The following is a 55,863-nucleotide window of genomic DNA, read 5'->3' as shown; positions in this document are numbered from 1 at the left end:
GGTGCCAGCGCTCCAGCACCTGCCGGGAGACCGGCAGCCGGGCGGGACGCGGCCCCGACAGCAGCAGGCCGAGCACGACCGTGCCCCACGCCCACAGCAGCCCCGACCAGCCGAACGCCTGACTGAGCAGGTACATCCAGTAGGTGCCGGCATCGTCCATGAACGGCATGACCGCGACCGTGTCCGAAGCACCCGACTCCATGCGCGCCCACAGCAGGGCGAACACGAGCGCCGTGACCACCACCGCCGCGCCGGCGTCGGGCAGGGCGGAGCGCAGATCGCCGCGCAGCGCGACGCGGTCGCCGGGAGGCCGTCGCCGTCCCAGCGGGGCCACCGCCCCGTCCTCGTCCGGCCTCGTCTCCGACGTCATCAGGGGCCTCCCGGGCACGGGCCACCGCAACAGCGGTGCGCATGTGGCGTGAGACGACAAGTCTGGCCGACGGGGCAGCGATCCCCAGAGGCGTTAACCGGCCATAACCGCCGGGGGAACCACACGGGGCACACCTGGTTTCCGCCTCCCCTCCACATTCAGGACAACCGCCGAAGCACCACTGTCGCGGGAATACGAGCGCCTCTACTCTGATGCACGCAGTCGGTTCGCGCCTCCCGTCCGCCCGGACGCCCGGTGGCGCGACGCAAGAGGGAACCCGGTGCGAATCCGGGGCTGTCCCGCAGCGGTGAGTGGGAACGAGAGCCGTCGATGTCACTGGGCCCGCGTCAGGGCCGGGGAAGAGACGGCCGGTAGGTATCCGTCGTGTTGTCGGCGGACGTGCCCGCGAGTCCGAAGACCTGCCACTGCGCCCGCGTCCCGCGCGGGCTGTGCACGTGACCTCGTGGACTGGGTCGGCGGTACGGTCGGTCGTACGTCGTACGTCGTGCGTGTGACCGCGCCTCCGTCCCCGTCGGTGTTCAAGGACCTGGACGGAGGAGGACGGCGTGCGGAACCCGGACGGTTCGTGTCGGCCGTGCCGGCCCCGGGTCGGCGTGTCGTCCGACGGACCGGAGCCGGCGGTGCCCGGACCCGTCGCGGGCGTCCTCCAGGAGCCGGACGTGTCCGGCGGCACGGTGTCCGGTGTCTGCCACGGCACTCTGGGCGAGCTGTACCAGGGCCCGTTGGGACCGGGCGCCGAGCCTGAGATCGCGGTGGTGTCCTTCCCCGTGGACCGCCACTCCTGGGTGTACTTCACTCCGAGGACGGCGGCCGGTCCTCCACCGCACACGCCGCCGCTCGGAGAGAAGTCGGTGCAGGCGGCCCGGCTCTTCCTGGACCACTACGGCCTCGCCCTGCCCCCGGGCGACTGGCGCACCCACTCCGAACTGCCGGTGGGCGTGGGCATGGCCAGTTCCACGGCGGACATCGTGGCGACGCTGCGCTGTCTGTTCCGCGTCTTCTCCCTGCCGTACGACACGGACGTGGTCCTCGGCGTCCTGGCCGGCATCGAGCGCGCCGACAGCGTCTTCCTCGACGAGTTCGCCCTGTATCTCAGCGGCCGGCACCGGGTGGTGCGGCGACTGGGCCCGGACGTCGGCTTCCACACCGCCTTCGTCACGGAACCCGGCACGGTGGACACCGCCGCCGTCACTCCCCTGCTGCTGGACCACTACCGGCGCCGCGGCGAGGAGTACCGACGGTGCCTGACCGATCTGGTGAAGGGCTTCGACTCGGGAGACCCGGCCGCCGTCGCCCGTGCCGCGACGGTCAGCGCCGCGTTGTCCCAGGAGGTGCTGCCCAAGGCGACCTTCGGCAGCCTGCACGCCCACCGTGAGCGGTTCGGCGCCGACGGCGTCTTCGTCGCCCACACCGGCTGCCTGGCCGGCTATCTCTTCGCCTCACGCCCGCGAGCCGAGGTCAAGTCCGAACTCTCCGCGTTCTTCCACTCGCTCGGCCACCAGTGCACCTTCGCCCGAGGAGGCTACGGGTGATCCACCCCCACATCGCCGACGCCCTGAAAGTCCCGGACCTCGTCCGGCTCACCGACGGCCTGGTCCTGCTGCGGTTCGAGTCGATGAAGATCTACTCGGCCCTGGCCGCCGTCCGTCACCTGCTGGAGCGGGGCACGGTCCGTCCGGGCCAGACCCTGATCGACAGCTCCAGCGGCATCTACGCCTACGCCCTCGCACTGGCCTGCCACCGGTACGGCATGCGGTGCCACATCGTCGCGTCCACCACCGTCGACGCCACCACCCTCGCCCAGCTGGAGATCCTCGGCGCCGCGGTGGAACAGGTCGGACCGTCGCGGAACCTCGAACTCGACCAGGAACTGAGGGTGCGACGAGTGCGCGAGATACTCGCCGAGCATCCCGGCCACCACTGGATGCGCCAGTACCACGACGACGTCCACTACCTCGGCTACCGAGAGGTCGCCGACCGGATCGCGGCGGAGTTCCCGGCCGCACCGCTGACCGTCGTCGGCGGGGTGGGTTCCGGAGCCTCGACCGGCGGCATCGTGGAGCGCCTGCGCGTTGCGGACCCCTCGGTGCGTCTGGTCGGCGTCCAGCCCTTCGGCAGCGTCACCTTCGGCAGCCAGGACCATCACGATCCCGAGGCGATCATCGCCGGCATCGGCTCGTCGATCGTCTTCGACAACGTCCGCCACCATCTCTACGACACCGTGCACTGGCTGGACTTCACCCACGCCATGTCCGGTGCCGTCGCCCTGTTGCGCGGGCACGCGGTGTTCGCCGGGCTGTCCACCGGAGCCGGCTACCTGACGGCGGCGTACGAGGCCCGCCGTCACCCCGACCGACTGCACCTGGTGATAGGGGCCGACACCGGACACCGCTACGTGGAGCGTGTGTTCGCCCGGCACGCCGAGGCCCTGGACCCGGCCGCGCTGAAACCCCTCGAGGTCCGCACTCCGGAGGAGATGACCATGCCCTGGTCGAGGATGACGTGGCAGCGCGCTCCCTGCCCGGCCCACGGGAAGGAGCGGGCGGCATGACCGTGGCCTGCCTGGAGTCACTGACCTTCGGCCTCGGCCATCTGGTCCGCGCCGCCGACCGGCTCGGCGAGCGCCTGCTGCTCCTCACCCGGGACCCCGCCTACTACGCCTACGAACTGGACCGGCTTCCCGCCGGCGCCCTCGACGTCGTCGTGACCGACACCTTCGACGTGGAACGAACCGCCGGCCTGCTCCGGCGCGTCCCGGGGCTGCGCGGTCTGATCAGTTCCACCGACACCTGGACCCTGGCCGGCGCCGCCCTCACCGAACGCCTCGGCCTGCCCGGTCTCGATCCGGCCGTCCTGCGGCTGACCCGGGACAAGGCCGCCGTACGCAACCGGCTGCACGACGCGGGCCTCACCCGCGCAAGGGCCGTCGAAAACGCCGAGCCGGACCGCGAGGCACGCGGGCCGCTGCTCAAGGAGGCGGGACTGCCGCTCGTGCTCAAGGACACGGCGGGCACCGGGAGCCAGAACGTGTGGCTGGTCCGTGACGAGGGCGAACTCGACGCGGCGCTGGCGGAGGCGTCCGGTCGGGACCTGAAGGGGCGGTTGTTCGCCGAGCCCTATTTCAGCGGCCCGGTGTACAGCGCCGAGACGCTCACCTGGGACGGCCGCACCCGGCTGCTGGGCGTCTCCAGCCGGCTCATGTCGCCGGAGCCGCACTTCCGGGAGGAGATCACCGCCTTCCCCGTCGCCTTCCCGGGCCCGCAGCGGACATCGCTGGAGCGCTGGCTCGACCGGGTGCTCGCCGCCATCGGCTACACCGACCGGTTCGCACACGTGGAGTTCGTCCTGACCGCCGACGGCCCGGAGGTGGTGGAGGTCAATCCCCGCATAGGGGGCGCCCTGGTCGGGGAGGGCATGTGCCGGGCGCTCGGCGTCAACGTGTACGAGGCGATGGTCGAGGCCGCGCTCGGCCGCCGCCCCCGTCTCATGGACGCGGCTCTGCCCGGCGGCCCGGCCGTCGCCTTCGTTCTGGGCTATCCGGCCGCACCCGGCGTGTTCACCGGGGTCGCCGGGCTCGACCGGCTCACCGACATGCCGGGAACGCCCGCCTGGTACCCGGTCAAGCAGGCCGGCGACCTCATCGAGCACCTGGACGACAGCCGTGGATACGCGGGCATCGTGTACGCCGAGGCGGAGACCGCCGAACTCGCCACCCACCGCGCGGTGGCCGCCGCGGGCGCCCTGCGGGTACGCACCGACCCGGCCGGCCGGGAGGCGCCCGGTGGGTGAGCGCACCATCCGGGGACCGGGCTTGCGGGCCTCGCTGTTCCCGCTCACCCGTCCGCTGCGGTTCCTGCTGCTCAGCTCGTTCCTCATTCCGCTCGGCAGCTTCATGGTCCTGCCGTTCATGTCGGTGTTCCTGCACGAACGGCTCGGGATGGGGCTCGGCACGGTCGGCGTCGTCCTGGCCGTGGCATCGCTCGTGCAGTTCTCCGGTGGCGTCTTCGGCGGAGCCCTCGCGGACCGGATCGGGCTGCGCCGCACGATGCTGTGGGCGCTCGTCGTGCGCACCGCCGGTTTCGCCGGGCTCCTGCTGGCCCTGCGCTGGCCGCCCCTGGCGATCTGGGCGCTGGTCCTGACGTGCTGCGGTGCCGCGCTCTACCTGCCCGCGAACAAGGCGTACCTGGTGCACGGCGTCGACGACGAGCGCCGCCCGGCGTTCCTGTCGGCGGGCAACGCGGCACTCAACGCGGGCATGGCCGTGGGCCCGTTGATCGCCGGGCCGTTCGTCCTGTCGTCGCCCGGCTGGCTGTTCGCGGCCGTCACGGCGCTGTTCCTCGCGGTCACGGCGGGCCACGCACGGCTACCGGGGACCACCGCGGAACACCCCACCGGATCGCAGGAGACGGCCCCCTCGGGTCTCCTGGCCGGCGTGGCACTCCTGCCGTTCGCCGCCAACGCCCTGGCCTTCTACCTCTACTTCCACTTCCAGCACTTCCTGGCGGTGTACGCCGTCGAGCGCGCCTCCAGCGCCTTCTACAGCGTGGTGCTGCTGCTCTGCTTCACGCTGGTCATCGTCGTACAGCCGCTCGCGTCCGGCCTGATCCGGCGCATGCCGTACGCCCTCGCCCTCGCGGCCGGCTTCACGGGCCTGGCGGCGGGCCTGGCCGTGCTGGCGGCCGGCACCCGGACGGCGCTGCTGGCGGGCGGCGCGCTGATCACCCTGGGCGACATCGTGCTGTTCCTCAAGAACGACCTGGAGGCACTGCGCCGCAGCCCGCGCTCCGACGCCGTGGTCTTCGGCCGGCAGCGGCTGGCCGCGGGCCTGGGCGCCTGCGCGAGCGGCGTGCTGGGCGGGCAGTTGTACGGCCTCGGCGAACGGGCCGGACACACCGGCTGGTTCTGGCTGCTGGCAGCCGCCCAGTGTCTGCTGCTTCCCCCTCTGCTGCTCACGCTGCGCCGTCGCACGGCGCGGCGCCCTGCCCCCGACGGCGACCACGAAGGAGCACTGACGCGCGATGACACGGACGGGCGGATTCCAGGACGATGACTTCTGGACCGAGTTCCACGACTTCCTCTTCTCCGAGCAGCGCCACGAGCAGGCCGAGGAACTGCTCGACACCTCCCCCTTGCTGGCTTTCCCCGAGAGGTCGCGCGTGCTGGACCTGTGCTGCGGGCCGGGGGTGTTCACCGTGCCGCTCGCCCGTCGCGGCCACCGCGTGACCGGAGTGGACCTGAGCCCGGCCATGCTGGACCGGGCACGCAAGCGATCGGCCGACGCCGGCGCCGAGGTGACGTACGTGCGGGCCGACGCGCGCGAGTACGAGGCACCGGGCGGCTTCGACGTCGTCCTCAACATGTTCACCTCCTTCGGGTACTTCGAGGATCCCGCCGACAACGCGCGCATGTTGCGCACCATGCACACCTGCCTGGCGCCCGGCGGCACGCTCGTCCTGGACCTCGCCGGGAAGGAGCTCCTGGCCCGCAGGGTCACCCCGCCCAAGGTGGTGCGGCGGGGCGACGACCTGATGGTGCAGACCGACACCGTGCTGGACGAGTGGGCGCGGCTGCGCAGCGAGTGGGTGCTGGTCCGGGGCGAGCGGGTGACGCGGGCCACCCTGACCTGGTTCGTGTACAGCGCGGTGGAGCTGCGGCGGATGGCCGAGGAGGCGGGGTTCGGCCGCGTGGAGGTCTTCGGCGGGTTCGACGGGCGCCCCTACGACGAGAGTGCCGAGCGGCTCGTCCTTCGGGCGGTCCGCGAAGCGTGAAGGAGGCGCGGGGCGTGCGGCCGGGTCCGCACGCCCTTTTGCCGTCGGCTCGGGGGAACGTAGGATCACCTGGTCATCGCCGCGACGGGAGACAGGAAGCCGGTGCGAATCCGGCACGGTCCCGCCACTGTGACCGGGGAGCGCCCCTCCGACATGCCACTGCGCACCGCGCGGGAAGGCGGAGGGAACGTCGATCCGGGAGTCAGGACACTGGTCCGTCGCGGGCCCGATCCGAGGAGCGCGGACTCCAGGAGGCTTCACGTGTCCCCTTTGCTCACCCCTGCCCGCACGCGCGGGTTCCTTCGTGCCACGGCCGCTGCCGTGGCACTGTCGTCAGTGCTGCTGACCACCGGCTGTGGTGCGTCCGACGAGAGCGGCAAGGACGCGAAGGCCACCGCTGCCGTGCCCGCGGGCTTTCCGGTCACCATCGACAACTGCGGCGTGAGGACGACGTACGACAGGCCGCCGTCGCGGGTGGTCACCATCCACCAGCACCCGGCGGAACTCATGCTCGCCCTCGGTCTGAAGGAGCGCATGGTCGGCACGGCCTTCCCCGACTCCGCCGTCCTGCCCGAGCTGAGGAAGAACTACGAGGCGATCCCCGAACTGGCGAAGAAGGAGCCGTCGTTCGAGAAGATCCTGGACGCCGAACCCGACTTCGTCTACGGCGGCTACGGCAGCGCCTTCGCCGAGAACGAGGGCCGCTCCCGCAAGGCGTTCGCCGACGCCGGCATCGACACCTACCTCAACCGTGAGTACTGCGGCAAGAAGCGGGTGACGATGGAGGACACCTATGACGAGATCCGCACCATCGGCGAGGTCTTCGGTGTCCCGGACCGGGCCGACGAGCTGGTCGCGGACCTCGAGGGCCGCGTCGGCAGGGCCGCCGCCGAGGTCGCGGGCGAGCCCGAGGTGCCCGTCTTCGTCTACGACAGCGGCGACAAGAGCGCCTTCACCGCGGGCGGCAAGAGCCTGGGCACCGAACTGATCCGGCTGGCCGGCGGCGAGAACGTCTTCGCCGACCTCGACGACGTCTTCGGCGACGTCTCCTGGGAGCAGGTCGTCGCGCGCAAGCCGGAAGTCATCGCCGTCTACGACTACGCGGACGCCGGAAGCGTGGAGGAGAAGAAGACGTTCCTGCTCTCCCAGCCCGCGCTCGCCGACGTGCCCGCCGTCAGGAACAAGCGGTTCGTCGTCCTGCCGCTGACCGCCACCCTGGTCGGCATCCGCTCGGCCTACGCGGTCGAGGACCTGGCCCGCGGGCTGCATCCCGAGAGCTTCCGGTGACCCAGGCCGTCACCGACGCGTCCACCGAGCGGACGGTTCGACGGCGGAAGGCCACCGGGTCGGGAACAGGCCGTACGCGGCCGGCCGTCACGCTGCTGGTCCTCACCGCCCTCCTCCTCGTCTCCGCGACCGCGGGCCTCGCAATCGGCTCCGTGCACGTGCCGCCCGGCCAGGTGTGGGGCATCGTGACGCACGCGCTGGGCGCCGACTGGCATGATCCGGGCTGGTCGCGGGCCCGGGAGACCATCGTGGTGGACGTGCGGGCGCCGCGGGTGCTGCTCGGTGCGGTCACCGGCGCCGGCCTGGCGGTGATCGGCACCGCGCTGCAGGCCCTGGTGCGCAACCCGCTCGCCGAGCCGTACCTGCTCGGCGTCTCCTCGGGGGCATCGCTCGGCGCGGTCTCGGTGATCGTGTTCGGGGTCACCCTCTTCGGGCCGCTCTCCCTGTCGGTGGCCGCCTTCGTGGGCGCCCTGGGCGCGCTCCTGCTCGTGTACGCCACCGCCCGCACCGGCGGACGCATCACCTCGTCGCGGCTGGTGCTGTCCGGGGTGGCGATCGCGGCGGTGCTCACCGCGGTCCTCGATCTGCTGCTGCTCGCCACCGACCGCGGCAACGAGGCCCGCGCGGTCCTCGCCTGGACCCTCGGCGGCCTCGGCGGGGTCAACTGGGGCACGCTGTGGCTGCCGAGCACGGCCCTGCTGCTCGGTGTCGGCGTCCTCATGGCGCAGGCCCGCAACCTGAACCTGCTGCTGGCCGGGGAGGAGGCGGCCACCACGATGGGGCTGGACGTGGCCCGGTTCCGCGCCCGGCTGTTCGTGCTGCTCTCCCTCGTCACGGGCGTGCTGGTCGCGGCGGCCGGACCGATCGGCTTCGTCGGCATGATGATGCCCCACATCGTGCGCCTGTTCGTCGGCGGCGACCACCGCCGGGTCCTGCCGACGGCGGCACTCGGCGGAGCGGTCTTCCTCGTCTGGGCCGACATCGCCGCACGGACGATCGCCGCGCCGATGGAGATACCCGTCGGCGTCCTCACGGCCCTGTGCGGCGGGCCGTTCTTCCTGTGGCTGATGCGCCGGGACGCCCGGCGCGGCACCGACCGAGGAGCGGCGTGACCGCGACCGAACTGAGCGTCGACGGCGTCACGCTCACCGCCGGAGCCCGCCATCTGGTGCGCGACGTCTCCCTGACCGCCCGCCCGGGCGAGACCATCGGGCTCGTGGGCCCCAACGGCAGCGGCAAGTCCAGCCTCCTGCGCACCGTCTACCGCGTCCTGCGACCCGACACCGGTCAGGTCCGGGTCGACGGAGGCGACGCCTGGTCGCTGCCGGTGCGGCGACTGGCCCGCACCGTGGCGGCGGTGGTCCAGGACTCGGCGGCCGACTTCGACCTCGCCGTCCGCGAGGTCGTCGCCATGGGCCGCACCCCGCACAAACGGCTCCTCGCCGGCGACACCCCCGAGGACGCCGAACTCATCGACTCCGCCCTCCTCGCGGTCGACGCCGTCCACCTGGCCGACCGTCCCTTCGACCGGCTCTCCGGCGGCGAGCGCCAGCGCGTCCTCATCGCGCGCGCCCTCGCCCAGCAGCCCACCCTCCTCGTCCTCGACGAACCCACCAACCACCTCGACATCCGGCACCAGCTGTCCGTGCTCGGCACCCTGCGCCGCCTGCCCGCCACCGTGCTGCTCGCCCTGCACGACCTCAACCTGGCCGCCTACTACTGCGACCGCCTCTACGTCCTGCACGACGGTGAGGTCACCGCATCCGGACCGCCCGCCGAGATCCTCACCCCGCGGCTCCTGGCCGAGGTCTACGGAGTGGCGGCGGAAGTCGCCGTCCATCCGCGCACGGGCGCCCCGCAGGTGACGTTCCTCCCCGAAGAGCCACGCAGCTGAAGGGCCCACCCTGTACTGCCCCATGCCCCTCCGCGCCACCTGGGACGGGACGGGGAGCGTGGCGCAGCCGGGTGAACACGATCCGGTGCAGGGCCGCGCTCGCCTGCCGGTCGCCGCCGTGGTCGAACCGACGCGTACGCCGACGGCCGGAGGAGTACTCGATGGGGCCGGCTCCGCGAAGGGCGGCGAAGGGCGCCTCGGTGTCCAGCAAGGTGACTGCACCGTCCGAACCGATGCCCACCGGTACGAGCAGCTGTGGGGCGTGGCGTTCGACGAGCCGGGCCAGGCGTTGGTCAGCTCATTGATCTGCCCGGTGAGCTGATTGATCGCCTTGACCGCAGAGTCCTTGGCGAGTTTGCGCATCCGTGCGCTGTGCACGGGACCATCGCCGGACTTGGCCCGGGCCCGGGCGCGACCGCTGAGCACGGCCCGCGCGGCGGCCTGCGCATCGAGCGGGTCAGACTTCCCGAGCAGTCGGCGGGCCGACCGGTCGGGCCGGTTCACTCCGAACACCTGAATCCGCTGCGCGAGCAGACAACGGGACAGGCCCGCGCCGAAGGTGCCCGTGCCCTCCACACCGGCCCGGCTCACCGTACCCCGCTTGCAGGCCCAGGCAAGCAGCTGACGGTAGCCGGCCGCCGTCGCCGGGAAGGACTCGGCGCCCGGTCTTCTCCCCGGCAGGGAGATCACGGCCGCGACATGAACTTCGCCGTGCGTGTCCACGCCGAGCGCGATCTCGCGCCGAATGGGCGGATCCGTGCCGGAGGAGGAGCGGCGCTACCGGTTCGGTCCGTCGACGAGGTGCTGGTGTCGCTGCGCGACGCCCTTCTCCGTAGCCGCACGTCAGGACCCACGTCCAGCGTCGGGCGTGCTGTTTCCCGGCCGGCCCTTCGCCGTGCGGGAAGCACCTGTTCATCGACGGCAGGCCGGCCCTGTTCCCACCGGTCCTCCGAGGCGTCCGCAGGAAACTCGGCCCGGTCGCCACCGCCTGCCCTGCTTCGGGGCAGTCCGGCCGTCGTCAAAATGGTAATGACATCCATTTCCATGTATCGTCCGTCTCGCTCACCGATCACCCCCCGGAGGTCCCCATGGCCGTACCCAAACGCAAGATGTCGCGCAGCAACACCCGGCACCGTCGCGCGCAGTGGAAGGCCACGACGCCGCAGCTGGTGACGGTCACGGTGGACGGCGTGCCGTACCTCGTTCCCCAGCGGCTGGCCAAGGCGTACGAGCGCGGCCTGCTCCGCCCCGAAGGCTGACGCCGGCATGACCCACGCCCCCTCGCCGCGCCTTCCCGTCACCGTCCTGTCGGGCTTCCTCGGCGCCGGCAAGACCACCCTGCTCAACCACGTCCTCGGCAACCGCGAGGGCCTGCGTGTCGCCGTCATCGTCAACGACATGAGCGAGGTCAACATCGACGCCGCCCTCGTGCGCGGCGGCGGGGCCGCTTTGTCCCGCACCGAGGAACGCCTGGTCGAGATGACCAACGGGTGCATCTGCTGCACCCTGCGCGACGACCTGCTGGAGGAAGTCGACCGCCTGGCGCGCGAGGGGCGCTTCGACCACCTCCTCATCGAGTCCTCCGGCATCTCCGAGCCCATGCCGGTGGCCGCCACCTTCGCCTTCGCCCGCGACGACGGCGCGACCCTCGGCGATGTGGCCCGGCTGGACACGATGATCACGGTCGTGGACGCCGCCAACTTCCTGCCCGAGCTGGCCTGCGGCGACGAACTGACCGAACGGGGCCTGGACCAGTACGAGGACGACGAACGCACGGTCAGCGACCTGCTGATGGACCAGGTCGAGTTCGCCGACGTCATCGTCCTCAACAAGCTCGACCTCGTCGACGCCGCGTCCGCCGACCGGCTCCGGGCCACCTTGGCACGGTTCAACCCCGCCGCCCGCGTGGTGCCGGCCGTACGAGGCCGTGTGCCGGTCGGCGAGGTCCTGGGTGCCGGCCGCTTCGACCTGGAGCGCGCACAGCAGGCCCCGGGGTGGGTCAGGGAACTCAACGGCGACCACGTTCCCGAGACGGAGGAGTACGGCATCTCGTCGACCGTCTTCCGCTCCGGAAGGCCCTTCCACCCCTGGCGGTTGTGGACGTTCGTGACGGAGGCTCTGGACAGCGGCGCCTACGGGCAGGTTCTCAGGTCCAAGGGCTTCTTCACCCTCGCCAGCCGGCCCCGTGTGACGGGGCTGTGGTCACAGGCCGGTTCGGTGGCGCGCTTCGAGCCTTCCTCTGCCCGTGACACCGACAGTCCTCATGCGCAGGAACTCGTCTTCATCGGGACCCATCTGGATGCGGAGCCGTTGCGGGCGGCCCTGACCGGCTGCCTCATGCAGGAAGGCGAAGCCCTGCCCGCTTCCGACCCCTTCCCTGCCTGGGACACCTACGGTCTCGACGAGAGCTGCGCGCACGAGTACGCCCCCTCGCCACGGTGACGAGGCACTGAAACTCCGGGCCGGGCGGTGGTCGCAGCCACGGCACCGTCCGGCCCGGTACACACTTGTGTCAGAGAAGCCGCTCATGGACGACAGGAAGAAGCCGCGCCCGGGGACGGTGCAGGAGACCCTCCTCGTACCGCCGTATGCCCGCGCCGTGGAGAACCGCGAGGAACACGCGCTTCCGAGGGGCGCACGGGCCGAAGGGATCGTCGCCTCGATCGACTGCGGCTTCGAACGCTTCGACGACCTCCCGAGCCTCACCGGCGCGCTGCTGCACACCCTCCTCCTCGACCGGTGGGTGGCGGACTCCCTGTCCGCACCCCGACGCCACCGCGGTCGAGATCGGCACCGGACTCAACACCCGCCACGCACGTGTCGACAACAACCGCGCCCGGTGGTTCGACCTCGGCCTGCCCGATGTGATCGGCCTGCGCCAAGACTTCTTCACGGACAGCCCCTCGGCGGACGGTGATCGCGGCCTCGGTGACGGACGAGGCATGGGCCGTGAAGGCGGCCTCGCACACCACCGGGCCACACCTGCTCGCCGCGGAGGCCGTACTGCCCTACCTGCACGAACCCGACGTGCGCGGGGTCATCGACCTCCTCGCCGACCGCTTCCCGGGCGCTCTGCCGGCCCTCGACACGGCCGGCCCCGGTTTCTTCGACGCCCAGGAACAGCACGACGCCCTCGGCAAGGTCGCGGCCCGCATGCACCGGCACTGCCCCGACCCTGCCCAACTGGCCGACTGGCGGCCGGGTGCACGCGTGCCGGCGTCACACACCCTCGCCGGCCTTCCCGAGCCCTTGGTGGCTCAGCTGCCGCGCTCCTGCCGACAGTTGGTGCCCGCGATCGCCGCGCAGCGACTCCCCAGGCCGATGGCCACCGGCTCAGCCTCCTGCGCCTGCCCTGACGTCCGCAGGCACGCTCCGCGGCCGGTTCCGGCCGTGACTGCGCCGAGTCACGGCCGGATTCTCCTCCTGTTGTGCGAGCGGGCGGCTACCAGGAGGACTTGGTGACCCCGGGCAGGAAGCCGGCATGGGCCTGCTCACGCACGCGGACGCGCGACAGGCCGAACTTCCGAAGGTGACCGCGCGGCCGCCCGTCCACGCTGTCCCGGTTGCGCACTCGGGTAGCGCTCGCGTTGCGGGGCTGGCGCCGCAGTTCCTCCACGGCGGCCCGGTGTTCGGCGCCGGTGGAGGACGGCCGGCGGATGATCTCCTTCAGCTCCGCACGGCGGGCCGCGTACCGCTCGACGGTCGCCTTGCGCTTCTCGTTCTGCGCGATCTTGCTCTTCTTGGCCATCAGACCTTCCCCCCTCGGGCGCGGATGCGGGCCACGGCGGCCTCGATGCCGATGCTGTCGACCGTCTTGATCGCCTTCGCGCTGAGCGTCAGCCGGACGTACCGCCCTTCGCTGGGGAGCCAGTAACGCTTGCGCTGGATGTTGGGGTCGAAGCGGCGCGAGGTGCGCCGATGCGAGTGGGAGATGGTGTTGCCGAAACCCGGCTGAGCGCCGGTCAGTTGACAGTGGGCGGACAAGGTCTTACCTACCTCTCGTCGGACGGTCAGTTTTTGGTAATGGAAATCGTTTCCACATACTAACCCTCGTGGCACGCACCGAGGCACGCCCGGTCATCAAGCTCCGCTCCACGGCGGGAACCGGCTGCACGTACGTCACCCGCAAGAACCGCCGTAACGACCCCGACCGCATGGTGCTGCGCACGTACGACCCGATCGCCCGGCGCCACGTCGACTTCCGCGAAGAACGCTGACCTCCCGCCGCTCCACCTCCGGCCCCCGATCCCAAGGACGCCCCATGAAGGCCGGAATCCACCCCGCGTACGGTCCCGTCGTCTTCCGCGACCGTGCCGCCAACTACGCGTTCCCCACCCGCTCCACCATGACCAGTGACAAGACGATCGAGTGGGAGGACGGCTGGCCGGGCGCGCTCCGCGTGGCACCCGGTGACGACCGGGACGAGACCCTGATGAGTCCGGCTCTGTGGAACGCTTCGGCTTCACCGTTCTCCGCGACGGTCTCAAGCGGCTTCCTCCCGCTGCCGGCTTCAGGTCCCGACGGGAGCGGGGAGCCCGCGCGCGTCGTCCATGATCGCCACCAGGACGGTGCTGTCGCCGAACTGCCAGACCGGCGCAACGTGGGCGAAGCCGGCCCGGCGCAGCAGTTCGGCGTGGCGGCTCACCGTCACCTGCTGGTCGCCCCCGCTCCCGGCCCGGGCCGCCTGGCGCCGTCCGCGTTCGTCGAGCAGGTCGGCCAGTTCGGGGTCCCGGGCCGCGGCGTCCCACCAGGACCGCCAGTCCTCCTGTGCGCGGCCGCCCGTACGCTCCGCCCTGCGCCGACCCACATGGGCGGTGAGGTCCGCGCACGGTGCCGCACCCGGCGGGAAGTGGTCTCCGTTGACGAGGACGCCGCCGGGGCGGAGCAGGGACGCGAGGGAGCGGTACGTGCGCAGCAGCGCCGGCTCGGACAGGTAGTGCAGCGCGGTCGTCGAGAGGGCGGCGTCCAGGGGACGTCGCAGTCCGAGGGCCCGGGTCCAGCCCTCCTCACCGATGACGGTGTCGACGTAGCGGGCGGCGTCGGCGTGGTGGGTGCGCCCCAGCTCCAGCAGCAGGGGGTCCATGTCGGCGGCGACGATCTCCGCGTGCGGGAAACGGGCGGCGAGCCTGGCGGCCAGGGAGCCGGGGCCGCATCCCAGGTCGAGCAGGAGAGGGCGGGCACGGCCGGCGGTGGCGTGCTCGACGACGTCCGCGATCACGGTGAACCGCTCCTCGCGGTCCACCGCGTACCGCTCCTGCTGCCTTTCCCAGCGCTCCACCCACGCCCTGGCCGTCCCCATGCTCACGCCCATCGCTCGCGCCACCTCGTCCGTCTCTCGTCCATCCGTGGGCACGGACGAATCTACAGGTGGAAACGGTTATCAGTTGCCATTCACGTCAACGACGCGAGGACGGTCAGCAGGCGGTCGATCTCCTCCGTCGTGTTGTAGGCGTGCAGGCTCACCCGTACGGATCCGTTCCGCTCGTCGGCGCCGGCCTGGCAGAGGCTGTCGGCGCGGACCATGAAACCGTGGCTGAAGAGGATGAACCCGAGGTCGTCGGAGGGGATGTCGCGGTGCCGGAAGGTGACGATGCCGTGGCGGCGCTGGGCCGCGGGCAGCGGGGAGTCGGCGGCCAGGCTCGCCGGGCAGCCGAGGACCTCGTACGGGCCGAGTCGTCCGAGCCGGTCCGTCAGCCGGGTGGTGAGGGCGGCCGTCCAGCGCGCGATCCGCTCGACTCCGGCCGCGTCGAGCCAGTCGAGCGCGGCCCGCAGCGACACGATGCCCACCGTGTTGGGCGTGCCCTGCCAGCCGCCCGGCCGGAACACGGGCCCCCGCGCGTTGCGCGCCCACACCGCGCCTGATCCCGGCAGGGCCATCGCCTTGTGCCCGGAGAAGACCATGAAGTCCACGTCCAGCAACGGATCGTCGAGGTGGACGGGCAGGTGACCGACGCTCTGTGCCGCGTCCAGACAGATCGGCACGTCCGGGCCGACCGCCGCGCGGATGCGGTGCACGTTCATGTCGCCGCCGTAGACGTGGTGGACGTGGGTGGCGGCCACGAAGCGGGTCCGCGGACCCACGGCCTCGGCCAGGGCCCGGTGGTCGTAGTCACCGGAGGCCGCCTGGTACGGCAGCGCCCGCACGCGGACCTCGACACCGCGCTCGGCCAGCAGCCGGCGGGCCTCGAGCCAGGGGTCGAGATTGGCCCGGTGGTCGGCGTACGGCACGAGGATCTCGTCCCCGTCCCCGAGGTGCGGCACGAGCCAGTCACGGGCGACGGTACGCAGGCCCTCGGTGGCGCCGCTGGTGAAGTGGACGCCGGAGCAGCCCGGTTCGGGATCGTGGAGGAACTCCTTGACCCGTTCCCGAGTCGATTCCACGAGTTCCGTGGTCCGGTTGGCCCAGGGGTAGGTGCCACGGCCGGCGTTGGCGTTCGACGTCGTGAGGTACGTCTGGACGGCCTCCAGTACGGCACACGGCTTCTGTGACGTGGCCGCGCTGTCGAGGTACGCCAGCTCCGGATGCGCGGTGACGATGGGGAACTGTTCCCTCAGCTCCTGTTGCCAGAGCGGGTTTTCGGGCTCCACGGCGGGACGCGGGCGCGCCGGGCTCATTCGCGCACCAGCGGTGCGCCCGCGTCCCGCCAGGCGACGATCCCGCCGGCCAGGCTGCGGACGTCCGGGTGGCCCATCCGGGTCAGCGCGGCGGCGTAGCGCAGCGACTTCTCGCCGACGGGACAGGCGAGCAGCACGGGGGTGCGTTTGCTGAAGGGGAGCCCGCCGCGGAGCAGGTCCTCGAACACCTCGTCGACGATGTTGAGCGAGCCCTCGATGTGCAGGGCGGCATAGGCGTGCGGGCTGCGCAGGTCGACGACGAGGGGCCGGGGATCGCCCTCGGCGGACCAGCGCCGGGCGTCGTCCACGTCGATGACGCGGGCCTCCGCATGGGCCTCGGCGTCGGTGACGGCCGCCGCGGAGTGCCCGCGGGCCGTCCGGCCCAGGAGTTCCGGGCGTCGCTGCCGCACATAGCTCAGATAGCTCTCGGCCCGGTCGCACACGATGAACACCGCCGTCCGGCGCTGCCCCGTCCCGTCCAGCTCGGCGTCGGCGTACCGCAGTCGCCGCACCGCCCCCTGGTAGGCGGCGCCGCCGGTCGGTCCGGACAGCATTCCGCAGCGGCGGATCAGGGTGAGCATCCCGTCGATGGCCTCGTCCGAGGTGACCGACTCGATGGTGTCGTACGTCGCCGGGTCGAACAGGCCGACCTGGTGGACCTCGTCGATGGTGCGGATGCCGGGTATGAAGTCCGACTTGTGGGCCACCAGGCCGAGGACCCTCACGCGCGGGTCGTGCTCACGCAGGACCCTGGCGACACCGGTCGACGAACCGGCCGTGCCCACGCAGGCGATGAACCAGTCCGGCACCCGGCCGTCCAGGTCCTTCACTATCTCGGGACCGGTGCCCTCCGCGTGCGCCTCGACGTTGCGCGGGTTGAAGTACTGGTCGGTGTGCAGGTACGTACTCCCCGGATCGGAGAGCGCCCGGTGGAAGTGCGTCAGCGGGTCGTCCGTGTCGGTCGGGTCGAGGCACTCGCTGCGCCCGGGAAGTTCCTCGATCTCGGCGCCGAGGAGCAGGAGGAGCTCCTTGATCTCGGGTACCCGCATCCGGTTGGTGACGCTCTTGAACCTCGCTCCGTGCATACCGGCCAGCAGGGCCAGGGCCTTGGCCGTGTTGCCGCTGGAGAGCTCCACGACCGTCCCGTCGCCGTCGGCCGCGGCCTCCAGATGGGGCCGGGCCATGTGCCAGGCGGGCCGGTCCTTGACGGACCCGAACGGATTGAGCATCTCCAGCTTGGCGTAGAGGTCGATGTTGCGCAGACCGTGTACGGCGGGATCGATGCGCACCAGAGGCGTGTTGCCTATGGCCTCGGTGATGCTGTCGTACCTCATCCGACTGCTCCCCCCAAGGGTGTGATCGGCCAGTAGTCCTCGTCCGGGCACCAGCGCCAGGAGTCGCCCCGCCGCTCCACCGCCACCGTCCGCGCGACGGGCTGCCGCTGCGCGTGATGGGCGTGGAAGTCCATGGCGTATCCGGCGGTGTTGACGAAGGCCAGCAGATCCCCCGCCCGCGGCAACCGGGGCAGGAAGACCAGGCGACGGGTGATGAGATCACCTTCCAGGCACAGATTGCCGGTGAGGTGGACGCCGACCGGCTCCTCGTCACCCGACACCGCTTCGCCGCGGGGCAGCAGGACGGGGTCCACCAGGACCCCGTGCTCCTCCAGGCTCATGTCACCCGCGTTCATGGCGAGATGCACCAGGTACCGCCCGGCGTCCGTGTCCGCGAGCCGTACGTCCAGCACGCGGGCGAGCGACAGCCCGCACTGGTCGACCAGGGAGCGACCGGGTTCGATGTACAGGTCGTGGAGGTGCTCCAGCAGGAGGGTGGCGGGCGGGCGGCCCAGCACCGGTGCGGGCAGGGAGAGAAGCTCGTCGAGGTAACCGGGGCCGGCGGTGGGACGGTACGCGGGGTACAGCGCGGCGGCACCGCGCACCGTGCCGCCCTCGTTGCGCAGCCCGTATCCGTGACCGCGCCAGGTCAGCGGCGGGCGGACACCGAGCACCGCCTCGGTCAGCGCGGTGGTCCATCGCTCCCACTCCTCCGCCTCGGCGACGTAACCGACACCGAATCCGCCCCCGATGTCGAGGGCGCGCGGCGCGAGTCCCCGCGCCCGGCATTCGTCCATGACCAGCACGCACTGCTCCAGCGCCCGCGCCTTCTCCTCCACGCCGGTGGTGTCGAGGTGATAGGCGGCGCCGGCGAACTCCACGGTGTCGGCGTTGCGTTCGAGCGCCGACAGCAGCTCCTCCGTGTCACGTACCGGGGTGCCGAAGCGGCTGCGCCGGGAGAGCAGCCGGGTGCCCGCTCCCCCGCGGCCGGCGGCGGACTCGAACCCCGACAGGCGTACCAGCACGGCGACGCGGCCGAGCCCGTGCGCGCGCACCAGTCCGGAGAGACGTTCCAGTTCCCCGGGCGAGTCCAGGTTGACCGTGGCTCCGACGCGCGCGGCCAGCCAGAGGAACGCGGCGTCCTTGGGTCCGGTGGCCATGATGCGGTCGCCGGTGAACCCGCAACCCAGTGCGTGCCTCAGCTCCTCCGTGGAGGCGACGTCGACGCCGACGGCGGCCGGGTCCTCCGCCGCCAGTCGCCGCAGCAGGGCGCTGGACCGGTTCGCCTTGTGCGCGAAGTACACCCGCCCGGTGAGATGGTGGCGGCGGTAGACGGCACGGAAACGGGCGGCGTTCTCGGCCACGGCCTCGGGGAGCAGCACGTTGAGCGGCGACCCCAGCGCGTCGGCGAGCGAGTGCAGGAAGGGCCGGTCCGTCAGCAGTGCGGCGAGCGGCGGCTCCACCCTGGGCCTCAGATACAAGGGTACGTCCACGCGAGACCCCTCCCGGTGCCGGCCGACCGCCGACGCGACGGTCGTTCGGGAGTAGTCGTTTCCAGGTACACCCGCCCCTAAGCGTCACCGGTCCGGTTCCCGGGGCGAAGTCCCGTGCTCAGGAGGGGGTGGTGCTGAGGACGCGGTCGAGCGCGCCGCCGGGGCCGCTTGTGAGTTCCTCCCGGGTCCCCTCTTCCGTGATGAGGCCGTCCTCCAGGACTGCGATGCGGTCGGCGCGGCGGATGGCGGCCGGGCGGTGGGCGATGACGATCGTCGTGCGGCTCTTCTCCTGCAGCGCGGTGGCGAGTTCGGCGTCGCCGGTGTCGCCCAGGTGGGCGGTGGACTCGTCGAGCACGAGGACGCGCGGCCCGGCCGGCAGCGCGCGGGCCAGGGCGATGCGGGCCCGCCGACCGCCGGAGAGCGTGGCGCCCCGCTCGCCGACGAGGGTGTCCGGGGGCGACGGTACCGAAGGTGGTCCCGTGGGTCGGTGACGGGCCGTGCGGGCCGACGCGTTCCAGGCGCCGCCGACAACCGCCGCCCGCACGAGCGACACCCGGCACCCCGCCACGCGTGCGTCCGTACGCCGCTTCTCCCGTCGTGGCCGAGGACCGGGTCCGGTCCCGCGGCGGGGCAGGGGTGCGCCCTCGCCACCGCGGCGTCGAGGCCGATGTGGCGAGGGCACGTCGAGGAGTCAGTGTCCGGCGACGACGCCCGACAGTTCGTTGGTGCTCTTCGGCAGGGTGACGGAGGTGATCTTCTTCCCCGTCTCCACGTCGATGGCGTGCAGCGCCTTCTTCCCGGGCTCGGAGACGTACGCGACGTGCCCGCGGACGAACAGGGTGGGCCGGGCCTGCTGCCAGTCCAGCGGCTCCTGCCACTCGCCCACGGCGGGGATCTCCTTCTCGACCTTGCCGGTGTTCTGGTCGATGACGTGGACGGCGCCGTCGGTGCCGAGGACCAGGGCCTCGCCGTGCGGACCGCGGGCCAGTGAGCGGAAGGAGTAGCTGGTGCCCAGGTCCACCAGGCGCAGCTTCTTCTTCTCGGTGTCGATGAGGGAGACGCGGGTGGGCCGCTCCAGCTCGGCCTCGGGGTCGGTCTTGTAGTCGCCCAGGAGGATCGGTGAGGTGTCGCTGCCGGCCTGGTTGCCGATGCGGCCGTAGTCGTCGGGGGCGTCGATCTTGGTGAACTCGCCGTCCTGGTAGATCAGGATGCCGTCCTCGCAGCCGACGGCGACGGCTTCGTTCCTGGCCGCCGCCTCGCCGTGGACGCCGGGGCAGTTCTCGTTGCGCGCGATCTCCTTGTTGTTCTCGTCCAGCACCAGCGCGCCGGTGCGCTTCTCCTCGGTGCCCAGGGTGCTGAGGAGTTCGCCGTTGGCCAGTTCGATGGCGACCCCGTGGTGTGCCTCGGCGGAGGTGTAGGTGCGGCCTTCCGGCTTCTTGCCACCGCTCAGGTCGGCGGGGTCGAAGACGTTGACCTCTCCGGTGCCGTCGGTGAAGAGCACGGTCCTGCCCGCGTGGCGTACGACGTGGCCGGGCTTGGCGCCCTTGTACTCGATGTCGGTGAGGGTCTGGTCGGTGGCGTTCAGGACCCGGAAGCCGCTGTCGGTGGAGACGACGACGTGGTCCTCGTCGCCCGCGGGGTTGACCCGGTTGAAGCCGGGAAGCTCGATGGTCCTGGCCGGCTTCAGGCTCTCCCCGTCCAGAATGTAGAGGCCGCCGTCGAAGGTGGCGACCAGCGGATCCTTGACCGCTGCCGCGGGTGTGGCGCTCGCGGTGCCGTCGGCCTCGGCGTCGGCGGAGGAGGAGTCGCCCCCTGCGCAGGCGGTGAGGACCGTGGAGGCCGCCAGGGCGAGTGCCGTGCCCATGAGGGCTCTGCGGCGTATCGACTTGTTCATCCGTGTGTTCCTTTCCGCGCCGCCCGGTGGCGGCGGTGTGGTGTGACGGTGTCGGCCCGTCTGCCGGCGGGCGGGGAGACGCTGCGGGTCAGGCGCCGGTCAGGCCGTCGACCATGGCGGTGGTGTTGGCGCGCATCATCCGCAGGTAGGTGTCGGCGCCCCCGCCCTCGGCGGTCAGCGACTCCGAGTGGAGTTCGACGACCCGGACCTGGCCGCCCATCTCCGTACGCAGTACTTCGGCGAGCCGTTTGGGCTGGGAGGAGTCGGCGAAGACGGTGCGCACGTCTGCCCTCTCCATCGCCTCGGTGAGTGAGCGGAGGTCCGAGGAACTGGGTGAGGCCAGCGTGGTGCCACTGGGGATGACCGCGCCGATCACCCGGAAGCCGAAGCGGTCGGCGAGGTAACCGAACACGTGGTGGTTGGTGACCAAGGCCCGCGTGCCCTCCGGAATGCGGTCGAAGGACTTCTCCATCCAGGCGGTGAGGTCCGTGAGCTCCTCGGCGTAGCGGTCGGCGTTGGCGCGTATCGTGTCGGCGTCCACTCCGTCGACGTGCTCGATGACCTGATCGGCTATCAAGGCGGTGGCCTTGCGCACCCGGTCGGGGTCGGTCCAGAAGTGCGGGTCGGGCTGTCCTTCCTCGCCCTCGGGACCGCCGTCGTCGGCCGTATGGAAGGTGAGCGGGCCGGCCGCCTCGCCGGCCGCGAAGGTGGCGACGCCGGACTCGCGGGCGGCGTCCACGTGCCGCAGTACGTTCTCCTCGAGTCCCAGGCCGTTGTGGACAACCAGGTCGGCCTGTTCCAGCTCGGCGGCCTGCACCGCCGAGAGGCCGAAGGAGTGCGGGTCGGCGTCGGGCTTCATCAGGACGGTGACGTCGGCTTCGTCACCGACGATCTCCCGGGTGACGTCGCCGAGGATGTTGGTGGTGACGACGATGTCGGGCCGATCGTCGTCGGTGGTGCAGGCGGTGGCGGTGGCGGCCGTGACGAGGGCGAGCAGGCCCACGAGCAGACTGCGCAGGTGTGCGATGCCCACCCTCGCGCGCTGCTTCGCCCCGGTCCGGCTCATCGTCCGGTCTCCACCATGAGGACCGGCTCGACGTCCAGGTCGAAGGAGCGCGCGATACGCAGGCCGTCGTTGTAGTCGATCTCGAACACCTTCTTCCCGTCGGGGTCGTTGACGTAGGCGCGGCTGCGGTCGACCTCGATGACGGGGGCGCTGCCGTCGGCGCCGGCCCGCTTTCCTCCCGTCAGGAGCGGCTTGGTCCGCGCGGTCTGCTTTCCGGTGGCGATGTCATAGCCGTGCAGCGAGCCGTCGTTCTCCAGGACGAGCAGCGGGGAGCCCTCTCCGGCTGTGTTGGCCGCGACGACCGGTCCGGTCTCCACCCGGGTCCAGGTCCGCTCCGCGACGTCGAGGACCCATACGGCGTCGTCTCCGGCCGGGGCGGTGAGGGTGTCGCTGCCGGGTCGATGCCGGAAAGCGGTGGCCCGCTCCTTCGCCGGCACGTCCCGTCCGTTGGGGATCTCCTCGGCGGTGAAGGCGCCGCCCCGGGCCCGGACGAGCAGGGCGCCGCCGGCGCAGCCCAGGATCACGCCGCGCCGGGTGACGGCGTCTCCTCGCGGCTCCTCGCACTCCACGTCCGGGGAGGCGACGCGCTCACCCTCACGGTCGAGGACGACGAGCTCGGTCGTGCCGCCTTCGTCCGCGAAGGCGAGCAGGTGCTCCTCGTACGGCACGACGGCGCCGGTGTAGGTGCCCGGCAGCGTCCGGAAGGACTCGCTCCTGCCCTTCTCCAGCTTGCTCCGGTCGTAGAGGACGGTGCGCCCGCCCCCGTCGGTCACCGCGGTCACGACGGCGTCGCTGCGCACCTGTGCCCGGCTGTCCACGGGAAGCTCACCGACGTCCCGTACCGCCGCGCTGTAGTAGTGGACGTGGTCCCCGTGGTCCACCATCCAGGCGCCGCTGTCGAGCACATGGGTGCCGCCGGAGGCGTGGAGGTAGCCGAACCTGCCGTCCGTTCCCAGCCGGACGGCGCCTTTCACCTGAGCGGTCTTGTGCACCTTGCCGGTGATGAGGTCGAGCACCCTGCTGTTTCCGCTGTCGGGGTCGTTCAGGAGGAGCCGGGACTGCTGCTCGGCGGCCTCCTGTGCTCCCTCGACGTACCCGTGCGGAGTGGCGGAGGGGGATCTCGCCGCGGGGCCGGCGTCGTTGTCCTTGTCTCCCGCGCAGCCTGCGGAGAACAGCGCGGTGAGCACCAGTGCGGCCGAAGCCCACGGAGTGACGATTCTGCGGACGGTCATGACGATCGCCTCAGGCTTCTTTCAGTTGACTTCGAGTACAGGGGCCGGGGCGGGGGCGTGGCGCGCACGGCGGTTCCGCAGCCCGGACAGCACGTGCGAGAGGAAGAACAGGCTCACCGCGAGGGCCGCGACGGTCGCGCCGGCGGCGGTGCTCAGGTGCCAGGACAGAAGCAGCCCGCCGAACGTGGCGGTGGCGCCGAGCAGGGCGGCGAGCGCCATGACCCCGCGCACGCTGCGGGCCCAGGGCAGAGCGGCCGCCGGCGGTGCGATGAGCAGTCCGAGAACGAGCAGTGTTCCCACGATGTGGAACGAGGCCACGATCGCCAGACCGAGCAGGCCGAGCAGCACGGCGTGGGCCAGGCGCGGCCGCAGACCCAGGGTGTGGGCCTTGCGCTCGTCGAACGCCAGGGCCAGGAAGGCGCGGTGACCGAGGACCGACACCACCAGCGCCGCGAGCAACGCCGCCGCGAGCACGAGGAGGTCCTGCTGCCGGACGGCGAGGACGTCACCGAAGAGAAAGCCGGTCAGGTCGACCGCGAAGGACTGCGAGCGCGAGACGATGATCACGCCGAGCGAGAGCATGCCCACGAACAGCAGCCCGATGCCGGTGTCCTGGGACAGCCTCGGCGTGCGGCCGAGCGCGGTGACGCCGGCCGTCATGACGGCGGCGCTGGCCACGGCCCCCACCATCAGGTTTCCGCCGAGCAGCGCGGCCAGCGCGACCCCCGGCAGCAGCCCGTGGGACATGGCGTCACCGAGGAAGGCCATTCCCCTCAGCACCACCCAGGTGCCCGCCAGCGCGCAGATCGCGGACACGAGTATCCCGCCCCACAGGGCTCGTTGCACGAAGGTCACCTCGAAGGGGGCCGTCAGCCATTCCATGCCGAGGACACTACAATGAAAACCATGTTCAAAAAACCGCGACCCTCACCCGCCCCGCCCCTGGAACGGACTGCTCACCTCCGCTTCTCCGGGTTGTGCGCCGGCTACCCGGGACGCCCGGTGCTTCGTGAAATCAGCGCGGAAATACCGAAGTTGGCCACAACGGTGCTCGTGGGACCGAATGGCAGCGGCAAGTCGACCCTGCTCGGCGTGCTCGCCGGTGTGATCCATCCGACATCCGGTGATCTCCACCGCACCGGGGATCGGCCACCCGCGTTCGTACCGCAGCGCGGAGCCGTCGGCGACACCTTGCCGCTCACCGTCCGGCAGACCGTGGAGATGGGACGCTGGAGCGAGCGCGGTACGTGGCGCCGGCTGACCCGCCGGGACCACGCGACCGTGGACGCGGCCCTCGACCGGCTCGAGATCCGGGACCTCGCCTCCCGTCAGCTGGGCGAGCTGTCGGGTGGACAGCGCCAACGCGCGCTCATCGCACAGGGATTGGCACAGGAGTCGGACCTTCTCCTCCTCGACGAGCCGACCACAGGCCTGGATCCGGAGGCCAGGGAGCGGATCGGGACCCTGTTGACGGCACTGGTCGCCGACGGGGTGACGGTCGTCCAGGCCACGCACGACCTGGAGGTCGCACGCACGGCGGACGCATGCCTCCTGCTCCGGAACGGCCGCCTCGCCGGACAGGGGCATCCGGACCGGATCCTCACCACATCGGCGCTGGCCCGCGTCTGGCAACCACTCTGAGGTCCGGCAACGCAGCCGACCACCACCGCCCCGCCGAGACCGCCGGCCGGGGGCCGAGGCGCTCGCCCGGCGCACGTCACCGGACCCTGAACGCACCGCAGACCCGGCCGCTGCCGCTGGACGCTCTCCGACGGAACCGCATGCCCTGCCCGTCACGGACGGAATCCGCATCGGCCTGACCACGGTCCACCGCGGCCTGCGCGACCTGGAGGCGCCGGGCGGCGCCGACGCCGTACGCGACGAGGCCGGCCGCCGCACTCCAGGCTCTGACCACGCCCTCCCGGCTGCGGATCCCGGCCCGCCTCCAGGAGGGCCCGTGCACGGCGACCGAGCTCGCCGACGCCGTCGGCACGGAACAGTCCGCCCGCTCCCCTCAGTCGCGTCTGCTGCGCACCCTCGGCCTGGTCACCGGAGAGCGCCGGGGCCGCTCGGTGATCTACGCGCTCCACGACAACCACGTCACCGAACTCCTGGCGCAGGCCCTCTACCACGTCGAGCACCTGCGCCTCGGCCTGCGCGACACCCCGGTCGCCGTGGCCGGGGCTCGCTCCGCGCCGGACAGGAGGCAGTCCGGCAGCGCCGCCACGACTGCCTCCTCGGGGCGCAGGCCGGCGTAGTACGGGTCGACGAGGATCCGGACCGGGGCGCGAAGCGGGGGACGCCGTCGTCGCGAGCCACGGATTCACGTCCGATGCCCACCAACAGCTCGACGACGAAGGCGCGGTCGGGGGTCGCGGGATCGTCGGCCCTCGCGAACAGGAACGGCGGACTCGCCACCGTGCACACGTACACGTCGCCCTGGTGGTGGGCCGCACCGCAGAAGTCGCCGAACGCCCGCTTCCGGGTCGCGGGATCCGGTGAGGCCGTCGCCCGGGGCCATGCCGGGACGCCCGCGGCGGGCCCGTACGCATGCCCCGTCGACGACCGGTCGACACGGTCCGGATCACTGATCACGCACGGCACTCCGCCGCAGGGCACCGGCAGCCCCGCCGGGCGGGTCCCCTCGCCCTGACGACAGCATGAGCGGGCGCGGGCCCGGAAGGCGGCCGGGGACCCCGGCTTCCGGGTGGCTGCCGCTCGGTGGGCGTGGGGCTCGCCGCCGGGAGAGCGCGTGATGCCGCGGGACCGGAGCTTTGCGGACCGATCGCGGTCAAACGGCAGTGCGGGACGCACACATTCGATCATCGGATGGTCATCCCGGAAAACACGTCCTCCCGGGCCTGCGCCGCCCGCCTACGGTGCCACCACCGGCCAGGGCGGGAAGCACCGCCCCGTGCAGGCCGACGCAGCCCACGAGAAGACCGAAGAGGGAGACGTCCATGGCAACTGTGGAAGTGTCGTTGAAGGAAATCATGACCGTCGTCGAAGGGGCCCTCGGAGCGGCCCTCGTCGACTACTCCAGCGGCATGGCCCTGGGGACGCTGGGCGGGGGCAAGGACCTGGACCTGACCGTCGCGGCGGCCGGCAACACGGACGTCATCCGGGCCAAGGTGCGCACCATGGAAATGCTGGGGCTGACCAGTCAGATCGAGGACATCCTCATCACCCTCGGCAGCCAGTACCACCTCATCCGGCTGGTCACCGGCCGCAGCGGCAACGGTCTGTTCCTGTACCTCGTGCTCGACAAGTCACGGTCGAACCTGGCGATGGCCCGTCACCAGCTCAAGCGGACCGAGCAGCAGCTGGAAGTCTGAACGGCCCCGGGTCCCGGCCGCCGCGCGCCCATGATGTGAAGACTTCTTCACGTCACCACATCAACATGATCCCCATCCGTGGATGCGCGCCGCGCCGAGCGAGAAGGATCGGCTCGGAAGGACCGGTCCGGACAGACGGCACCTCGTGCGGCGACGCGTCCGCAGGGCGTCGCCGCACGACGCAGAACATCCCCGACGCGACAGGGAGTGCGCACCCATGCAAGTCCCCCTCTACCAGGCCAAGGCGGAGTTCTTCCGGATGCTGGGACACCCGGTGCGCATCAGGGTCCTGGAGCTGCTGCAGCACGGGCCCGTGCCGGTGCGGGACCTGCTCGCCGACATCGACATCGAGCCGTCCAGCCTCTCGCAGCAACTGGCCGTGCTCAGGAGGTCCGGCATCGTCGTCTCGGTCCGGGAGGGATCCACCGTCCGGTACGCCCTCGCCGGCGGCGACGTCGCCGAACTGCTCCGCGCGGCCCGCCGGATCCTCACCGAACTGCTGGCCGGGCAGAGCGAGCTCCTGGCCGAACTCCGGCAGACCGACGCGCCCTTGCCGTCGGCGCCCCGGAGCGGGCGGGGCTGAGGACCTCCGGGGCCGTCACAGGTCGCCCGGCGCGTCCAGACCGGTCAGGGCGCCCACGGGGTCCGGGTCGGGGGTGCCGCGGGGCCACCAGTCGTCGTGGCCCGGCTCGGACTCGTAGGCGTACCAGAGGTGGTCGCGGCCGAGGCGGAGCTGGACGTGGCCCCGGGGGTGGGTGAGGTGGTTGCGCCAGGGGCGGAAGGCGGGGAGGTCGGCGGCGAGGAGGAGCGGGCGGGCGCGGTCGAAGCGGCCGGCCGGCGGCTCCCAGGGCTCCTCGAGGACGGAGAGGCCCGTCGGACCGCCCTGGCGCCAGGCGGCGACCGCGCGCGCCAGCTCGGCGGGGGTGCGGCCGGCGGCTCTGGCGAGGGAGGAGTACAGCGCGCGCGTCGCCCCGGTCAGACCGGAACCGGGGCGGGCGGCGGCGAGCCGCACCGCGTCCTGCCAGAGGGTGAGCCGGCCGACCGGGTCGCGGCCGGTGGTGAGCAGGGCGTGCGCGCGGGCGGCGGCGTCGGTGGCCAGCTGGTCCAGCGCGAACGGGTCCGGTCCGCCCGGGGACGCGGGGTACACGGGCGGCTGTTCGGGGTGCGGCGGCGGGGGCGGCGGGGCCGGGAGCGGGGGGAGGGCGCGGTCCCGCCGGGCGAGGACCTCGGTCGCCCGGACGCCGGGCAGGGGTTCCGGTTCCTTGCCCTGGGCGGCGCGGGCCGCACGGGCGGCGCTGAGCCGGGACAGCGCGTCGATCACCTCGCGCTCACCGCGTCCGCGCAGCAGGAGCAGCACGAACGGGTCGGCGTCGAGCAGCCGGGCCGTCTGGTAGCAGAGGGCGGCGGCGTGCTTGCAGGGGTGGCCGGCGTCGGGGCAGCTGCACCGCGGGGCGAGGTCGCCGGGGCCGGGCAGCAGCGGGACCCCGCAGTCGGCGAGGGACTGGGGCATCTCCTTGTCCAGCAGCGCCGCGATGTGGCCGGGGCGGTCGGCGGCGGCGTCCAGGAACCGCTCCCAGTCGGCGTCCGTGAACGTCCGCAGCCGCACCTGCACGCGGTACGGCCGCGGGCGGCCGCCCCGCACGTACGCGAGCGCGAGCCCCGGCGTGACGGTGATGGCGTCGACGTGCCCCTGCTCGGCGTACCCGCGTCCGCGGGCGAGCCGGGCGGCGTCCAGCGCCCCCTCCTCCAGCGCCGTGACCCATGCCTCGCCCCACCAGGTCTCGGCGAAGCCCTCGCCGTCCGAGGCGCGGGGCGGGAACGCCGGGAAGGTGCGGCGCAGGTCGCCGTCGCGGGCGGGGGCGGCCATGGAGCGGGGGGCGGCGGGTGCGGGCGGGGCGGTGTCCCGCGGGGTGCGGGACGGACGGGTGCCGGCGCCCTGCGCGGCCCCGTCCCGGGCGCGGGGGGCCGGGAGGGCGCGGGAGGCCGGAAGGGCGCCGGGCGGGCGGGCGTCGTCGGGCGTCGTGGGGGCGTCGCCCGGGCCGGGGGCGACGTCGGTGTCCGGGTCAGGTTCGGGCATGCGGAAGGCGTCCGTGAGCGACTCCCGTACCTCACGGACCCGGGCGTCGGCGGTCCGGTCGCCGCGGGTCGTGCGCGGAACCCGGGGCGACGGGGCGGGTCGTTCACGGGGCCCGGCGTCCGTCGCACGGTCGCCGGGTGCGGGGCGCGCCCGCAGCGCCTCCTCACGTGCGGAGCGCAGCGCCTCCCGCGCGATGTCCCCGGGGCGCGGGGGCGCGTGCTGTCCGGCACCACCGCCGGCAGCGGCCTCCGTGTCCCCGGTGTCCCCGATGTCCTCAAAGTCCCCGGCCGACGGGTCGACAGGGGACGGGGCGTCGCCGTGGGGCCCTTCTCCGGGGGGCTCCTCGCCCTCCGCCGCCGGTGCGCCGGGGTCCTCGTGGTCCGGTTCCGCCGCATCGGCGGGCCCTTCCGCACCGCGCCGGGCCCGCACCGCCTGCCGCAGCGCCTCGCGGGCCACGTCGCCCGGGCGGGGTCCGCGGCCGGGGCGGCCGGGGCCGTCGGGCCGTCCGGGGGCCGGGGCGGCCGGCCGGTCCGGAGCGGGCCGGTGCTCCGGCGTGTCCGGGTCCGTCGGTTCGCCGGCCGTCCGTGCGCGGGCCGCGCGCAGGGCCTGGCGGGCCTCCTCGGAGGGGCGGGGGGTCATGCCGGCCTCCGCAGGGACACCAGGTCGGACAGGTCACGGTCGGACAGCTCCGTGAGGGCCGACTCGCCGGAGCCGAGGACGGCGTCGGCGAGGGCGCGCTTGGACTCCAGCATCTCGGCGATGCGGTCCTCGACCGTGCCCTCGGTGACGAGACGGTGGACCTGGACGGGCTGGGTCTGGCCGATGCGGTAGGCGCGGTCGGTGGCCTGCTCCTCCACCGCGGGGTTCCACCAGCGGTCGAAGTGGACGACGTGACCCGCCCGGGTGAGGTTCAGGCCGGTGCCGGCGGCCTTGAGGGAGAGCACCAGGACCGGGGTCGCGCCGCTCTGGAAGCGGTCCACCATGCGCTCCCGCTCCGCCACCGGCGTACCGCCGTGGAGGAGGTCGACGGGGACCGCGCGCCCGGCGAGGTGCGCGGTGATCAGGCGGGCCATCCCGACGTACTGCGTGAAGACCAGGGCGGAGCCGTCCTCGGCGAGCAGGGTGTCCAGCAGCTCGTCCAGCAGGGCGAGTTTCCCGGAACGGGCCGCGAGCCGGTCGCCCCCGGCGTGCGCGTGCTCCTCCTTGAGGTAGAGCGCCGGGTGGTCGCAGATCTGCTTGAGCGAGGTCAGCAGCTTCAGCACCAGTCCGCGCCGGCCCATGCCCTGCGCGCCCTCGATGGCGTGCATCGACTCGCGCACCACGGCCTCGTACAGCGCGGCCTGTTCACGGGTGAGCGGTACGGGGTGGTCCGTCTCGGTCTTGGGCGGCAGCTCGGGGACGATGCCGGGGTCGGACTTCTTGCGCCGCAGCAGGAAGGGGCGGACCAGGCGGGCGAGGCGCTCGGCGGCCTCCTCGTCCTCGCCGGTCTCCACGGCGCGCGCGTGCCGGGCCCGGAAGGACTGCAGCGGGCCGAGGAGTCCGGGTGTCGTCCAGTCGAGGAGGGCCCACAGCTCGGAGAGGTTGTTCTCCACGGGGGTGCCGGTGAGCGCCACCCGCGCGGGGGCCGGGATCGTGCGCAGCGCCTTCGCGGTCGCGGAGTGGGGGTTCTTGACGTGCTGCGCCTCGTCGGCGACGACCATGCCCCACGTCCGCCCGGCCAGGTCCGGGGCGGCGGAGCGCATGGTGCCGTAGGTGGTGAGGACGAAGCCGCCGTCGAGGCCGTCCAGGGTGCGGTCGGGGCCGTGGAAGCGGCGCACGGGGACGCCGGGCGCGAACCGGGTGATCTCCCGCTGCCAGTTGCCGAGCAGCGAGGCCGGGCAGACCACCAGGGTCGGCTCGGTGCGGGCCCGCTTCAGGTGCAGCGCGATGAGGGTGATGGTCTTGCCCAGGCCCATGTCGTCGGCGAGGCAGCCGCCGAGGCCGAGGGAGGTCATGAGGTCCAGCCAGGCCAGGCCCCGCAGCTGGTAGTCGCGCAGGGTGGCGTCGAGGCCGGGCGGCGGGTCGGCGGGCCGCACCCCGGCGGTCAGGCGGTCGCGGAGGGTGGCGAGGGCGCCGGCCGGCACCGCCTCGACCGTCTCCCCGTCGACCTCCGCGTGGCCGGTGAGGACGACGGACAGCGCGTCGACCGGGTCGAGCAGCCCCAGGTCCCGTTTGCGGGCCTTGCGGACGAGGGCGGGGTCGACCAGCACCCACTGGTCGCGCAGCCGTACGACCGGGCGGTGGGCCTCGGCCAGGGCGTCCATCTCGGCCTCGGTGAGCGGGTCGCCGCCGAGGGCGAGCTGCCAGCCGAACCGCAGCAGGTCCCCGCTCTCGAAGAAACCGGTGCCGTCGGTCGCCGAGCCGGGGGCCGGGCGGACCACCGCCGTGACGGTCAGGTCCTGGGCGAGGTCCCGGGGCCAGTGCACGGCGACCCCGGCCGCGGCGAGCCGGGTGGCCGCCACGCCCAGCAGGTCGTTCAGCTCCTCCTCGGACAGGGCCAGTACGTCCGGCACGTCCTGGTCGGAGAGCCGGTCCAGCGGCGGCCAGACCCGGGCCGCGCGGCGCACCGCGAGGGCGGCGTCCACCCGCGCGCGCGGGCCGAAGGCGTCGTCCGCCGCGCCCGCCCACAGCGCCGTCGCGTCGGCCACCAGGGTCGGGTCGGCGAGGCTGTGCACCTGCACGATCGCGGCTCCCGCGCTCCGCGCGGCGCTCCCGTCCCCACCGGCTCCCCCGCCGGCGTCGAAGAGGTCGTACGCGGACAGGTCCAGGCGGAGCGAGATCCGTACGCCGGCGTCCATGCCGGCGGCGACCTCGGCGGCCCAGTCGCGGGCGCCGGGCAGCCGCTGCGCCGGGCGCGCGGCGAACGGGAGCCCCGCGGCGTACGGCGCGGCCGGGGTGCGGGGCAGGGTGTCGGCGACCGCGTCCAGGAAGGCGCGCACCAGCGCCTCCGGCCGGGGCAGCCGGAGAGGGCCGGGGCCGGGCAGCGGGACGGCGTGGCCCTCGTACGGCAGGGCGGCGGCCACCGCGCGCAGGTGCGCCACGTCGTCGGGGTCGAGCGGGCCGGCGCGCCAGGCGTCGTGGCCGGCGGCGGTCAGGCCGGGCAGCAGCCGGCCGCGGGCGGTGAGCCGCAGGGCGTGCAGGGCGGCGGCGCCCCAGCAGGCGGTGGCGGGGTGGGCCGCGGGATCGTGCCGGGCGCGGACCAGCAGCGGGAGGGCCTCGTCGACGGGGAGGGAGAACGCCGGGGTCGTCCGCCGCCGCACCCCCGTGCCGTGCGGGCGGACGACGATGAGGTCGGTGCGCGGTACGCAGGCGTCGGGCGGTTCGGGCTGCCCTTCGCCGTCGGGGCCGCCCTCGGGGTCGTAGAAGGCGACGCGTCCCTCGCGCGGCAGGGGCGCCGGGAGGAAGACGGCCGCGAGCCGGACGGGGACGTCCGTGCCGCCCGCACCGCCGGGTCCGGCGGTGTCCCGCCCGGCGGCCGTCACGGTCCGCTCGGCCATACGTCCTGTCACCTCCCGCCCGTCTGTCGGATCAGCCGTCCCCGACTCTACGGGCGGGGTCTGACAATCGGCCCCGGCGGCCGGTGCGCGCGGGGTCAGGGCACGGTACGGGAGACGACGTACACCCTCGGGTAGCCCGGCTTGTGGTGGTTGACGACGACGTCGTGCGTGGGCGCCGGGTCCTTCTGCTCGTGGACGAGGCCGGACCAGGTGCCGGGACCGTCGAACGTCCAGCCGGTGACGTCACGGTCGCGCTCGCCGATGGTGAGGTCGTCCCGCTCCAGGTCGTCCTCCCGCACGCCCAGGCCGGTGAGGAAGGCGCTCAGGCCCGCGTCGGTGGTCTCGAACTCGACGTAGAGGCGGCTGGTCCTCCAGTTGTTGGTCTCGTAGGAGGCCACCCACCAGGCGGGGTGCGGCACGGGCACCTGGTAGAGGCGGCGCTGCACCTTCGACGGCCAGCCCTCGGTGAGGCCGGTCGCGGAGTACTTCGCCTCCTTGTCCTTGCCGCTGGCCCGGCTCTGGTTCGCGGAGATCACCAGGTACCCGGCCGGGACGCCGATGAGCAGCACGATGATCAGCAGGGTGAGCGCCCTGCGGCGGATCATGTGCCCCCGGTCCTCGGCCGGGCGGGGCGCGCCCGGGGGGACCGTGTGCCGGGGGGACTCCTCGCTCACAGCGACTCCCGGGTGGTGCGGCGGGCCTCCGCGTACCGCTCGTAGCGCTCGTAGCGTTCGACCCGGCGGCGCTTGGCGCGGCGGAAGCGGCGGGCGACCAGCCGGGCCAGGTCGGCGGCGCCGACCATGCCGGCCTCGGGGCCGAGCTGGGCGCGGACGATGCGGGCCTCGGGGCGGTAGCCGCGGCCGGTGAGCTGCCGTTTGAAGGCGTCCCGCGCGGGGCCGATCAGCAGGTCGTCGGCGGCGGAGACGCCGCCGCCGATGACGAAGCAGGAGGGGTCGAGGGCGGCGGCGAGGTTGGCGATGCCGACGCCGAGCCACTGCCCGATGTCCTGGAGCAGTTCGATGCACATGGCGTCGCCCTCGCGGGCCAGCTCGGTGATCATCGGGCCGCTGATGTCGCCGATGCTGCCCTTGACGTGCTCGATGATCCCGTAGGCGACCGGCGAGTCGGCGGCGGCCAGCTCGCGGGCCTCGCGGACCAGCGCGTTGCCGGAGCTGTACTGCTCCCAGCAGCCGCGGTTGCCGCAGGGGCAGCGGTGGCCGCCGGGGACGACCTGCATGTGGCCGAACTCGCCGGCGACCCCGTACTTGCCCCGCTTGACCTGCCCGTCCTCCAGGATCGCGCCGCCGATGCCGGTGCCGAGCGTGATCATGACGAGGTGGTCCTCGCCGCGGCCGGCGCCGAAGCGCCACTCGGCCCAGGCGGCGGTGTTGGCGTCGTTGTCCACCAGGACGGGCACGGCGAGCCGGCCGGCGATGCGGTCGCGCAGGGGTTCGTTGCGCCAGGACAGGTGGGGGGCGAACAGCACGCGGTTGCGGTCGGCGTCGACCCAGCCGGCCGCGCCGATGCCGACCGCGTGCACGTCGTGCCGGTCGGACAGGTCCAGCACCAGTTCGACGATGGTGTCCTCGACGACCTTGGGGCTCTTGGACTTGTCCGGGGTCTCCGTGCGCAGCCGCTCCAGGATGTTGCCGTCGGCGTCGACGACGCCCGCCATGACCTTGGTGCCGCCGATGTCGATGCCGACCGTCGGGACACGGGGCGCCGTCAGGTGGGAACGGCGCTCCCGGGTGCCGACGGTTCTCAGGACCGGGGCACGACGGGAGCCGATGGGGGCGGTGAAGTCGCGGTAGGTGCTCATCGTGAGCGATTCTGCCGCACCGGTGCGGTGATCGTGGCGCGGGGCGGGTGGGGGGTGGTGCGGATCATGGCCGGGTGCGGGTGCGGGTGCGTCGTGGTCGATCGCGCCCGCGCGGCGAAGCCGCGGACGACGCCGCCCCGCCCCCCTACCGGTCGCCTTGCAGCTCGTGGCGCAGATCGTCCAGCTCGTCGCCTCCCGCCATCTGGCTCGTCAGCTCGTCCAGGGTGATCTCGCCCCGTGTGTGGTTGCCGACCATCGTGCCGCGCTTCAGCAGGACGAACCGGTCGCCCACCAGGTAGGCGTGGTGCGGGTTGTGGGTGATGAGGACGACGCCCAGGCCCTGGTCGCGTGCCGCGGTCACGTATTTCAGGACCACGCCCGACTGCTTCACGCCCAGGGCCGCCGTGGGCTCGTCCAGGACGAGGACCTTCGCTCCGAAGTGCACCGCGCGGGCGATGGCCACGCACTGGCGTTCGCCGCCGGAGAGGGTGCCGATGGGCTGGTCGACGTCGCGGAGGTCGATGCCCATGCGGAGGAGTTCCGCGCGGGTGGTGCGGCGCATGCGGTCGACGTCCATGCGCTTGAAGGGGCCGGCGCCCTTGCGGGGCTCGGAGCCGAGGAAGAAGTTCCGCCACACCGGCATCAGCGCGACGACGGCCAGGTCCTGGTGGACGGTGGCGATGCCCCGGTCCAGGGCCTCGCGCGGCGAGGCCAGGCGGGTCTCCTCGCCGTCGAGGGCGAGCGTGCCGCCGTCATGCCGGTGCAGTCCGGAGATGATCTTGATCAGGGTGGACTTGCCGGCGCCGTTGTCGCCCAGCACGCAGGTGATCTCGCCCGCGTGCACCTCCAGCGACACGCCCTCGAGGGCGCGGACGTTGCCGTAGTGCTTGCTGACGCCGGACAGCTCCACGAGGGCCGTGCGGGAGTCGGTCCGGGTCATTTCGAGGCCTCCGCGCGGCGGCGTACCCAGGTGTTGAGCAGGGTGGCGAGGAGCAGCATCGCTCCGAGGAAGAACGTGAACCAGTCGGGGTTCCACTCGGCGAAGACGATGCCCTTGCTGGTCATGCCGAAGATCAGCGCGCCGACCGCCGAGCCGACGGCGCTGCCGTGGCCGCCGGTGATCAGGCAGCCGCCGATGACGGCAGCGATGATGTAGATCAGCTCGTTGCCGACGCCTTCGCCGGACTGGACGACGTCGTAGCTGAAGAGCAGGTGCTGGCCGCAGATCCAGGCGCCGAGGGCGACGCCCATGTAGAGGGCGGTCTTGGTCCGGGCCACGGGGACGCCCACCGCGCGGGCGGCCTGTTCGTTGCCGCCGACCGCGAAGATCCAGTTGCCGGCGCGGGTGCGCAGCAGGATCCAGCTGCCGAGGGCGACCAGGGCGAGCCACCACAGCACGGTGACCTTGATGTGCGTGCCGCCGACGGTGAGGGTCGACGCGAAGAGCGCCCGCGCGGTGGTGAAGCCCTCCATGTCGGCGATGGTCCTGGTGGAGACGGTGCCGCTGATCAGTTTGGTGAAGCCGAGGTTCATGCCGGTCAGCATCAGGAAGGTGCCGAGCGTGACGATGAAGCTGGGCAGCCTCGTGCGGGCCAGCATGATCCCGTTGAAGGCGCCGACGGCGAGCGTGACCAGCAGGGACACGCCGACGCCGACCCAGACGTTGGCGGTCATCCGGTAGCTGAACATCGACGAGACCAGTGCCGACGACGTGACCAGGACCCCGGCCGACAGGTCGAACTCGCCGCCGATCATCAGCAGGGCGACCGGGACGGCCATGATGCCGATGGTGGAGGAGGCGTAGAGGACGGTGCCGAGGCTGGAGGCGCGCAGGAAGCTGTCGGCGGCGAGGGCGAAGCAGCAGAAGACGGCGATCGCGCCGACGAGGGAGCCGAGCTCGGGTCTGGTCAGCAGCCGCTGGAGCGGCGAAGAGCTGCGCAGAAACCTTTCATCAGAGACGTCGGAAGTGGTCGCGCTCATCGGGTCCCCCGCTGCGTGTACTCCTCGAGGGCGGCGGCGTCGTCCCCGGTGATGACCTGCGGTCCGGTGAGCACGGGCCGGCCGCCGCCGAGGACGTCGGCGTTGTACCGGTACAGCCACAGCAGGTCGACCGCCTCGTAGCCCTGGAGGTAGGGCTGCTGGTCGACGGCGAAGCCGAGGCTGCCGTCCTTCAGACCGGCGGCGACCTTGGCGTTGAGGTCGAAGGTGTCGATCTCCGCGTCGCCGCCCGCCCCCTCGCGGGCCTTGACGGCCGTGTCGGCGTAGGGGGCGCCCAGGGTGACGACGGCGTCCACGCCGGCGTCGGACTGCAGCCGGGCCTCGATCGCCGACTGCACGTCGGGCATGCTCGTGCCGTTGACGTGGAGGCGGACCACCGTGCCGTCGAAGGTCTCCTCCACCCCGTCGCAGCGCTGCTCGTGACCGACGTTGCCCTGCTCGTGCAGGACGCAGAGGACCTTCTTCCGGCCCCGCTCGTTCAACTCCTCGCCGACCGCCTCGCCGGCGATCGTCTCGTCCTGGCCGATGTGGGTGAGCGCGCCGAACTCCTTGGACTCGGCCGAGCCGCTGTTCACGGTGACGACCGGGATGCCGGCCTCGCGGGCGCGCGCCAGGGACGCCTTCAGCGCGTCCGGCTTGGCGAGGGTGACGACGATGCCGTCCACCTTCTTGTCGACGGCCGCGTCCACGAGCTGCGCCTGCTGCTGGGCCTCGTCGTCGTGCGAGTAGAGGAAGCGGACATTGTCCTTCAGCGCGGCCTGCTCCGCGCCGCTGCGGACGATGTCCCAGAAGGTGTCGCCGTCTCCCGCGTGGGTGACCATCGCGAAGGTCCAGCGGGGGGTGTCCACCGCCGCCCCGCCCCGGGCCGCCGCGGCCGCGCGGGCGTCCTCCGCCCGTTTGCCGCCGGTACCGCTGCATCCGGCGAGCGAGAGACTCAGCGCCCCCGCCAGCGCGATGCCCACCCAGGTCGAAAACCGTGACACGAGGACTTGCCCTTCTTGCTGTGCTCTTGCGTATGCAAGGGGCCGATGACCGCACCGGCCCCAAACGCCCCATTCTCGAACACGGACATCGGGCGTCCCCGCGCGGGGACCGGCAGCCGGTCACATTGTCCGGACATAAGGACCGCACGGGGTGCGCGGCGCCTCGGATTGTCAGGACCGTACAAGCAGCTGGAACTCGAACGAGTAGCGGGAGGGCCGGTAGGTGTGGGTGCCGAACTCCACCGCGCGACCGGTGTCGTCGAAGGTCACGCGCTCCATGGTGAGCAGCGGGGCGCCGGTCTCCTCGCCCAGCCGCTCGGCCTCGCCGGCGGTGGCGGCACGGGCGCCGATGGTCTGGCGGGCGCTGTGCAGGGTGATCCCGGCGGCCCGCATCAGCCGGTACAGACCGGTGGCCTCCAGCCGGCCGGTGTCCAGCTCGAGCAGGCCGGACGGCAGGTAGTTGCACAGGTACGCCATCGGCTCCCCGTGGGTGGACCGCAGCCGTTCGATCCGGTGCACCTCACCGCCCTCGGCCACGCCGAGCGCGCCCGCGACCTCGGCGGACGCCGCCACCACAGTATTGACCAGCACTTTCGTCCCGGGGCGCTGACCGGCCGCCTCCAGGTCGTCGTAGAGGCTGCTGAGCTCCAGCGGGCGCTTGACCCGGCTGTGCACCACCTGGGTGCCGACCCCTCGGCGGCGCACCAGCAGTCCCTTGTCGACGAGGGACTGGATGGCCTGGCGGACGGTCGGCCGGGACAGACCGAGCCGCGCGGCGAGCTCGATCTCGTTGCCCAGCAGGGTGCCGGGGGTCAGCACGCCGTGCTCGATGGCGGACTCCAGCTGCTGGGACAGCTGGAAGTACAACGGCACGGGGGAGCCGCGGTCCACGCTCAGCTCCAGCTGTACGGTCGGGTCCACTTCTGGTTTCGGCACGGGCCGAGCGTAGCCCCGCGCGCTGTTGACGGGAAGTCGTGTAGTTCGGTTGTCCGGACATACGCATTGACAGGGAGCGGCGCGAGCCCCACTTTGTTTCCATGCGCATCGGGGTCATCGGTACGGGCCGTATCGGCACCATTCACGCCCACACACTCAGCAGGCACCGCGACGTCGGCTCCCTGATCCTCACGGACGTCGATCCGGCACGGGCCCAGGCCCTCGCCCACCGGCTCGGCGAGACGGCGGCACCCGGGGTGGACGAGATCTACACCTGGGGAGTGGACGCCGTGGTGATCACGGCGGCCACGTCCGCCCACGCCGATCTGATCGGCCGGGCGGCACGCGCGGGACTGCCGGTGTTCTGCGAGAAGCCCATCGCCCTGGACCTGACGGGCACGTTACAGGCGATCACGGAGGTCGAGACCGCCGGAACCGTCCTGCAGATGGGGTTCCAGCGCCGCTTCGACACCGGCTACACGGGCGCGCGGGAGGCGGTGCGCTCGGGCAGGCTCGGGCGGCTGCACACCGTACGGGCGACGAGCAGCGACGCGGAGCCGCCGCCGGCCGGGTACCTGGTGCAGTCCGGCGGGCTGTACCGGGACACCCTGATCCACGACTTCGACATCCTGCGCTGGGTGACCGGCCGGGAGATCACGGACGTCTACGCGGCCGGGTCCGACGCCGGTCCCGCGATGTTCCGCGAGGCCGGCGACGTCGACACCGGCGCGGCGCTCCTCACCCTCGACGACGGCACGCTCGCCACGGTCACGGCGACCCGGCTGAACGGCGCCGGCTACGACGTGCGCATGGAGCTCGCCGGGGAGCGGGACCAGATCGTCGTCGGCCTGGACGATCGTACGCCGATCGCGTCCACCGAACCGACCGGGCCGCCGGCCGCGGACAAGCCGTGGACCGGGTTCCTGGAGCGGTTCGGGCCCGCGTACGAGGCCGAGCTGATCGCGTTCGTCGAGGTGGTGCGGGGCGAGCGGGCCAACCCGTGCGACGGGCGGGAGGCCCTCCAGGCGCTGCTGATCGCGGAGGCGTGCGAGCTGTCCCGGCGGGAGCGCAGACCGGTCCGGCCGACGGAGTTGCTGCGCGGGTCGGCGGCGGCGCCGGCCTGACCCCGGGCGGCGGTCAGGGCGCCCGCGTGCACGCTCAGCAGCGTCAGCCGGTGCGCGAGCACGTCGTGCATCTCCCGCGCGATGGCCTCGCGCGCGAGCCGCTGCGCCTGCTCGGCCCACAGCCGCGCCTCGGTCTCGGCCCGCCGCGCCCGGTCCCGCAGGCTCAGCATGAGCTGCCGCTTGGACCGTACGAACATGCCCCAGCCGACGGTCGCGGCCAACAGCACCAAGAGGAGGACCAGCGAGGCGAGGTACGGCAGGTCGGGATCGGGCCGCCACCAGAAGTACAGCGGCACGGAGGCCGCGTGGACGCCGCCCACCCAGGCCACGTACCGGAAGGGCCGGTGCACGGCGAGCGTGAACAGGGCGATGACCGCCACGCCGCCGGAGGCCTCCGAGACGAAGCCGACCGGGATCATCGCGGCGGCCAGGGCGAACGGCCACCGCCGGCGCAGCCAGACCGCGGCGCAGGACAGCGCGCCGAGCACCTGGTCGGCGACGGCCAGCGCGTGCGGGATGTCGGGGTCGTCGCGGAGCGTCTCGGCGCCCGCCAGGCCCACGAGCACGGCCAGCAGGAAACAGGCGAAGTCGACGGCCCAGTCCCGCGCGGTGCGCCGGGGCCGCCGCCCGGAGCGGGCCGTGTCGGGGTCGAGTGCGTGGAGGAGGGCGGACGGGAAGAACCATCGGCGCCCCGTGAACACCGGGGCGGTCCGCGCCGCCTTGTCACCAGTCACGGTCGACGAATCTACGCGGGCGTCGCCTCCCGGCACCGCCCCGCGGGCGGATCCCCTACCGACGTCGCGGCATCGCAGACTTTCGGCGCTCCGGCCGCCGCGGATCGCGGTCTTCCGTCAAAACGCGCTCGCCCCGCGGCCGATGCGGCCGGCGCGGCCGGGGTCAGGCGTTCTCCGGGAGCTCGTACGAGCCGTACTCGGGGCGGCCGGAGAAGTCGTAGGTCTGGACGGACACGCCCGCGGCGGTGATCTCTCCGCCGGTGTGCCGGAAGGCGCTCGGCATCGAGCCCTCCGGGAACAGGCGGCGCCCGGCGCCGAGGACGACCGGGAACGTCAGCAGGTGCAGGGTGTCCACGAGGTCGAGCGCGAACAGGGACCGGGCGAGGGCGCCGCTGCCGTGCAGCTGGAGCTCGCCGTCGGTGCGCTCCTTGAGGGCGGTGACCTCCTTGGCGAGGTCGCCGCGGAGCACGGTGGTGCCGGCCCATGCGGGGTCGGTGAGGGTGGTGGAGGCGACGTACTTCGGCAGCGCGTTCAGTTTGCCGGCGACCGGGTCGGCGGGGTCGGTCATCTTCGGCCAGTACGAGGCGAAGATGTCGTACGTACGACGGCCGAGGAGGAAGGCGCCCACGCGGGAGAAGACCCCGTTGACGAACCGGCCGAAGTCGTCGTCGCCGTAGGGGACGCTCCACCCTCCCTGCTCGAAGCCGTCCCTGGTGTCCTCCTGGGGGCCGCCTGGGGCCTGATAGACGCCGTCGAGGGTGACGAAGGTGGTGACTACGAGCTTGCCCATGACGGGTTCCTGCCTTCCGGTACGGGGAGGGTGGGGTGTGTCGTCATCAGTTCAGACCCCGGTGGGAGCCGCAACTCATCGGCGGCGCCGCAGGTCGACGTCCGTTCACCGCCAGCGCGCCGGGGACGCGGGCGCTGAGATGGACGCATGACGACGAACACGACGGACACATCGGTGAAGACCCCGGAGAAGACCCTGCTCGGCAAGGCGGCGCTGGTGACCGGCGGCAGCCGCGGGATCGGCGCGGCGACGGCACTGCGGCTGGCACGGGAGGGCGCGGACGTCGCGGTGACGTACGTGAACGGCAAGGAGGCGGCCGAGGGCGTCGTACGGGCCGTGGAGGCGCTGGGGCGCCGCGCGGTGGCCCTGCGCGCGGACGCCGGCGACCCGGAGGAGGCGGCCGCGGCGGTGGACGCCGCCGCGCGGGAGCTGGGCCGGCTCGACATCCTGGTGAACAACGCGGGGATCGGCGTGCTCGGGCCGGTGGAGACGTTGTCCCCCGCCGACGTCGACCGGGTGCTCGCGGTGAACGTGCGGGGCGTCTTCCTGACCTCGCGGGCGGCCGTCGCCCGTATGACGGACGGGGGCCGGATCATCACCGTCGGCACCTGCCTGACCCAGCGCGTGTCCGGCCCCGGCGGCACGCTCTACACGATGAGCAAGTCGGCGCTGGTGGGTCTGACCAAGGCCCTGGCACGGGAGCTGGGCGGGCGTGGGATCACGGCGAACATCGTGCACCCGGGCCCGATCGACACGGAGATGAACCCGGCGGACGGACCCCACGCGTCCGGCCAGGCGGCGGTGACCGCGCTGGGGCGCTTCGGTGCGGCGGAGGAGGTGGCGCACACGATCGCCCATCTGGCGGGGGCCGCGTACGTCACCGGCGCGGAGTTCTCGGTGGACGGCGGACACGCGGCATGACGTCCGGCCGCCGGGCCACCCCACGGACGGGTGAGTCTGTTCCGTAAAGTTCCCCGCTTCGGTGACCACACCGGCGTGACCTGCGGAGCACGGCGCGACGCGCGGGGCACGACGGCACGAGGTCCGCCCATGGGCGGCCCGCCGGGGTGATCCGTTCCGTGAGTTTCCCATTCCGGTGATCACGACGGGGTCACGTCCGGAGCGTGGCGGCAGGCGCGGGGCGCGGTGGTGCGCGGCACGAGGCCCGCCTGTGCGGCGGCCCGTCGGGCTGGTCTGTTCCGTAAAGTTCCCCGCTTCGTCGGTCACGCCGGCGTGACGTCCGGAGCATGGCGTGACGCGGCGTGACACCCGCCGTGCGTCCCGCGCGGGGGCGCGCCGGCACGGTCGGCGGCCGGTGCGCCCCCGCGCGTTCCGTTCCCGGCCGGTCAGCCGCCCGGCGCCCGGTGGCGGGCCGCCAGGGCGGCCGCCCCCCGCTCGGTCAGGGCGCCGAACAGGCGCAGCCGGGAGACGCCGCCGTCGGGGAAGACGTCCAGGCGCGCGTGCGTGCCGACCGCCGGCTTCGGGAGGACGAAGCGGTGGGCGGTGTCGGGCTGGAGGCGGGTGCGGGGGAGGATCTCCCGCCAGCCGGCCGTGTCGCCGTCCCGCACCGACACCGCCGCCCAGCCCGCGCTGTTGCCCTTCAGGTACGCCGTGTCGATCTCCAGGGCGCGGATCCGCGCCTGCGCCGCCAGGCGGTAGCGGATCCAGTCGTGGCCCCGGTCGCGGCGGCGCCGGGTCTCCCAGCCGTCGTCCATCCGGTGGGAGCGGCCGGGCCGGATGGTGTGGGACGCCGGCGAGTAGAAGCGGTCCGAGGCGTCCTCGACCCGGCCGCCGTTCTCCAGCGCGACGACGTCGAAGGCGCCGAGCGCGGCCAGCCAGGCCGGGTCCGGGACGACCTCGCCGTACACCCGCAGCCGGGCGATGCCGCCGTCGGGGTGCTGGTTGAGGCGCAGGTGGGTGAGGCGCCGTCCGGCCGTGACGGCGAAGCCGTTGGCCGCGTGGCCGCCGACCGGGGTGCGCGGGACCAGCGTCGTCCACTCCACGTCGTCCGAGAGCAGTTCCCGGGGCGACGGGGAGCCCGCCACCGACGCGCCCTCGACGGACACGGCCTGCGGGTGGTTGCCGCGGAAGTGCGCGGTGTCCACGACGATCCCGTGGACGACCCCGGGCGCGCCGAGCCGGATCAGCGCCCAGTCGTGGTCCTCGTCCGCCGGCCACGGGTGGCCGGCACAGGTGCCGCGCCGGCGCCGGGTCTCCCAGCCGTCCATGGTCTTGCCCTTGTGCCCGAAGCGTCCGGGGTCGAACTCGGCGCGTCCGGGCAGCAGGAGGTTCTCGCGCTGGGCGAAGAACTCGTCGTTGGCGGCGACGACGCCGGCGCCGAGCCGGCGGTCGGCGAGGTCGGTGTGGTGGGTGAAGGGGAAGACGGCGGTGCGGTAGTCCGCGTACGGGTCGCCGCCGCCGTAGGGGGGCGCGTCGCCGGTGAAGCTCTCGATCGCCGTCACGGTGGTCCGGTCCTGCCTTTCGGGGGTCGGGGCCAGGGGGAACGGGTGAGGAGCCGGCCCTTCGGTTCGGTGAACCCGCCGTCGGCGAGGATGCGTTCGCCGCGCAGCCAGGTGGACTTCACGACGCCGTACAGGGTCCTGCCCGCGTAGGCCGTCACGCGGTTGCGGTGCTGGAGCGCCGCCGGGTCGACGGTGAAGGCCTCGTCGGGGGCGAGGACGGCGAAGTCGGCGTCGCGGCCGGGCGCGATGGCGCCCTTGCGCGCGTCGAGGCCGGCCAGCCGGGCCGTGCGCGCCGACATCCAGCGGACCACGTCCTCCAGGCCGTGGCCGCGCCCGCGGGCCTCGGTCCAGACGACCGGCAGGCCGAGCTGGAGTCCGGAGATGCCGCCCCAGGCGGTCGAGAAGTCGTCCGTCTTGAGGTCGGCGGTGGACGGGGAGTGGTCGGTGACGACGCAGTCGACGGTGCCGTCGGCCAGGGCCCGCCAGAGCGGGGCCCGGTTGGCGGCCTCGCGGATGGGCGGGCAGCACTTGAACGCACCGGCGCCGTCCGGGACCTCCTCCGCGGTGAGGGTGAGGTAGTGGGGGCAGGTCTCGGCGGTGACGCGTACGCCGTCGGCCTTGGCCGCGGCGATCACGGGGAGCGCGTCGCTGGAGGAGAGGTGCAGGACGTGCACCCGCGCGCCCAGGCGTTTCGCCTGGTCGACGAGGTGGGCGATGGCGGTGTTCTCGGCGTCGCGGGGGCGGGAGGCGAGGAAGTCGGCGTACTTCGGGCCGCCGCGCCGCGGCGCGGCGTCGAGGTGGCGCGGGTCCTCGGCGTGCACGATCAGCAGGCCGTCGAAGGCGGCGATCCCGGTGAGGGAGCGGGCCAGTCGTTCCCGGTCCAGGTGCGGGAACCCGTCCACGCCGGAGGGCGACAGGAAGGCCTTGAAGCCGAAGACGCCGGCCTCGTGCAGCGGGCGCAGGTCCTCGACGTTGTCCGGCAGGGCGCCGCCCCAGAAGCCGACGTCGACATGGGCCCTGCCGGCGGCGGCCCGCCGCTTGGCGCGCAGGTGGTCGACGGTGGTGGTGGGCGGGAGGGAGTTGAGCGGCATGTCGATCAGCGTGGTGACGCCGCCGGCCGCCGCCGCGCGGGTCGCGGTCCAAAAGCCCTCCCACTCGGCGCGGCCGGGGTCGTTGACGTGCACGTGGGTGTCGACCAGGCCGGGCAGCAGGACGTCGTCGCCGAGGTCCTCCAGGCGGGCGCCGTCGGGGACGGGCGCGTCGTACGGCAGGACGGCCGTGATCGTGCCGTCGGCGACCGTGACGGAGGCGGCGCGCGTTCCCTCGGGGGTGATGACGCGCGTGGAGCGCAGCACCGCTTCGGCGTCGGGCACGCGGATCCCCCTGACTTCTCGCCGGGACGGAATTCAACGTTCCGTTGAAGGAGTCTTCCCCCGCGCCTGCGGGCCGTCAAGGGCACGCGCCCCGCACGGCCCGGGGTCACGAACACCTCCGGACGATTCCGTGGAACGGAATGGGAATTCCACTCAGCAGAACACGGCTGCGCACAAGCGGGCGGTCGACCGGCCGCCGGGTAGGCTTCTGCCCTCCCCGCCAGGCCTCGAAAGGAACGCGCCGTGCCGACGTCCAGCGCCAGCACCACCGGCTCCGCCCGGTCCGCCGCCAGTGGCGGCGTGCAGTCCCTCGAGCGCGCCTTCGACCTGCTCGAACGGATGGCGGACGCGGGCGGCGAGGTCGGCCTGAGCGAGCTGGCCGCGAGCAGCGGACTGCCCCTGCCGACCATCCACCGCCTGATGCGCACGCTGGTCGCCTGCGGCTCCGTACGCCAGCAGCCCAACCGCCGCTACGCGCTGGGCCCGCGGCTGATCCGGCTCGGCGAGTCCGCCTCCCGGCTGCTGGGCGCCTGGGCGCGCCCGCACCTGGCCCGCCTGGTGGAGGAGACCGGCGAGACGGCGAACATGGCGCTGCTCGACGGGGACGAGGTCGTGTACGTGGCGCAGGTGCCGTCGAAGCACTCCGTGCGGATGTTCACCGAGGTCGGCCGGCGCGTCCTGCCGCACTCCACGGGCGTGGGCAAGGCCCTGCTCGCCGGCTTCCCGCCGGAGGAGGTGCGGGCCCTGCTCGGCCGTACCGGCATGCCCGCCGCGACGGACAGGACCATCACCACCCCGGGCGGCTTCCTCGCGGCCCTGGAGGAGGTACGGCGCCTCGGCTACGCGATGGACGACAACGAGCAGGAGATCGGCGTCCGCTGTCTCGCCGTACCGGTGCCGGACTCCCCCACGGCGGCGGCGATCTCCGTCTCGGGCCCGGCGGGGCGGGTCACGGAGGAGGCGACGGAACGGATCGTGCCGGCGCTCCGGCAGGTCGCGGCGGAGCTCTCCGAGGCGCTCACCACGCCGGGCGCCTCCCCCACCGCCTGAGCGGGGCGCGTCAGACGCGTGGCGACGGACCGAACAGGTCCACCGCCTCGCGCAGTTCGCGCACGCCCTGCCCCAGCGCGCTCACCGAGCCGATCGCACCCGCGACCAGCAGCAGGGAACGGCGCAGCCGGGAAACCTCGAGGTCGCCGGCTGCGGCCATGCCGGCCAGCGCGGCGAGCTCCTCCTCCGCGACGCTCCGGTCCCGGAAGTCCCCGGGATGGGCGGCGAGTTGCCGGCGTAACCGGGACACGGCGGAGCGCAGCCCCGCCACGTGTGGGTCCACCTGACTGCCGGGCACACACCTCTGTTCCACGCTGTGCGACACAGTCCTCCCCCTGGCACGTCGTCGTACGCCTCCCCGGCCGGCCGCGGCGCCCCGCAGACCGGTCGCGCCAGTAAACGCCACCCCGGCCCCCTCGCGCCAGTCCGCTGCGTCATCGAGTTGCTCCGCAGCGTGACGAATCGGCCCCGGACGCCCGTCCGGAGCCGTCCCGATACCCCGCGACGGGTGCGGTATGCAGGAGGCATGACGGACAACGGAGACCGGACCGTGGGACTGCTGCTGGCCGCGGGCGGCGGGCGACGCCTCGGCGGGCGGCCCAAGGCGCTGCTCGGGCACCGGGGACGGCCGCTCGTGGAGCACGCGGCGGGAGTGCTCCGCGCGGGCGGCTGCGCGCGGGTGCACGTGGTGCTCGGCGCGCGGGCGGACGAGGTGCGCGCCCGCGCCCTCCTGCCGGACTGCGTCCTCGTCGACAACCCGGCCTGGGAGGAGGGCATGGGCGCCTCCCTGCGGGCCGGTCTCGACTCACTGGCCGGGACGGGCGCACGGGCCGCGCTGGTCTCGCTGGTCGACCAGCCCGGGATCGGTCCGGAGGCGATCGCCCGGGTGCTCGGCGCCCTCCGCTCCCCCGAGTCGCTCGCCTCGGCCGCCTACGACGGCGTACGCGGCCACCCGGTGCTGCTCGGCGCCGCGCACTGGGCCGGGATCGCCGCGACCGCGACCGGGGACCGGGGCGCGCGCGCCTATCTGAGGGAGCACGCGGAAGGGATCGCACTCGTCGAGTGCGGCGACGTGGCCGAGGCGTACGACATCGACACCGAGGCGGATCTGGCGCACCTCGAATGAGCCGGGGCGAGCGGTGGGGGCAGCGGGCGGCGGCCGGCGCACGACCTGCTGCCGGAGGTCTCCCCCGACGAGGACGACGCCGGCTTCCTCACCCTGCCGGCGTACGAGCGGCTCAAGGGCCGGCCCCTACGGGTCCGAGCGGCCCAGGTGCACCGACCAGTCCTGGGCCGCCGCCGGTTTGCCGTGCAGGTCGGGAACCCGCTTCAGCCAGTCGGGACGCCCCCGCCGCGTCCTCGCCGCCCGCCGGGCGTTCTCCTCGGCGAGCTCGTCCGGGCCGGGGAAGTCGGTGGGCAGCCACGCCCCGGACGTCCGCACGCGCGCGTGCAGGTACGTCACGTACGCCTCGCGGACCTCATCGGGCGTGGCGAAGTGGGGGTCGTCGGCCAGCCAGTCGTCGGGGACCTCGGCGGTGACGGACCGCAGCAGCTCCTCGGTCACCTTCGGCGCGAGTTCGGCGTCCGCCGCGTGGACGTCGGGTCCGTAGCGGCCGAGGGCGTGATGACGGAAGTCGTACGCCTTGGCGGGGTCCGAGCCCTCCCAGCGGTGGTGGAAGACGAGCGCGGCCCCGTGGTCGATGAGCCACAGCCTCGGCGGCGCGACGCCCCGCGTCGGCCACACGACCAGGTTGGAACTGTGGACGGTGCGGTCCACGTTGACGGTGAGGGCGTCGAGCCAGACGATCCGCCCGGCCTCCAGCGGCTCGACGGGGAAGACCCGGGCGACCTCGGGGGTGAGGTCCTGCGCGCCCGACAGGTAGTCCATGCCGAGGTTGACGCCGGCGCTGGCGGCGTGCAGCTCCCGCACCTCCTGGTGCGGCTCGCCGTCCGCCACCGCCGGATCGAAGCGCACCAGCACCAGCTCGGGGAAGCGCAGCCCGAGGGCCCGGGCCAGCTCCCCCACGATCACCTCGGCGACCAGCGCCTTGCGCCCCTGCGCGGAGCCGGTGAACTTGACGACGTAGGTGCCCAGGTCGTCGGCCTCGAAGACGCCGGGCACGGAGCCACCCTGGTGGAGCGGCGTGACGTAACGGGTGGCGGTGACCTCGGTCAGCATGCCCCGAACCCTACCCGCGGCCTCCCGTCAGCCCGCGTGCTGCCGCAAAAGCACCAGTTCACGGTTCATCTCCCTGAGGAACCGCACGACCACCGTCAGCTCCTCGGAGGTGAAGCGGCCGCGCGCCGTGTCGGTGCTGTGCGCCAGCGGCCGGAAGTACTCCCTGGCCAGGCTCCTGGCCTGCGCCGCGTACTCCAGGTGCACCACCCGGCGGTCGTCGGCCGCCCGGACGCGCCGGATGTGGCCCGCCCGCTCCAGGCGGTCCAGGCACGCGGTCACCGCTCCGGACGTGAGGTTGAGCTGCTTGCGCAGGCGGCCGGGCGTCATGGGCTCGCCCGGCGCGCCGGCGTCGGCGTCCGCGTCCAGGATCGCGATCAGGGCCTGCATGTCGGTGGGGTGCAGACCCTGCGCGTGCGCGAACTCCTGGGCGATGCGGTTGAACTCGCTGTTCATTCGGCGCAACTGGACCGCGAAGGACTGCAACCCTGTCGGGTCGTCCGCCGAAGTACGTGCCGAGGGGGTGCCGGAGCCGCTCATGCCCGCCAGTATAGAATCACTCAACGATTGAGATACTTAATCATTGACTTACTCCTTCGGCGCATGGGGATCCACATGAAGAACGCACCGAGCCGGGCCCGGTGGCTCGTCCCGCTCGCCCTGCTGATCGTCTGGCTGGGCGTGGGCGGGACCCTCGGGCCGTACGCGGGCAAGCTGGGCGAGGTGGCCACCAACGACCAGGCCTCCTTCCTCCCGCAGAGCGCCGAGTCCACTCGGGTACTGGATGCCCAGAAGGCGTTCGACCAGTCCGAGACCGTGCCGGCCGTCGTGGTCTGGACGACGGACGGCGGCCGGGTCACCGGGGCCCAGCAGACCGCCGCCTCGGACGCGGTCGGCGCCCTCGCCGGCCGCGCCGGTGTCGTCGGCCGGCCCTCTCCGGCGCTGGTCTCCGAGGACCGGGAGGCCATGCAGGCCGTCGTCCAGCTCGAGCCCGACCTGGGCGACGCGCTGCCCGAGGTGCTGGACGAGGTGCGCCGGGCGGCGGACGGCGTGTCCGGGACCACGGCGCGGATCGCCGGTCCGGCGGCGAGCCAGGCCGATCTGTCGGACGCGTTCGCGGGCATCGACGGACTGCTGCTGGGCGTGGCGCTCGGCGCCGTCCTGCTGATCCTGCTGCTGGTCTACCGGAGCGTCCTGCTGCCGTTCCTGATCATCCTCGGCTCCGTCTTCGCCCTGGGGCTCGCCTGCGCCGTCGTCTACGCGCTGGCGGACCGGGACGTGGTCCGGGTCGACGGCCAGGTGCAGGGCATCCTCTCGATCCTCGTGATCGGCGCGGCCACCGACTACGCCCTGCTGCTGTCGGCCCGTTTCCGCGAGGAGCTCGCCGAGCGCGGCGACCGGTACGCGGCCGCGGTGACGGCCGTGCGCAGGTCCTTCGGCGCCATCACGGCGAGCGCCGCCACCGTGGCGCTCGCGCTGCTGGCCCTGCTCGCCAGCGACCTGACGAACAACCGCGCCCTGGGACCGGTCGGCGCCATCGGCATCGTGTGCGCGGTGCTCTCCACGCTCACCTTCCTGCCGGCCGTGCTGGCCCTGCTGGGCCGGGCCGCGTACTGGCCCGCCCGGCCGAAGGCGCCGGACGCGTCCGTGGAGGGGCACGGCGTGTGGCGCCGGGTCGCCGCGACCGTGGACCGCCGGCCGCGCCGGGTGTGGCTGCTGACCGCGCTGGTCCTCGCCGTCTTCGCCGCCTTCGCCCCCTCCCTGTCCGCCAAGGGGGTGCCGCTCGACGAGATCTTCGTGAACGACGCGCCCTCGGTCGCCGCCCAGAAGACGCTCGGCGAGCACTTCCCCGGCGGGTCCGGGAACCCGGCCGTCATCATCGCCGACGCCGACCGCGGCGCCGAGGTGACGGCCGCGGCGCGCAGGACGCAGGGCGTGGACTCGGCCGGCGCCGTCTCCGCCTCGGGGCGGCCGGGAGCCGGTGAGCCGCTGGTCGTCGACGGGCGCGTGCGCATCGACGCCACCCTCGAGGACGCGGCGGACAGCGACGCCGCGAAGGCGACCGTCGAACGGCTGCGCGAGAGCGTGCACGCGGTCTCCGGAGCCGACGCGCTGGTCGGCGGCTACACGGCCCAGCAGTACGACACCCAGCGGACCGCCGCCCACGACCGCACCCTGATCGTCCCGGTCGTGCTCGTCATCATCCTGCTGATCCTCGTCCTGCTGCTGCGCTCCCTGCTCGTGCCCGTGCTGCTGGTCGCGACCGTGGCGCTCAACTTCCTGGCGACCCTCGGCGTCTCGACCCTCGTCTTCGAGCACCTGCTCGGCTTCAGCGGCACCGACGCGTCGGTCCCGCTGTACGGGTTCGTGTTCCTGGTGGCCCTCGGCGTCGACTACAACATCTTCCTGATGTCCCGGGTGCGGGAGGAGGCGCTCGTGCACGGCACCCGGCGGGGCGTGCTGCGCGGGCTGACCACGACCGGCGGGGTGATCACCTCGGCCGGTGTGGTGCTCGCCGCGACGTTCGCCGCGCTGATGGTCATCCCCCTGGCCTTCCTGGTGCAGATCGCCTTCATCGTGGCGTTCGGCGTGCTGCTCGACACGCTCGTGGTCCGCTCGCTGCTGGTCCCCGCGCTGGTGATCGACATCGGGCCCCGGGCGTGGTGGCCCGGAGCCCTGGCCCGCGACGGCGCGGGGCCCGCGCCGCGGGCGGAGCGCAGCTGAGTCACCCGCCGGCCAGCGGACTGGGCAGCGGACGGTAGCGGGCGTCCGCGCCGTCCGCCGCGGTCCAGCGCAGCAGGAGGTTGGTCTTGGCCGGGAGGGTGGGGGCGGTGAGGAGGGCGGGGATCTCGGGGAGGTCGTGCCGGGCCAGTTCGCGGCGGAGAGCGGGCCAGGGGTCGAGGCCGGGGTGGTGGTCGGCGAGGGCGGCGGCGACCTCCATGAGGTGGTTGACGACCAGGCAGTAGACCAGGCGTTCCCAGCCCGCCTCCCGGGAGACCTCGGACAGGAGTCTCACGCCCTCCGCGTCCCGGTACAGGGCCCGTACCGGCGTGCCGTCGGGGTCCATGGCGACGAGCGTGTTCTGCAGGTGGGCCTCCAGGACGACGCCGTGTCCGCCGAAGGCCGTCAGGGCCGGGGGAACCACCCGCGACAGGTAGGCCCCCCACCAGTCCGCCGGCCGCGGGGCGGCGGCCAGCGGACTGCCGTCGAAGCCCTCCACCAGTGCGGCGGCCAGGTACGGGGTCGCGCCGGGCGGGAGGTGGCCGCGCAGGCCGTCGCGGACGACCACGGCCAGCTGCTCGTGGGCGAAGTCCGCGGTGCGGTGCCCGCGGTCGCTCTGCCAGGCCGCGTCCGACTCGGCGAAGGCGTCGCGCGCGGCCGTGTCGGTGGTACGGAGCCTCAGCAGGTCGTGGCGCCACAGCCGGCGGACGTCGTTGGTGATGCGCACGTCCAGGCTGAACTTCAGGAACAGGTCGCGCTCGGGCGCGTAGACGGTGCGGACCGCCGCCGTGGGCCACACCGGGAAGGCGGTCGTGCCCAGCCGGACCAGTCGGCCGTCGGCGAAGGCGGGGGCGAGGTCCCGGGCCGCGAGCTCCAGCTGCCAGGGGTGGGCGGGCAGCAGGCGGTAGCCGGGCGGCGCCGCGCCCAGGCCGTCGAGGGCCGCGGTGTCCCCCTCCTCCACCACCGTGTCCTCGCGCAGCCCCAGCAGGGTCAGCGGGAAGCGGGCGTGCGCCTCGGGCGCGTACGGCAGCCAGGCCGCCGCCGGGCCGCCGCCCCGCGCCTTGGGGGCGGGATGGTGGGTGTGGCCGGTGACGAGGGCCTGCTCGGAGCGCAGGTACGGGTCGTCGGGCGGCGTGGCCCGGGCGCGGGCGGCGAGCAGCGCGGCCACCGCCTCCCGGCTGTCGAGCATCTCGGCGGGCAGCTCGTGGTTGGACAGACCGGTGTGCCGGCGCAGTTCCTCGGCGACGAGTTTCACCAGCTCCGTGTGGCCCACGCGGCGCCAGGCGCCCGCGGCGTGGACCTCGGGTGCGCGGGGGCGCCGGGTGCCGCGCACCCGCAGCAGGCGGCCGGTGCCGGGCAGGCGGTACGTCGCGTGCGTCCCCGGTCCCGGCACGGGCCGCGCCACTTCGCGCAGCAGGCAGTTCAGCAGCGGCACCGCCGCGTACGCGTCGGCGCGGCGGGCCGTGTCGTCGTCCGCGGGCGGGGTGATGAGGTCCACGCGTTCCTCTGGTTCCTTACGGTCTGTCCGGACGGAGACGATCAGTATGTCTGTCATCGTCCACCCCCACGCCCCGTCCCGCGCGTCACCGAGGAGCCCGCCCGTGCACCGTCCCCCCACCGCCGAGGCCGAGGTCGCCGACGAGTTGGCCGTCGTACGGCCCGCTCTCGTGCCCCGGTACGCCGAGGAGCTGCCCGGCGCCCGCGCGGCCGTGCTGACCCGGCTGTGGCGCGGTCTCGCGCACGAGCCGCTGCCGTGGATCGTCCGCCGGGAGGCGGACCGCGAGGGGCTCACCCTGCGGCTGGCGGACGGCCGGCGGCTGCGCGGCCCGCACGCGGATCCGTACGCGACCGGCGCGTACGTCACCGCCGTACGGCTGGACGGGGCGGCCTACGCCGATCCGGCGCGGCTGATGACGGAGCTGGCCGTACCGCACTCGGCGGCGTTCGCCACCGAACTCGGGCTCAGCGCGGCGTCGTTGGCGCTGTCCCGGGCGGGGCGGCGGGATCACCCGGCACGGTGGCCCACCGAGGGCTGGCAGTGGGAGCAGCGAGTGGTCGACGGGCATCCGTTCCACCCCGGCTGCCGCTGCCGGCCGGGTTTCTCGGTGGCCGAGCAGCTCGCCTACGGGCCCGAGCACGGGCCGGTCGTGGAGCTGGGACTGGTACCCGTGCCGGAGGCCGGCTGCCTGGTGACGGGGGTGTGGCCGACGTGGCTGCGGGAGCCGGGGCGGGTGGTGGTGCCGGTGCATCCGTGGCAGGCGGCGCACGTGCTGGAGCGGACGGGCGGGCGGCGCCTCGCGGCGCGTCCGCTGATGGCGCTGCGCACCCTCGCGCTGCCGGAGGGGCCGCACGTCAAGACGGCGCTGAGCGCCCGGCTGACGTCCTCGGTGCGGGACATCTCGCTCGGCTCGGTGGCCGCGTCGGCGGTGCTGTCGGACTTCGGGGAGGCGGTGGCGGCGCGCACGGACGGGCTGCTGCACGTCACCCGCACGCTGGGCGCGGTGGCGGCCGGGTCCCCCGATCTGGCGGCGCTGCTGCGCGAGCCGCCGGAGGAGTACGCGGCGGCCGGGGAGCGCGTCGTCCCGGTGGCGGCGCTGGCGACCACCGGACTGCCCCGCTCGCCCGCCTGGGCGGGCCGGTTCGCACGGCTGGCGCTCACGGTCGGGCTGCGGCTGCTGGAGCTGGGGGTGGCGCTGGAGGCGCACGGCCAGAACCTGCTGGTGGTGCTGGAACCGGACGGGGACCCGGTGCGGCTGGTCTACCGCGATCTGGCCGATCTGCGGGTCAGCCCCGCCCGGCTCGCCCGGCACGGCGTCCCGCTCCCCGGGCGGCTGCCCGCGCGCATGGTCACGGACGACGAACGCGCCCTGCGCCGCAAGCTGTTCGGTTCGCTGGTGGCCGGCGCGCTGGCGGGCACGGCGGGATCGGGACCGGCGCTGCGGGCGGCCCTGGAGAGCGCCGTGCCGCGGTTGCCGCGCACCCCGGACCTGACCGCCCTGCTCGACGGGCCGCTGCCGGCGAAGGCGCTGACGCTGATGCGGCTGTCGCCGCGGACAGCGGGGGACCAATGGACGCAGCTGCCCAATCCGCTGCGGTACGGGTCCGGATGACGGCCCGTTTTGGAGCACGGCGCTCCCGATCAATAGGATCCGCCGATGATCAGAAGAAAACGGCCGGTGGCAGGCGCCTGTGCCCTGCTCGCCGCACTGACGGCCGGGCTCGCCTTCCCGGCCGGGGCGGCCGCCGGTGAACCCACGGGCCAGGACGCGCCGAAGGTGAACCTCCTCCTCGATGTGAGCGGCTCGATGCGGGCCAAGGACATCGACGGGCAGTCCCGGATGGCGGCGGCGAAGCAGGCGTTCAACGAGGTGCTGGACGCGACGCCGGAGGAGGTCGAGCTGGGCATCCGCACGCTGGGCGCGAACTACCCCGGCGACGACCGCAAGGAGGGCTGCAAGGACACCGCGCAGCTCTACCCGGTCGGCCCGCTGGACCGCACCGAGGCCAAGACGGCGGTGGCCACGCTCACCCCGACGGGCTGGACCCCGATCGGCCCCGCCCTGCTGAAGGCGGCCGACGACCTCGAGGGCGGCGCCGGCTCCAAGCGGATCGTGCTGATCAGCGACGGCGAGGACACCTGCGCCCCGCTCGACCCGTGCGAGGTGGCCCGGGAGATCGCGGCCAAGGGCATCGGCCTGACCATCGACACCCTGGGCCTGGTGCCGAACGCCAAGCTGAGCCGGCAGCTCAGCTGCATCGCCGAGGCGACCGGCGGCACGTACACCTCGGTCGAGCACCAGGACGAACTCACCGACCGGGTGAACGAGCTGGTGGACCGCGCGGCCGAGCCCGTGGTGACGCCGGTGGCCGCCCAGGGCGCCGGCTCGTGCGAGAAGGCGCCGGTGCTGGAGTCCGGCCTCTACACCGACCGTGCGGAGTTCGGGCAGCAGCGCTGGTACCGCGTGGAGCTGCTGTCGGGGCAGGAGCTGCGCGCCTCGGTGAGCGTGGCGGCGGACCGCGCCGTGCGCCCGGACCACGGCGTGCTGCTGCGGGCCGTCACCGTGCACGACCGGGAGATCGTGCGCGGCGAGGCGACCGGCACCGGCCGTACGGACGTGCTGTCCACCGGGCTGCGGTACCCGAAGCCCGAGCGGGACGACGACGACAGCGGCAAGCCCGCCGCCGAGACCGTGTGCCTGGCGGTGACCACCTCCTTCTCGGCGGACTCCGGGGTGAAGACCACGCCCGGTCTTCCGCTGGAGCTGACGGTCGACGTCGTGGACGCGCCGGACGGCGCGGACGACGTGGCCTCCTTCGGTCTCGGCCGGGGCTGGTGGCTGCTCGGCGCGCTGATCCTCACCGGCTTCCTCGCCGGTCTCGTCTGGGGCTGGCTGTCACGCTGGCGGGTCGCCGTCTGGAGGACCAACTGATGCGCGCCGTACGTGTACTGAGTGCCGCCCTGCTGACGCTCGGGCTGGCCGCCGCCCCCGCCGCGGCCGACTCCTCCCCCTCCCCCGGCGCGTCCGGGGACGACGGGGCGCCCACCCGCGCGGGCACCTCGTTCCGCACGGCGACGGAGGTCGCGCAGGGGCGGACCGCCACCGCGCGCGCCTCCACGGGCGACTACCTGTACTGGTCGTTCCCGGCGGACGCCGGGCAGCGCCCCACCGTCCGCGCGACGGTGAAGCTGCCGGAGAGCCACGCGGCCGAGACCTGGCAGATCGACGTGTACGACGGTCTGCGCCGCCGCCAGGCCTGCCAGTACGGCGCGCAGACCCGCACCGCCGGGGCGGACCGGCCCTCGGTGGAGCTGGAGTGCGTGCTGCGCACGGTCCGCGCCTGGTCGGAGCCGTGGGCGAACGACCCGCTGCCGGGCACGTACTACGTCCGCCTCACGGCGCTGCGCCTGTCCACGGCCGACCTGGGCCAGCCGGTGAACGCCGAACTGCGGGTCGAGTCCAAGGACATGGGCGGCGCGGCGGCCGTGGACGGCGCGCTGTCCGAACCGCTGGTGCCGGGCATCGCGACGCGCGCCGAGCCGGAGGGAGCGAAGGACGACGACTCGCCCACCGCCGTCCTGGCCGATCTGGAGCCCGAGGACGGCTGGACCTCCGGCTGGTGGTCCGACCGCTGGACATGGACGGCGGCGGGCGGCGTCCTGGCCGCCCTGGCGGGCGTCGCCGGCTACCGGCTGACGCGGGGGTCCGGGCGTCCGCCCGGAGTGCCGCCGACCGCGTGACGCCCTCCCGGAAGGCCCGCCCCGTGCGGGCCTTCCGCTTTTTCGTCTCAGGTGTCCCGCAGGGCCTTGGCGAGCGTGCCGTCGCCCGTCACCTCGACCCGTCCCGCGCGGATCGCGTCGGCCAGGGTCAGCTCGCCGCGGCTGATCGCCGTACAGACGGCGGTGTCCAGGCAGAGCAGGGCGTCGGGCTCCCCGGGGGCGGGGCCGTCGCCGTACACGGGGCCGCCCCCGGCGCCGACGTGCAGGTGGAACCTGCCCTCCTCCAGGCGGACTTCGACCAGCCCCTCGCCCTCCAGGGCGCGCAGCAGGGGCAGCGCGAACCAGTGGGCCCGCACCGCGTCCGTGGGGCGCCGCTCGCCCAGTTCGGCCTCGCCCCAGGCGCCCAGGGACTGGAGGACGGGCAGCAACGCGCTTCCGCGCGGGGTGAGTTCGTAGACGTACGCCGCTCCGGGCGGGGGCAGCCGGCGGCGGGTGGCGAGGCCGTCGCGCTCCATGTCCTTGAGCCGGGAGGCCAGTACGTCCGTGCTGACGCCGGG

The 55,863-nt window shown here is 73.4% G+C and carries 52 protein-coding genes, 5 pseudogenes and 2 riboswitches (2 of these 59 only partly in view); of the genes and pseudogenes, 26 read left to right on the top strand and 31 right to left on the bottom strand.

Features of this window, described 5'->3' with window-relative positions:
• On the bottom strand, nt 1-370 hold the start of the coding sequence (locus tag ADK41_RS05690) for a ferric reductase-like transmembrane domain-containing protein (RefSeq protein ID WP_030833491.1). 617 nt of this gene lie to the left of the window's left edge; 370 of the gene's 987 nt are visible here — the first part of the coding sequence; its start codon is at nt 368-370; its stop codon lies off the left edge, out of view.
• 205 nt (nt 371-575) lie between these two features.
• A riboswitch (cobalamin riboswitch) is annotated at nt 576-811 on the top strand.
• A 200-nt stretch (nt 812-1,011) separates the two neighbouring features.
• Between ADK41_RS05690 and ADK41_RS05685 the strand changes: the two genes are divergently transcribed.
• The 8 genes from ADK41_RS05685 to ADK41_RS05650 all read left to right on the top strand — a co-directional run bounded on the left by ADK41_RS05685 (nt 1,012) and on the right by ADK41_RS05650 (nt 9,340).
• Nucleotides 1,012-1,923: a hypothetical protein gene (locus ADK41_RS05685; RefSeq protein WP_234319007.1), complete on the top strand. Its 912-nt coding sequence runs from the start codon at nt 1,012-1,014 to the stop codon at nt 1,921-1,923.
• Entirely contained in the window at nt 1,920-2,942 is a 1,023-nt protein-coding gene (locus ADK41_RS05680) for a cysteine synthase family protein (RefSeq protein WP_030833486.1), read from the top strand. Before ADK41_RS05685 ends, ADK41_RS05680 begins: the two co-directional genes overlap by 4 nt.
• Entirely contained in the window at nt 2,939-4,180 is a 1,242-nt protein-coding gene (locus ADK41_RS05675; protein WP_030833483.1) for an ATP-grasp domain-containing protein, read from the top strand. The genes ADK41_RS05680 and ADK41_RS05675 overlap by 4 nt, the downstream gene beginning before the upstream one ends.
• Nucleotides 4,173-5,441, top strand: a complete 1,269-nt coding sequence (locus tag ADK41_RS05670) for an MFS transporter (protein ID WP_051843473.1) — start codon at nt 4,173-4,175, stop codon at nt 5,439-5,441. The genes ADK41_RS05675 and ADK41_RS05670 overlap by 8 nt, the downstream gene beginning before the upstream one ends.
• Complete coding sequence (locus ADK41_RS05665) at nt 5,410-6,159, top strand: class I SAM-dependent methyltransferase (protein WP_030833478.1); 750 nt, start codon at nt 5,410-5,412, stop codon at nt 6,157-6,159. The genes ADK41_RS05670 and ADK41_RS05665 overlap by 32 nt, the downstream gene beginning before the upstream one ends.
• Before the next feature lie 55 nt (nt 6,160-6,214).
• Nucleotides 6,215-6,392: riboswitch (cobalamin riboswitch) on the top strand.
• 28 nt (nt 6,393-6,420) lie between these two features.
• Complete coding sequence (locus ADK41_RS05660) at nt 6,421-7,446, top strand: ABC transporter substrate-binding protein (RefSeq protein WP_030833475.1); 1,026 nt, start codon at nt 6,421-6,423, stop codon at nt 7,444-7,446.
• Nucleotides 7,443-8,558 carry a FecCD family ABC transporter permease gene (locus ADK41_RS05655; protein ID WP_030833472.1) on the top strand — a complete coding sequence of 372 codons (1,116 nt, stop codon included), beginning with the start codon at nt 7,443-7,445 and terminating at the stop codon, nt 8,556-8,558. The genes ADK41_RS05660 and ADK41_RS05655 overlap by 4 nt, the downstream gene beginning before the upstream one ends.
• Complete coding sequence (locus ADK41_RS05650) at nt 8,555-9,340, top strand: ABC transporter ATP-binding protein (RefSeq protein ID WP_030833469.1); 786 nt, start codon at nt 8,555-8,557, stop codon at nt 9,338-9,340. The genes ADK41_RS05655 and ADK41_RS05650 overlap by 4 nt, the downstream gene beginning before the upstream one ends.
• On the opposite strand, the gene ADK41_RS42815 is transcribed toward ADK41_RS05650, so the two are convergent.
• Entirely contained in the window at nt 9,231-9,581 is a 351-nt protein-coding gene (locus ADK41_RS42815; RefSeq protein WP_234319003.1) for an IS110 family transposase, read from the bottom strand. The two genes, ADK41_RS05650 and ADK41_RS42815, sit on opposite strands and share 110 nt — an antisense overlap.
• A 119-nt stretch (nt 9,582-9,700) precedes the next feature.
• A pseudogene (locus ADK41_RS42810) lies at nt 9,701-10,030 on the bottom strand (IS110 family transposase); the annotation flags it as partial.
• Nucleotides 10,031-10,428: 398 nt separating this feature from the next.
• Between ADK41_RS42810 and rpmF the strand changes: the two are divergent.
• From rpmF to ADK41_RS42450, 3 genes are all read left to right on the top strand, one after another.
• A complete protein-coding gene (rpmF, locus tag ADK41_RS05640; RefSeq protein WP_007387878.1) occupies nt 10,429-10,599 on the top strand; it encodes a 50S ribosomal protein L32 in 171 nt (56 codons plus the stop codon).
• A 7-nt stretch (nt 10,600-10,606) separates the two neighbouring features.
• Complete coding sequence (locus ADK41_RS05635) at nt 10,607-11,782, top strand: GTP-binding protein (protein WP_030833462.1); 1,176 nt, start codon at nt 10,607-10,609, stop codon at nt 11,780-11,782.
• Between the two features lie 486 nt (nt 11,783-12,268).
• A complete protein-coding gene (locus ADK41_RS42450; protein WP_199821887.1) occupies nt 12,269-12,802 on the top strand; it encodes a hypothetical protein in 534 nt (177 codons plus the stop codon).
• Here ADK41_RS42450 and rpsN read toward each other — a convergent pair.
• Together rpsN and rpmB are read right to left on the bottom strand one after the other, a co-directional pair.
• Nucleotides 12,783-13,088 carry a 30S ribosomal protein S14 gene (gene rpsN, locus ADK41_RS05625; RefSeq protein ID WP_030833459.1) on the bottom strand — a complete coding sequence of 102 codons (306 nt, stop codon included), beginning with the start codon at nt 13,086-13,088 and terminating at the stop codon, nt 12,783-12,785. The genes ADK41_RS42450 and rpsN overlap by 20 nt on opposite strands.
• Entirely contained in the window at nt 13,088-13,324 is a 237-nt protein-coding gene (gene rpmB, locus ADK41_RS05620) for a 50S ribosomal protein L28 (RefSeq protein ID WP_030833456.1), read from the bottom strand. The genes rpsN and rpmB overlap by 1 nt, the downstream gene beginning before the upstream one ends.
• Before the next feature lie 68 nt (nt 13,325-13,392).
• Here rpmB and rpmG point away from each other — a divergent pair, with 68 nt between their 5' ends.
• Together rpmG and ADK41_RS38755 are read left to right on the top strand one after the other, a co-directional pair.
• Nucleotides 13,393-13,557: a 50S ribosomal protein L33 gene (gene rpmG / locus ADK41_RS05615; protein ID WP_030833453.1), complete on the top strand. Its 165-nt coding sequence runs from the start codon at nt 13,393-13,395 to the stop codon at nt 13,555-13,557.
• Between the two features lie 44 nt (nt 13,558-13,601).
• Nucleotides 13,602-13,721, top strand: a pseudogene (locus ADK41_RS38755) (50S ribosomal protein L31); the annotation flags it as partial.
• A 129-nt stretch (nt 13,722-13,850) separates the two neighbouring features.
• Here ADK41_RS38755 and ADK41_RS05610 read toward each other — a convergent pair.
• The 9 genes and pseudogenes from ADK41_RS05610 to aztB form a co-directional block, all read right to left on the bottom strand.
• Complete coding sequence (locus ADK41_RS05610; protein WP_037805043.1) at nt 13,851-14,651, bottom strand: class I SAM-dependent methyltransferase; 801 nt, start codon at nt 14,649-14,651, stop codon at nt 13,851-13,853.
• An 80-nt stretch (nt 14,652-14,731) separates the two neighbouring features.
• The gene (locus ADK41_RS05605; RefSeq protein ID WP_030833446.1) at nt 14,732-15,955 is read right to left on the bottom strand and encodes an aminotransferase class V-fold PLP-dependent enzyme; all 1,224 of its coding nucleotides are present in this window, start codon (nt 15,953-15,955) and stop codon (nt 14,732-14,734) included.
• On the bottom strand, nt 15,952-17,289 hold the full coding sequence (locus ADK41_RS05600; RefSeq protein ID WP_030833444.1) for a pyridoxal-phosphate dependent enzyme: 1,338 nt from the start codon (nt 17,287-17,289) through the stop codon (nt 15,952-15,954). Before ADK41_RS05600 ends, ADK41_RS05605 begins: the two co-directional genes overlap by 4 nt.
• Nucleotides 17,286-18,782, bottom strand: coding sequence for a Y4yA family PLP-dependent enzyme (locus tag ADK41_RS05595; RefSeq protein WP_030833442.1), 1,497 nt, complete (start codon nt 18,780-18,782; stop codon nt 17,286-17,288). Before ADK41_RS05595 ends, ADK41_RS05600 begins: the two co-directional genes overlap by 4 nt.
• Nucleotides 18,783-18,900: 118 nt before the next feature.
• Nucleotides 18,901-19,242 (bottom strand): annotated as a pseudogene (locus ADK41_RS42805) (ATP-binding cassette domain-containing protein); the annotation flags it as partial.
• 231 nt (nt 19,243-19,473) lie between these two features.
• On the bottom strand, nt 19,474-20,676 hold the full coding sequence (gene aztD / locus ADK41_RS05585) for a zinc metallochaperone AztD (protein WP_030833439.1): 1,203 nt from the start codon (nt 20,674-20,676) through the stop codon (nt 19,474-19,476).
• 88 nt (nt 20,677-20,764) lie between these two features.
• The gene (gene aztC / locus ADK41_RS05580; protein ID WP_030833436.1) at nt 20,765-21,742 is read right to left on the bottom strand and encodes a zinc ABC transporter substrate-binding protein AztC; all 978 of its coding nucleotides are present in this window, start codon (nt 21,740-21,742) and stop codon (nt 20,765-20,767) included.
• Nucleotides 21,739-22,974 carry a hypothetical protein gene (locus tag ADK41_RS05575; RefSeq protein WP_030833434.1) on the bottom strand — a complete coding sequence of 412 codons (1,236 nt, stop codon included), beginning with the start codon at nt 22,972-22,974 and terminating at the stop codon, nt 21,739-21,741. Before ADK41_RS05575 ends, aztC begins: the two co-directional genes overlap by 4 nt.
• Nucleotides 22,975-22,995: 21 nt before the next feature.
• Nucleotides 22,996-23,856 carry a zinc ABC transporter permease AztB gene (gene aztB / locus ADK41_RS05570; protein WP_030833431.1) on the bottom strand — a complete coding sequence of 287 codons (861 nt, stop codon included), beginning with the start codon at nt 23,854-23,856 and terminating at the stop codon, nt 22,996-22,998.
• Between the two features lie 15 nt (nt 23,857-23,871).
• On the opposite strand from aztB, the gene aztA reads away from it, so the two are divergent.
• From aztA to ADK41_RS05540, 5 genes and pseudogenes are all read left to right on the top strand, one after another.
• A complete protein-coding gene (aztA, locus tag ADK41_RS05565; RefSeq protein WP_030833428.1) occupies nt 23,872-24,615 on the top strand; it encodes a zinc ABC transporter ATP-binding protein AztA in 744 nt (247 codons plus the stop codon).
• A 248-nt stretch (nt 24,616-24,863) separates the two neighbouring features.
• Nucleotides 24,864-25,232 (top strand): annotated as a pseudogene (locus tag ADK41_RS05555) (ArsR/SmtB family transcription factor); the annotation flags it as partial.
• A 74-nt stretch (nt 25,233-25,306) separates the two neighbouring features.
• Complete coding sequence (locus tag ADK41_RS05550; RefSeq protein ID WP_030833421.1) at nt 25,307-25,627, top strand: hypothetical protein; 321 nt, start codon at nt 25,307-25,309, stop codon at nt 25,625-25,627.
• Nucleotides 25,628-25,934: 307 nt separating this feature from the next.
• Nucleotides 25,935-26,309, top strand: a complete 375-nt coding sequence (locus ADK41_RS05545; protein ID WP_030833418.1) for a hypothetical protein — start codon at nt 25,935-25,937, stop codon at nt 26,307-26,309.
• Between the two features lie 217 nt (nt 26,310-26,526).
• Entirely contained in the window at nt 26,527-26,892 is a 366-nt protein-coding gene (locus ADK41_RS05540; protein WP_030833415.1) for an ArsR/SmtB family transcription factor, read from the top strand.
• 15 nt (nt 26,893-26,907) lie between these two features.
• On the opposite strand, the gene ADK41_RS05535 is transcribed toward ADK41_RS05540, so the two are convergent.
• The 8 genes from ADK41_RS05535 to ADK41_RS05500 all read right to left on the bottom strand — a co-directional run bounded on the left by ADK41_RS05535 (nt 26,908) and on the right by ADK41_RS05500 (nt 37,643).
• Nucleotides 26,908-29,025, bottom strand: coding sequence for an SWIM zinc finger family protein (locus ADK41_RS05535; RefSeq protein ID WP_053670210.1), 2,118 nt, complete (start codon nt 29,023-29,025; stop codon nt 26,908-26,910).
• Nucleotides 29,022-31,922 carry a DEAD/DEAH box helicase gene (locus ADK41_RS05530; RefSeq protein ID WP_030831501.1) on the bottom strand — a complete coding sequence of 967 codons (2,901 nt, stop codon included), beginning with the start codon at nt 31,920-31,922 and terminating at the stop codon, nt 29,022-29,024. The genes ADK41_RS05535 and ADK41_RS05530 overlap by 4 nt, the downstream gene beginning before the upstream one ends.
• A gap of 95 nt (nt 31,923-32,017) precedes the next feature.
• Nucleotides 32,018-32,527, bottom strand: a complete 510-nt coding sequence (locus tag ADK41_RS05525) for a sugar kinase (RefSeq protein ID WP_380956262.1) — start codon at nt 32,525-32,527, stop codon at nt 32,018-32,020.
• Nucleotides 32,528-32,592: 65 nt separating this feature from the next.
• Complete coding sequence (locus tag ADK41_RS05520; RefSeq protein ID WP_030831496.1) at nt 32,593-33,741, bottom strand: ROK family glucokinase; 1,149 nt, start codon at nt 33,739-33,741, stop codon at nt 32,593-32,595.
• Between the two features lie 145 nt (nt 33,742-33,886).
• Entirely contained in the window at nt 33,887-34,681 is a 795-nt protein-coding gene (locus ADK41_RS05515) for an ATP-binding cassette domain-containing protein (RefSeq protein ID WP_030831493.1), read from the bottom strand.
• Nucleotides 34,678-35,721 (bottom strand): ABC transporter permease, encoded by a 1,044-nt coding sequence (locus tag ADK41_RS05510; RefSeq protein ID WP_030831490.1) that lies wholly within the window; start codon nt 35,719-35,721, stop codon nt 34,678-34,680. The genes ADK41_RS05515 and ADK41_RS05510 overlap by 4 nt, the downstream gene beginning before the upstream one ends.
• On the bottom strand, nt 35,718-36,722 hold the full coding sequence (locus tag ADK41_RS05505) for a sugar ABC transporter substrate-binding protein (RefSeq protein WP_030831487.1): 1,005 nt from the start codon (nt 36,720-36,722) through the stop codon (nt 35,718-35,720). The genes ADK41_RS05510 and ADK41_RS05505 overlap by 4 nt, the downstream gene beginning before the upstream one ends.
• A gap of 171 nt (nt 36,723-36,893) precedes the next feature.
• The gene (locus ADK41_RS05500; protein WP_030831484.1) at nt 36,894-37,643 is read right to left on the bottom strand and encodes a GntR family transcriptional regulator; all 750 of its coding nucleotides are present in this window, start codon (nt 37,641-37,643) and stop codon (nt 36,894-36,896) included.
• Between the two features lie 116 nt (nt 37,644-37,759).
• Here ADK41_RS05500 and ADK41_RS05495 point away from each other — a divergent pair, with 116 nt between their 5' ends.
• The gene (locus ADK41_RS05495; protein WP_030831481.1) at nt 37,760-38,782 is read left to right on the top strand and encodes a Gfo/Idh/MocA family protein; all 1,023 of its coding nucleotides are present in this window, start codon (nt 37,760-37,762) and stop codon (nt 38,780-38,782) included.
• Nucleotides 38,783-38,796: 14 nt separating this feature from the next.
• Here ADK41_RS05495 and ADK41_RS44185 read toward each other — a convergent pair.
• Both ADK41_RS44185 and ADK41_RS05490 read right to left on the bottom strand, forming a co-directional pair.
• Nucleotides 38,797-39,516, bottom strand: a pseudogene (locus ADK41_RS44185) (histidine kinase); the annotation flags it as partial.
• A 163-nt stretch (nt 39,517-39,679) separates the two neighbouring features.
• Nucleotides 39,680-40,306 (bottom strand): dihydrofolate reductase family protein, encoded by a 627-nt coding sequence (locus tag ADK41_RS05490; RefSeq protein ID WP_030831475.1) that lies wholly within the window; start codon nt 40,304-40,306, stop codon nt 39,680-39,682.
• A gap of 147 nt (nt 40,307-40,453) precedes the next feature.
• On the opposite strand from ADK41_RS05490, the gene ADK41_RS05485 reads away from it, so the two are divergent.
• Nucleotides 40,454-41,227, top strand: coding sequence for an SDR family oxidoreductase (locus ADK41_RS05485; protein ID WP_030831473.1), 774 nt, complete (start codon nt 40,454-40,456; stop codon nt 41,225-41,227).
• A 425-nt stretch (nt 41,228-41,652) separates the two neighbouring features.
• Here ADK41_RS05485 and alc read toward each other — a convergent pair whose 3' ends face one another.
• Nucleotides 41,653-42,768, bottom strand: a complete 1,116-nt coding sequence (gene alc, locus ADK41_RS05480) for an allantoicase (RefSeq protein WP_030831470.1) — start codon at nt 42,766-42,768, stop codon at nt 41,653-41,655.
• Nucleotides 42,765-44,141 carry an allantoinase AllB gene (allB, locus tag ADK41_RS05475; protein WP_030831468.1) on the bottom strand — a complete coding sequence of 459 codons (1,377 nt, stop codon included), beginning with the start codon at nt 44,139-44,141 and terminating at the stop codon, nt 42,765-42,767. Before allB ends, alc begins: the two co-directional genes overlap by 4 nt.
• Nucleotides 44,142-44,384: 243 nt before the next feature.
• Between allB and ADK41_RS05470 the strand changes: the two genes are divergently transcribed.
• Nucleotides 44,385-45,191, top strand: coding sequence for an IclR family transcriptional regulator (locus ADK41_RS05470; protein WP_030831465.1), 807 nt, complete (start codon nt 44,385-44,387; stop codon nt 45,189-45,191).
• Nucleotides 45,192-45,201: 10 nt separating this feature from the next.
• On the opposite strand, the gene ADK41_RS05465 is transcribed toward ADK41_RS05470, so the two are convergent.
• Nucleotides 45,202-45,462 carry a DUF5955 family protein gene (locus ADK41_RS05465; protein WP_420706776.1) on the bottom strand — a complete coding sequence of 87 codons (261 nt, stop codon included), beginning with the start codon at nt 45,460-45,462 and terminating at the stop codon, nt 45,202-45,204.
• 255 nt (nt 45,463-45,717) lie between these two features.
• On the opposite strand from ADK41_RS05465, the gene ADK41_RS05460 reads away from it, so the two are divergent.
• Nucleotides 45,718-46,317, top strand: a complete 600-nt coding sequence (locus ADK41_RS05460; RefSeq protein ID WP_030831459.1) for a nucleotidyltransferase family protein — start codon at nt 45,718-45,720, stop codon at nt 46,315-46,317.
• Between the two features lie 126 nt (nt 46,318-46,443).
• On the opposite strand, the gene ADK41_RS05455 is transcribed toward ADK41_RS05460, so the two are convergent.
• Entirely contained in the window at nt 46,444-47,370 is a 927-nt protein-coding gene (locus ADK41_RS05455; RefSeq protein ID WP_030831456.1) for a HipA family kinase, read from the bottom strand.
• Between the two features lie 27 nt (nt 47,371-47,397).
• Nucleotides 47,398-47,907 (bottom strand): MarR family winged helix-turn-helix transcriptional regulator, encoded by a 510-nt coding sequence (locus ADK41_RS05450; protein ID WP_030831453.1) that lies wholly within the window; start codon nt 47,905-47,907, stop codon nt 47,398-47,400.
• 75 nt (nt 47,908-47,982) lie between these two features.
• Here ADK41_RS05450 and ADK41_RS05445 point away from each other — a divergent pair, with 75 nt between their 5' ends.
• Nucleotides 47,983-50,091: an MMPL family transporter gene (locus tag ADK41_RS05445; RefSeq protein ID WP_030831450.1), complete on the top strand. Its 2,109-nt coding sequence runs from the start codon at nt 47,983-47,985 to the stop codon at nt 50,089-50,091.
• Between the two features lies 1 nt (nt 50,092).
• Here ADK41_RS05445 and ADK41_RS05440 read toward each other — a convergent pair whose 3' ends face one another.
• Nucleotides 50,093-51,643: an IucA/IucC family protein gene (locus tag ADK41_RS05440; RefSeq protein WP_078662078.1), complete on the bottom strand. Its 1,551-nt coding sequence runs from the start codon at nt 51,641-51,643 to the stop codon at nt 50,093-50,095.
• Between the two features lie 46 nt (nt 51,644-51,689).
• On the opposite strand from ADK41_RS05440, the gene ADK41_RS05435 reads away from it, so the two are divergent.
• Genes ADK41_RS05435 through ADK41_RS05425 form a run of 3 tightly spaced genes read left to right on the top strand, consistent with a single transcriptional unit; the run spans nt 51,690 to nt 55,327 of the window.
• The gene (locus tag ADK41_RS05435; RefSeq protein ID WP_030831445.1) at nt 51,690-53,198 is read left to right on the top strand and encodes an IucA/IucC family protein; all 1,509 of its coding nucleotides are present in this window, start codon (nt 51,690-51,692) and stop codon (nt 53,196-53,198) included.
• Nucleotides 53,199-53,243: 45 nt separating this feature from the next.
• A complete protein-coding gene (locus tag ADK41_RS05430) occupies nt 53,244-54,518 on the top strand; it encodes a VWA domain-containing protein (protein WP_030831442.1) in 1,275 nt (424 codons plus the stop codon).
• Nucleotides 54,518-55,327 carry a hypothetical protein gene (locus tag ADK41_RS05425; protein WP_030831440.1) on the top strand — a complete coding sequence of 270 codons (810 nt, stop codon included), beginning with the start codon at nt 54,518-54,520 and terminating at the stop codon, nt 55,325-55,327. Before ADK41_RS05430 ends, ADK41_RS05425 begins: the two co-directional genes overlap by 1 nt.
• A 47-nt stretch (nt 55,328-55,374) precedes the next feature.
• Here ADK41_RS05425 and ADK41_RS05420 read toward each other — a convergent pair whose 3' ends face one another.
• Nucleotides 55,375-55,863, bottom strand: partial view of a winged helix-turn-helix transcriptional regulator gene (locus ADK41_RS05420; RefSeq protein WP_030831438.1) — the 3' portion only. The gene runs 138 nt beyond the window's last position; 489 of the gene's 627 nt are visible here — the last part of the coding sequence; its start codon lies off the right edge, out of view — the gene reads right to left on this strand; the stop codon is at nt 55,375-55,377.

This window comes from Streptomyces caelestis (assembly GCF_001279005.1).
GTDB classification, from domain to species: Bacteria; Actinomycetota; Actinomycetes; order Streptomycetales; family Streptomycetaceae; genus Streptomyces; species Streptomyces heliomycini.
This window is presented reverse-complemented; position numbering and strand designations above follow the sequence as displayed.

Bases quoted from the DNA above. Each gene is read 5' to 3' on its own strand.
- ADK41_RS05675 (WP_030833483.1), top strand. From the start codon at position 2,939: ATGACCGTGGCCTGCCTGGAGTCACTGACCTTCGGCCTCGGCCATCTG.
- ADK41_RS05665 (WP_030833478.1), top strand. From the start codon at position 5,410: ATGACACGGACGGGCGGATTCCAGGACGATGACTTCTGGACCGAGTTC.
- rpmF (WP_007387878.1), top strand. From the start codon at position 10,429: ATGGCCGTACCCAAACGCAAGATGTCGCGCAGCAACACCCGGCACCGT.
- ADK41_RS05635 (WP_030833462.1), top strand. From the start codon at position 10,607: ATGACCCACGCCCCCTCGCCGCGCCTTCCCGTCACCGTCCTGTCGGGC.
- rpsN (WP_030833459.1), bottom strand. From the start codon at position 13,088: ATGGCCAAGAAGAGCAAGATCGCGCAGAACGAGAAGCGCAAGGCGACC.
- ADK41_RS05610 (WP_037805043.1), bottom strand. From the start codon at position 14,651: ATGGGCGTGAGCATGGGGACGGCCAGGGCGTGGGTGGAGCGCTGGGAA.
- ADK41_RS05605 (WP_030833446.1), bottom strand. From the start codon at position 15,955: ATGAGCCCGGCGCGCCCGCGTCCCGCCGTGGAGCCCGAAAACCCGCTC.
- ADK41_RS05600 (WP_030833444.1), bottom strand. From the start codon at position 17,289: ATGAGGTACGACAGCATCACCGAGGCCATAGGCAACACGCCTCTGGTG.
- aztD (WP_030833439.1), bottom strand. From the start codon at position 20,676: ATGAACAAGTCGATACGCCGCAGAGCCCTCATGGGCACGGCACTCGCC.
- aztC (WP_030833436.1), bottom strand. From the start codon at position 21,742: ATGAGCCGGACCGGGGCGAAGCAGCGCGCGAGGGTGGGCATCGCACAC.
- ADK41_RS05575 (WP_030833434.1), bottom strand. From the start codon at position 22,974: ATGACCGTCCGCAGAATCGTCACTCCGTGGGCTTCGGCCGCACTGGTG.
- aztB (WP_030833431.1), bottom strand. From the start codon at position 23,856: ATGGAATGGCTGACGGCCCCCTTCGAGGTGACCTTCGTGCAACGAGCC.
- aztA (WP_030833428.1), top strand. From the start codon at position 23,872: ATGAAAACCATGTTCAAAAAACCGCGACCCTCACCCGCCCCGCCCCTG.
- ADK41_RS05550 (WP_030833421.1), top strand. From the start codon at position 25,307: ATGCCCACCAACAGCTCGACGACGAAGGCGCGGTCGGGGGTCGCGGGA.
- ADK41_RS05545 (WP_030833418.1), top strand. From the start codon at position 25,935: ATGGCAACTGTGGAAGTGTCGTTGAAGGAAATCATGACCGTCGTCGAA.
- ADK41_RS05540 (WP_030833415.1), top strand. From the start codon at position 26,527: ATGCAAGTCCCCCTCTACCAGGCCAAGGCGGAGTTCTTCCGGATGCTG.
- ADK41_RS05535 (WP_053670210.1), bottom strand. From the start codon at position 29,025: ATGACCCCCCGCCCCTCCGAGGAGGCCCGCCAGGCCCTGCGCGCGGCC.
- ADK41_RS05530 (WP_030831501.1), bottom strand. From the start codon at position 31,922: ATGGCCGAGCGGACCGTGACGGCCGCCGGGCGGGACACCGCCGGACCC.
- ADK41_RS05525 (WP_380956262.1), bottom strand. From the start codon at position 32,527: ATGATCCGCCGCAGGGCGCTCACCCTGCTGATCATCGTGCTGCTCATC.
- ADK41_RS05520 (WP_030831496.1), bottom strand. From the start codon at position 33,741: ATGAGCACCTACCGCGACTTCACCGCCCCCATCGGCTCCCGTCGTGCC.
- ADK41_RS05515 (WP_030831493.1), bottom strand. From the start codon at position 34,681: ATGACCCGGACCGACTCCCGCACGGCCCTCGTGGAGCTGTCCGGCGTC.
- ADK41_RS05510 (WP_030831490.1), bottom strand. From the start codon at position 35,721: ATGAGCGCGACCACTTCCGACGTCTCTGATGAAAGGTTTCTGCGCAGC.
- ADK41_RS05495 (WP_030831481.1), top strand. From the start codon at position 37,760: ATGCGCATCGGGGTCATCGGTACGGGCCGTATCGGCACCATTCACGCC.
- ADK41_RS05490 (WP_030831475.1), bottom strand. From the start codon at position 40,306: ATGGGCAAGCTCGTAGTCACCACCTTCGTCACCCTCGACGGCGTCTAT.
- ADK41_RS05485 (WP_030831473.1), top strand. From the start codon at position 40,454: ATGACGACGAACACGACGGACACATCGGTGAAGACCCCGGAGAAGACC.
- ADK41_RS05460 (WP_030831459.1), top strand. From the start codon at position 45,718: ATGACGGACAACGGAGACCGGACCGTGGGACTGCTGCTGGCCGCGGGC.
- ADK41_RS05455 (WP_030831456.1), bottom strand. From the start codon at position 47,370: ATGCTGACCGAGGTCACCGCCACCCGTTACGTCACGCCGCTCCACCAG.
- ADK41_RS05450 (WP_030831453.1), bottom strand. From the start codon at position 47,907: ATGAGCGGCTCCGGCACCCCCTCGGCACGTACTTCGGCGGACGACCCG.
- ADK41_RS05445 (WP_030831450.1), top strand. From the start codon at position 47,983: ATGAAGAACGCACCGAGCCGGGCCCGGTGGCTCGTCCCGCTCGCCCTG.
- ADK41_RS05440 (WP_078662078.1), bottom strand. From the start codon at position 51,643: ATGACAGACATACTGATCGTCTCCGTCCGGACAGACCGTAAGGAACCA.
- ADK41_RS05430 (WP_030831442.1), top strand. From the start codon at position 53,244: ATGATCAGAAGAAAACGGCCGGTGGCAGGCGCCTGTGCCCTGCTCGCC.
- ADK41_RS05425 (WP_030831440.1), top strand. From the start codon at position 54,518: ATGCGCGCCGTACGTGTACTGAGTGCCGCCCTGCTGACGCTCGGGCTG.